Below are 53924 nucleotides of genomic sequence, written 5' to 3' on the forward strand. Positions count from 1 at the left end.
GATCGACCGGGAGGGCCACACTACGTGTGGGCTCGGTATAGACAGGGCCGCCTACGGACTGCGCCGCCGCCGGAACGCAGAAGAGAGCACATATCACGATTCCCGCGAACAGGCTGCGGAATGGGCCGGTGCCAGATGCCGTGCTGCTCATCGGGGGCGCTTGAAAGATGGCCGGCATGCCTCCCCTCACCTGCTGCCAGCAAGACCGTGCCGCTCGTTCTTGCGATGTCATCGCTTCCCGTCCGGTTCTTTGATCAGATCGATAAAGGCCCGCAGCGGCGACGGCATGTGCCGGCTGCGCGGATAGTAGAGCGCCAGGCCGGGCGATGGCGGGCACCAGTTGTCGAGAACGGTCACGAGCTGACCCGACTCCAGCAAGGGCTTGGCAAAGTAGTCGGGGACATAGGCAATGCCACGCCCGGCCGCCGCGGCTTGCACGAGGAGATCGCTGTCGTCGAGGGTGAGGTTGCCCGGCACGTCGACCGCGACCTCGGCGCCACGCCTCGAAAACTCCCAGCGATAGCGCTTTCCGCTGGGAAGACGCTGGCGGATGCAGCGATGTGCATGGAGGTCGCCCGGTGTCTTCGGTATGGCCCTGCCCTCCAGATAGGACGGCGCCGCCACCGCGATGAAGCGCACGTCGCCACCGAACCTCACTGCCACCATGTCTCGCGGCACGGCCTCCAACAAACGCACCCCGGCATCGAATCCCTGCTCCACGATATCGACGAGCCTGTCGTCGGAAACCAGATCCAGCTCCACATCGGGATAGCTATCGAGAAATCGCGGCACGACGTGTGCGAGCAGGATCCGGGCGCCGGGCGTGTTGGCGTTGATCCGCAACGTGCCGCTGGGGGTTCCGCGTTCTTCCGAGAGCGTGTCGAGCGCCAGATCGAGATCCTGGAGAACCGGATCGAGGCGCGCGAGCAGCCGCGCACCGGCCTGCGTGGGCGACACGCTGCGTGTCGTTCGATTGAAAAGCCGAACGCCCAGCTTCGCCTCCAGACCGATGATCGCGTGGCTCAGCGCGGAGCGCGAAACGCCCATGACATCGGCCGCCCGGCGGAAACTCCGGTGGTTGGCGACTGCCGCGAAAGCAGCCAGATCGCTCAGGCTCGGACGGGCCATTCGTGAATCACCTTCACTACCCCATTCAGGTTTGACGATCTTATATCACCAATGCCCGCAACCTACATTTTGGAGGTAAACAAAGAGGAACTTACGATGCGAAAGACATGGTTCATTACCGGCGCCAATTCGGGACTCGGTTTCGAAATGACGCAACAGCTGCTTGCCGACGGTCAAAAGGTGATCGCGACAGCCCGCCGTCCCGAAGCCCTGGAGCAACTCAGGCAGGACCATTCGGCCCAGTTGGACATCATCCCACTCGACCTCACGGAACCGGACAGCATCGCGTCGTCCATCGAGGAGGCCTTCGTGCGCCACCAACGGATAGATGTGATCGTCAGCAATGCCGGCTACGGCCTTTTCGGTGCCGCCGAAGAACTCACGCGTGCGCAAATCGACCGGCAGATCGCCACCAACCTTGCCGGATCGATTCACCTTATCCGTGCCGCACTTCCCTTTCTTCGTCAGCAAGGCGGCGGACGGATCATGCAGGTGTCTTCCGAAGGCGGGCAGATCGCTTATCCGGGTTTCAGCCTCTACCACGCGACCAAGTGGGGGATCGAAGGCTTCGTCGAATCCGTTGCCCAGGAAGTGGCTCCTTTCGGCATCGATTTCATCATCGCCGAGCCGGGCCCGACGGGCACGAATTTCGGGACCAACCTCGATCGCGCCAAGCCCTTGGCGGCCTATGAAGAAACACCTGCCGGCGCCATTCGGCGCGGGATCGGCGACGGGGGTTTCGAGATCAAGGGTGACGCGGCGAGGACCGTGGCCGCCATGATCTCGGCCGCCCGGAGCGACACCCCGCCATTACGTTTGACGCTGGGCAGCACGGCGTATGCCTCGATATCACAGGCACTTCGGGCCCGATCGAAGGCGCTCGAGCCACAACGGGAAGTGGCGCATTCGGCCGATCGACAGGTTCGGTGAGCGCATGTTTCAGACGCGACCGGCATCGGCGACCAGGGGATGACGTCGCCGAGCCGGTCAGACACTAAGGCCGCCGGACAGAGGTTGCTGTTTCGACCTCTCGTGCAACTTGCCTGGCAACTTCCACAAATGCACGGGCTGCCGCACTCTGATAGGCATCTCTGCGCTGGATAAGTACTGCAGTACGCTCCAATCGTACCGTATCAAGTTCGATCGCTATCAGGTCGTCGTACCCGAGGGCAATGTTCGCGGGCAATAGCGTGGAAAGTCCCGTGCTACGTACAATCTCGATCACAGCGCTAATGGAATTTGCTTCGAACTGAATCCTTGGATTGATCGCGTTCTGCAGGCAGAATCGATCAATCTGCTCACGTGTCGCGAATTCTGCGCTGAGCAACACAAGTGTCTCGGCGTGCAAATCCTGAAGCCCGATCGATACCTCCTTTTCAAGCGGGTGTCCGCGGCGCACGACCAAGGCCAGCGTCTCAACGAGGAGTCTGGCGTGGGCGATGCCAGGAGACCGGACCTCGGCGAACGCCAGTCCGATGTCGACTTCGTCGGCCAATAGAAGCTCCTCCGCTCGCTCCTGCGACATTTCACGCACGGACACGGTGATGTTGGGATGGCGGCCGTGGAATGCCTCGAACACCGGGCCAACCAGATAAGAGGTGAAAGTGGGAGTGATTGCGATTCGGACCGACCCACTGGCGAGATTGCTCACGTCATGGATAGCGCGCGTTCCTTCACGTAGTTGCAGCAACGCGCGACGCACGTACTGCAAATAAACCTCTCCCGCGTCAGTCAACCGCGTTGTCCGGCCAGATCGGTCGAACAGCTGTACGCCCAGGCCCTCTTCCAGCTGCTTCACCTGCTGAGATAGAGCAGGTTGCGAGATGTGCAGCGCCCCAGCCGCCCGCGTGAAACTGAGATGCTCCGCCACCGCAAGAAAGTAATGAACATCTCTGGAAAGCACGATTGCAGCCATAAGGAAATCCGATAAGTATCATCATAAAACAGACTTTTACCTTATGCCATGCCGCGCGTAGCCTTTGCTGCAGATCCCGCAGCGCGAGGCTCAACATGCAAGACATCATTGAAGGCTTTCTGAAATTCCGGAAGCATGGGTTTCCGAAGCGGCTTGAGCTCTTCAAGCACCGGCTTCTACTGGCAGCTTCGTATCCCTCGCCAACGATCCCGCCGTGCACGCGGCAAATTCGTCGCCTCGCATGCGCCTGGCCGCCGATAGGTTCGACCAATTAATGCGATGCAGCAATGGATACATTGCTCGCGCAAAAGCGCATTACGTCCCTGAACCAAAGCAATTACCCACCCACCCATTTCGATTGGAGCGTTGACCATGTCCGTTAAAGAAGTTCGCCCGCCTCTGCCGCCTTTCACCCGCGAGACGGCTATTGAAAAAGTGCGCCTCGCCGAAGACGGCTGGAACAGCCGCGATGCCGACAAGGTTTCCCTGGCTTATTCACTGGATACCAAGTGGCGCAACCGCGTCGAGTTCACGAACGGCCGCGAGGAAGCCCGGGATTTCCTTGCTCGCAAGTGGAAGAAGGAGCTTGAGTATCGTTTGATCAAGGAACTGTGGGCGTTCACCGATAACCGCATCGCCGTTCGTTATGCCTACGAGTGGCGCGACGACTCCGGCAACTGGTTCCGCTCGTATGGAAACGAGAATTGGGAGTTCGGTCCCGATGGCCTGATGGAGCGTCGTTTCTCGTGCATCAACGACATGCCAATCAAGGAAAGCGATCGCAAGTTTCATTGGCCTCTCGGTCGCCGCCCGGACGATCACCCGAGTCTGTCCGATCTGGGCATGTAGGCAACTGGAGACGTCTGAACGGGCTCCGCACAGCATGCTGGAGTTCTTCGCGAATTACAGTCGCCCATCCGACTGAATGCACCGGGTGTCCCACTGGCTCATCAATTGCTCGACACCTTTGAGATCCGCCATCAAGTCGGCCGAGCGGGACGTCACCAGATCGCGCTCGGCGTCTGTCATGGCGAGGGGGTTGCCGGCGATCAGGGCGGGAGAAATGGCGCGCGTCTGATTTTCCAGAAGACGCTGCCCCTGCTCGCTGATCAATCGCTGCTGGGTGTAGATGCCGGCATAACACTGCACTTCCGCATAGTCCATGTGCCCGAGTGCCCCCGTATCCCGGGCCGTTGTCCAGGCGCTATCGGACAGGGCCGACCACTCCAGACGGTATTGCAGGTGACCTTCGCTGGGAACCTGGCGACTTTGCCGAAGCGCCTGCAGCACATCCAGGTTCTTCGCCATGCGGGCCTGGTCCGCCTGCACGCTGGCGATGTTCTGCTTCACCAACCCGCGATTCTCACTGATCTCGCGCTCGATGTTTCTCCGGGCCTCGATCACCAGGGACCGGTGGTGGTAAGCCTCGACCAGCGATTCCAGGCTCAGTGCAATGAGCAGGCCGATGCTCACGATAGCCAGATGGATGAAGAACTGTCGCCACGTGGTCACGGCGTGGTCGGGCGCATGCACGTGCATCGCGTCGTCCTCTAAGGCGGCGGGGGCGGGAACGGGGGTCGGCGGCGTGGACGCGGACTCGGGAACGAGCTGGTCTGGTTCGGTCATAAATGGCCGTCATGGTCAACCGGCTCGATTCTAGTTCAATTCAATGGCCTTCATTTCGGTCGATCGCCTGCAAGGTTCAAGCGTCCGACAAGTCTCGCTCGCGCGTCGCGTCGTACTTTCGGATATCCGTCGAGAGCCGCTGACCCCATCGGGTGACAAAGGCGACGGTGTCGGCGGCCGCCAGGTGAGCGCTCAGGGCCTGTTGGTCTCGCCAACGCTCCATCACGAGCAGCCGCCCGCGAGACGCGTCAACCACGGCGGCGTCATAGGAAAGGGCGCCGTCCCGCTCGCGGGTGGCTTCGGCGAGATCGGCGAGGTCGCGGGTGAAGGCCGACAGGTCCGAGGGCGGAACCTGCACGTAACCGGTGACGATGAGCATGGCGAACGGCTCCGGGAGCTCGAGCAGGGAGAAGGGGGCCACTGCAATGGAGAAGCCCAGTTGGAATCAGGCGACGCTCAGAACGATCTTCCCCTGGATACCGCCCTCGGCGACACGCCGGTGCGCGCGGGCGGCCTCCGATAACGGAAAGACGCTGTCGATCACCACGCGGACGGACTGCCGGTCGAGGAGCGGCGCCACCTGCGCAAGTTGCGCGCCGTTCGAGCGGACCTGGGTTGACGACACCGTTATCCCGCGCCTCGCCGCGTCGTCATGACCTTCGAAGCCCAGGGGGTTGACCAGGAACAGGGCACCGCCGGGCTTGATCGCGCTCAGGAAGCGTTCCATCCGCGGACCGCCCACCGCGTCGAGCACCAGATCGACATCGCGAACCGCCGTCTCGACGGCGGTTTTTCCATAATCGATGAACTGGTCGACACCGAACTCGGTAAGCATCGTCGCATTCTTGGCGGAGGCCACGGCGATCACCCGCGCGCCGCGCGCCTTGGCCAGCTGCGTGGCCAGATGGCCCACACCCCCGCCCGCGCCATTGATCAACACCGTCCGGCCCTCGAGCTCGACGGGCGCATGCGGGAAATGCTGGAAGGGGTTGGGCGCGTCGTGACCCAGCTCGACCAGGAACTGCCACGCCGTCAGCAGGGACATCGGCGCGGCGGCCGCGTGGACATGATCCAGCCTGTCCGGCTTGCGGGCCAGGTGCGCCGCCGACGCGCTGACATACTCGGCGTAGGCACCGCCGCCGGTCATCACACCTTCGGGAAAACGCACCATGCCGTAGACCTCGTCGCCGACCTCGAAGCCGTCGACGTCGGCGGCGGTCGCTTCGACCACGCCGGAGATGTCGGTGCCCAGGACAAGCGGGAAGTCGGCGTCCGGACGCCACTCGGGCGGGAGGGCGCGATAGCCGTCGCGTAGATACCAGTCCGGCGGATTGAGGCCGACGGCCATGACACGGACCAACACTTCACCTGGCCGGACGTCCGGCTTGGGAGCGTCCTCGTAAATCAGCACTTCAGGCCCGCCAAAGGCGTGCAGTCGAACCGCTTTCATCGTCTCGCTCATATCGTTCTCCTTGCGAGACAAGGTAGCGACTGGCCCCGAAGTTGATAACTGGGGCGAAAATCGGTTCTATAGTTCCGCCATGGAACGAATAAGCCTTGATCGCCTCACCGGTCTGATCGCGTTCGCGCGCGTCGGCGCGCTCGGCAGCTACGCAGCGGCCGCGCGGTCGTTGTCGATTTCCCCCTCGGCGGTCAGCAAGAGCATCCAGCGACTCGAGCAGCGCCTGGGGGTCTCCCTGTTCACCCGGACCACCCGCTCGCTCGCATTCACACCCGAGGGTCGCGACCTCCACGAGCGCGCCTTGAGCCTGATTCGCCAGGCCGAGGAGATCGAGCAGATGGCGCTGACGGCCCGCTCGGCACCCCGCGGCCCATTGCGAGTGGCCGCCTCCCTGCCGATCGGCCTGCACGTGATCGCACCCGCCCTGCCCGCGTTCCGGCGGCGCTTTCCTGACGTGACGATCGATCTTCGGATCGGGGATCAGATGGTCGATCTGATCGACGAAGGAATCGACGTCGCCGTCCGTATCGGTGAGCTCCCCGACAGCCGCCTGCTGTCGCGCAAGCTGGCACCGTATCGGCTTTGCTGCCTTGCATCGCCGGCCTATCTCGCCGAGCACGGCGCGCCGGGCCATCCACATGACCTCGAAGGCCACAACACGGTCAACCTGCGCTACCAGAGCACAGGACAGATGTTTCGCTGGCCCTTCAAGATCGGCGGGCAGGAAATCGAGATTCTGCCGCGGTCCGACATCGTGGCGGATACCAGCGAGGCGGTGATGGCCGCGCTTGTCGCCGGCGGCGGCATCGGCATCGGTGCGTCGTTCGCCGCCGCGCCCTATATCGCGCGCGGAGAGCTGTCGCCGGTTCTCGCCGACTTCGCGGTCGAACGCCGGAATGTCACCGCGCTATGGCCCGAGAGCCGTCGCAGCAATCCAGCGGTCCGCGCCTTTCTGGATATGCTCGACCCGGCGTTCGAGCACAGGGCGAATGTGGAGGACCTGGCGAGCACGGGGCGCGATAGTGGCTAGCCCAAGCTCGCGGCGTCGTTACACGTGCTCGAGGGGTAACTCCAGATAAGTGACGACCTTGCCATTGCCGAGCGATGCCGTGCCCACAGGCCTGAAGCCCAGCGCGTAATGGAACGCATCGGAGGCAGGGTTCGGCGGGTCCGAGTTGACTTCGCACAGGATTCGATCGTGCCCCACCGCTTGAGCGCGATCGATGAGCTTCCGATAAAGAGTTTTGGCCAACCCCCTTCCACGCGCCGCTTGTGCAGTCACAACCCGGTCCACGTAGATAAAACGAGAGTAGCGGGCACGAAACCACAGGAAATTGGGGCTGTCATAGTCCGCTGCTTGATCGAAAGCGATCAACATCGCGTCGGCAGGACCAGCCCGTTCAGCCATGAAGGCCCTGTCGATCAGCGTCATCAGGCGATCTTCGTCCAACCATGAAAGCTCGACCGCATGGTCGTTATTCAGCTTTACCAAGGCCGTGAGCAGATCCTCGGATTCGGATAAATCATGCTTGCTTATGGTGGTTAGCATGTTGTGTCTCCAAGTCCCCAACCAGACTTCCGATCAGATTTCGGACCCAGCGGTGGCCCGCATGCCTGTGACATCTCTCGTGCCAGATCAGGCTGACATTGAATTGTTCACCTAGCCAGGGCAGGTCAACCATCGTGAGTTTTTCTGATTGCCTGAGAAACAGGCGCCTCGGCACGAGTGCAACCAAATCGCTATCCAGGACGATCTCCGGCAGTAACAAGAAGGAGGCCGCGGACAAGACGACGTTGCGCCGGTAACCCAGTGTCGCCAGAGCACTGTCCACCGGTGTTTCGAAGTCGCCGCCCCGCCGTGACACCACGACGTGCTCCAGTTCGACATATTCGTCGATGGTCATACCCGCTTTCAGCCGAGGATGACCGTGCCTTCCTATAAGGACATAACTTTCGTCGAATAAGTGGCAGGTCCGCAGGTGCGGGGCCGACCGCTCGGGCGTAGCGATAACAAGATCGACTTCGCTATTCCCCAATTGCTGCTCCATCTGCTCGGGCACCAGATGCCGTACGGCCACCCGAACTCCGGGCGCCATCTGCCGGAGAGCCAGGACGAACGGCATCACCACGGCTGCCTGGATGTAGTCGGTACAGCCGATCGATACGGTCAGTTCTGCCTTGCTGGGATCGAAGTCCTGATGAGAACGCAGCGCATTGCGCACGTGATCCAGCGCGTCTCTCAGTTGCGGTGCAAGTTCGATGGCCTTGGCGGTCGGGATCATGCCCCGACGAGTCGGGAGCAGAAGCGGGTCGTCGAACACATCCCGAAGCCGCGCCAGTTGCGCACTTACGGCCGGCTGACTGAGGTGCAGTCGATCTGCCGCTTTGGTGACGTTTTGTTCGGCAAGCAGCACGTCGAGCGTCACCAAGAGATTGAGGTCGATACGACTGTCATTCATCCCGTTTATTCCTGATCGCTGCGCAATCAATGCCGCCGACGCGAAGACCGGCGGTTAGGTATTCGCCACATGGATAGCAATGACTAGAATAATCGATTTCACAAATTTCGGTCGGATGCCTATGTTGAGGGGACACAGCTCTCAACACACGGAATCGTCTCGTGAAAAAAAATATTCTCCTCGTTTACGCGCACCCTGAGCCCACTTCGCTGACACGGCAGCTGGTCGACGTGACCGCTGAGACGTTGTCGTCGGCGGGGCACACCGTGGTCCATTCGGACCTCTACGGCATGAAATGGAAGGCGGTGTACGACGCCGAAGACTTTCCGGTACGCAATAACCCTGAACGGCTGTCGTTCATCATGGAGTCCGGCCATGCTTACGCGGGCGGACATCAGACGCCCGACGTGATCGCCGAGCAGCAGAAGCTGCTCGAGGCCGATGCTGTCGTCCTGCAATTTCCGCTGTGGTGGTACGGCGTGCCCGCGATCCTGAAGGGCTGGATAGAGCGGGTGTATGCCTTCGGATTTGCCTACGGCTATCAGAATGGCTCCAACCAGTTCCGCTTTGGCGAGGGCATCCTCAAGGGCAAGCGAGCGCTGGTTAACGTGCAGGCAGGCGGTCCGGTGGCCGACTATGGCCCGCGGGGTATCAACGGGCCGATAGAGCAACTGTTGTTCCCGCTGACTCATGGCGCGCTGTTCTACCCCGGCATGGACGTGCTCCCAACGCATGCGGTCTATGGCGCGGGTCACGTTTCCACGGCGGAGGAAGTGGACGCGATCAAGGCAGCATGGCGGTTGCGTCTTGCTGGGCTATTCACCGACAAGCCCATTCCCTTCCGTTTGCAGAACGGCGGCGACTTCCCCGATCGCCACACCATGGCCGACCACGTCGCTCCGGGCCAAAGCGGCCTCGCCGCGCACTTTGCCGATCTGGTCGACGCATAACCGATGTCGCCTGCATTGTTCGCGCTTGCCGTGGCGGCCTTCGCCATCGGCACGACGGAGTTCGTCATGATCGGGCTTGTCCCGGAAGTCGCGCGCGATCTTGCGGTGACGATACCCCAAGCGGGCCTGCTTGTGACTGGCTATGCCCTGGCCGTGACCGTTGCAGCGCCGACGGTCACGGCCCTTACGGGAAGGCTTCCCCGCCGCGGTCTCGTGGTTGGACTGATGGCTCTGTTCACGCTCGGCAATCTGCTTGGCGGCGCTGCGCCGACTTATGAAGTGCTGCTGGCCGGGCGGATCGTGACCGGAGTGGCACACGGCGTGTTCTTCGCCGTCGGCGCGCCGATTGCGATGAGCCTGGCCGATCGTGAGCGCGGCGCGCGAGCGGTCGCGACGATGTTCGCAGGCCTCACCCTTGCCATGGTCATCGGTGTCCCGTTCGGCACCATCGTCGGACAGAACCTCGGGTGGCGTGCACCGCTGCTGGCTGTGGCTGTGTTCGGATGCCTCGCGACGGTGCTATTGCGACTTCTGTTGCCGAGAGAAATCCCCCATTCTCGGCCCGCCGGATGGCAGTCGCAGTTCGCCGTACTGATGAAACCCCGCCTCCTGGCGCTCTACTTCATCGCCATGACCGGGTTCGGCGGATCGTTCGTGGTTTTCACCTTTCTCGCGCCGCTGCTGATGGAGGTCACCCGCGTGTCTCCGGCCGCCGTCAGCCTGGCGCTTATGGCATTCGGCGTAGCTGCGGTAGTCGGGAATGTTGGCGGGGGCAGGCTTAGCGATGCACTCGGCACGCGGCGCGGCCTGGTAGCAGCGCTGGTCGGTCTCGTCCTGGCGCTTGCGACACTGCCCTTTTCGGCCCCGCACGTCCTGACCATGTTCGCCAACCTGCTCCTCTGGTCTGCCTGCTGCTTCTGTCTTGGCCCCATCGTTCAGTCGGGTGTGGTCGCGGCCGCGGAAGAGGTCGCGCCCGACGCGGTCGCGACCGCCTCGGGCCTCAACATCGCCGCGTTCAACTTGGGCATCGCAACGTTCTCGGCGATTGGCGGCCTGCTCGTGAGGGGCCCCGGGATTCTGACGACGCCCTGGGGAGGCGCAGCCGCTGGCTGCGCCGCGCTCGTCGCGAGCTTGTTCGTTCGCTCACGGCGGCCGAGGGCGCCGTGCGAGACGGTCTGAAATGACCTTGGATCACGACCTCGGATCACTTCCGCTCGATCATCAACAGGTCGCCCAAACCCGCGTGTCAAAGGGATTGGCTGTGATCAACATGGCGCGCTACTGTCTCTTTTACAGTCAAGAGCACACGCCTTGTGCTGGCGCCCTGTTTGGGCGGGTTCCAGTGAGGCATGAAGCCGAGCAACGGCGCTTATCCGACCAAGGCTTCCAGTTCCTCGGACGCCGCGCGTGGCAAGCGTCGCCCTTCCTTCGCCACGTTGACCTGCAAGGCCACCCGCGCCACTTCCAGCATCGTTTGCGCCAGCGAGTAGCTGCCCCTGGCCTGCAACCAGACCAGCACGTCGGCTAGGTGCCAGATCGACGCGCTGCCCTCATGCACCGGTGCCGGGAAGCTGCCCGGATGGGCCAGCATCAGCTTGCGCATGTTCTGCCGTGACACGCCGACAATCTCGGCCACGTCGGTCAGACCGACCAGATCGGGTGCGACTTCGATCAGCCGCGCCGACGGCGCGGCGCGGCGCACATCGGCCAGCGCGCTGCGCATGGCCTCGCCGGCATCGGCCGCTTCGCGGGTGAACTCCAGGGCCAACCGCCCCGGCTGGCCGATGCCGACCAAGGCATCGTCGCAACCGGCTTCGCCCAAACGCTCGACCAGTGCATCCGGGTCGCGGTCGTCATCGGCAAGCTGATATTTCAAGATGAAGGTGTATTCCATCGCGCTACTCCTTGGCATCGTCATCAGCTTCGCGCTGCGTGCGATGCGTGGTGCAGTTGTCCACGACGCGCCGCAAGGCCCGGGCGTGGTTGCCGGGGTTCTTCGGCGTGCTCCATACCGACGCGATGCAAAACTCGCCGCAGCGGCACTCCTCGTCGTTGTACGGGCAATAAACCCGGCCCCAAGCGTGGCTGCCGCCGATGTCGACGCGCCAACCCTGCGCTTCGGCATGCCTGAGGGCGTCCTCGACCTCTTTCTTCGGATGAGACGGACGGGCCATCAATGATCTCCAATATCAGGATGAAGGCCGTGGTTGTCAAGTGACAACCACGGCCTTCATTTCAGGCCTCGCCTAAGGAGCTCAATTCACTCCCACTCAATCGTCGCCGGCGGCTTCCCCGAAATGTCATAAACAACGCGAGAAATGCCACGCAACTCATTGATAATACGAGTTGAGCACTTGTCGAGAAAATCGTACGGCAGGTGTGCCCAGTGCGCCGTCATGAAGTCGATCGTCTCCACCGCGCGCAACGCGATCACCCACTCGTAGGCCCGGCCGTCGCCCACCACGCCCACCGAGCGCACCGGCAGGAACACCGCGAACGCCTGGCTCACGCGGTCGTAGAGGCCATGGGCCCGCAGTTCCTCGATGAAGATGTTGTCGGCGCGCTGGAGCAGGTCCACGTATTCCGGCTTCACTTCGCCGAGCACGCGCACACCGAGGCCGGGGCCCGGGAACGGGTGGCGGTAGACCATTTCGCGCGGCAGGCCCAGCTCCACACCGATGCGGCGCACCTCGTCCTTGAACAGTTCGCGCAGCGGCTCCACCAGCTTGAGCTTCATGTGCTCCGGCAGGCCGCCCACGTTGTGATGGCTCTTGATGACGTGCGCCTTGCCGGTCTTGCTGCCGGCGGACTCGATCACGTCCGGATAAATCGTGCCCTGGGCCAGCCACTTCACGCCTTCGAGCTTTGCGGACTCCTCGTCGAACACCTCGACGAACAGGCGGCCGATGACCTTGCGCTTGGCTTCCGGATCTTCCACGCCGGCCAGCGCGTCGAAGAAGCGCTGCTTCGCGTCCACGCGAATGACGTGCACGCCCATGTGCTCGGCCATCGTGGACATGACCTGGTCGCCTTCCTGGTACCGAAGCAGGCCGGTGTCGACGAAGACGCAGGTGAGCTGGTCGCCGATGGCCTTTTCGAGCAGGGCCGCCACCACCGAGGAATCGACGCCGCCGCTCAGGCCCAGCAGCACGCGGTCGCTGCCGACCTGGGCGCGCACGCGCTCCACCGCGTCGTCGATGATGTGGGCGGCGTCCCAGAGCGTGGCGGAACCGCAGAGGTCGACGACGAAGCGGCGGAGCAGTTCCATGCCGCGCTTGGTGTGGGTGACCTCGGGATGGAACTGGAGACCGTAGAAGCGGCGCTTGTCGTCCGCCATCGCCGCCAGCGGCAGGCTCGATGTGGAGGCGGTGACGCTGAAGCCTTCCGGGATCGCGGTGACGCGGTCGCCATGCGACATCCACACGCCCAGCGACTCGCCGTCCTGCACTACCGTTTCGAACAGCGCGCAGTTGCCGAAGGTGATGGTGGCCGGGCCGAATTCGCGATGGTGCCCTGCTTCGACCTTGCCGCCGAGTTGCTCGGCCATGGTCTGCATGCCGTAGCAGATGCCGAGCACCGGCACGCCGAGTTCGAACACCACCTGCGGCGCACGCGGGGATGCGTCTTCGGTGACCGACTCAGGGCCGCCCGAGAGGATGACGCCGCGCGGCGCGAAGCCGCGGATTTCCTCCGGTGCGTGATCCCAGGCCCACACTTCGCAATAGACGCCGATCTCGCGGATGCGGCGGGCGATCAGCTGCGTGTACTGCGAACCGAAGTCGAGGATCAGGATCTTGTCGCTATGGATATCGGTCATCGTGGCAGCCTGCGGATTGAATAGCTGAAAAAGCAGAACGCCCACTTGCGGCGGGCGTCCTGGGTCACCTGGAGCGAGCGCCTGGGCGCATCAGTCCAGGCGGTAGTTCGGTGCTTCCTTCGTGATCTGGATGTCGTGCGGATGCGCTTCGCGCACGCCCGCACCGGTCACCTTCACAAACTGGGCCTTGGCGTGGATTTCCTCCACCGTGGCCGCGCCCATGTAACCCATGGAGGCACGCAGGCCGCCGATGAGCTGATGGATGATGTTGCGCAGCGGCCCGCGGTACGGCACACGGCCTTCGATGCCTTCCGGCACGAGCTTGTCGGCGTCCGCTTCGTCCTGGAAGTAGCGGTCCTTCGAGCCCAGCTGCATGGCGCCGATGGAACCCATGCCACGGTAGCTCTTGTACGAGCGGCCCTGGAACAGTTCGACTTCGCCCGGGGCTTCCTCGGTACCGGCGAACATGGAGCCGAGCATCACCGACGACGCACCGGCGGCCAGCGCCTTGGGAATGTCGCCCGAATAGCGGATGCCGCCGTCGGCGATGAGCGGGATCTCGCCCTTCAGCGCCGTGGCCACGAGATCGATGGAGGTGATCTGCGGCACGCCGATGCCGGTGACGATGCGGGTGGTGCAGATGGAGCCAGGACCCACACCGACCTTCACGGCGTCGACGCCGGCGTCGAGCAGCGCACGCGCCGCCTCGCCCGTGACGATGTTGCCGGCGATGACCTGCACCTGCGGGAAGCGCTTCTTCACCCAGGCAGCACGGTCGATCACGGACTGCGAATGACCGTGCGCGGTGTCCACCACGATGACGTCGACGCCGGCATCGACCAGCGCTTCCACGCGCTGCTCGGTGTCGCCGGCCACGCCGACGGCGGCGCCCACCACCAGGCGCTCATGCGAGTCCTTGGCGGCGTTGGGGTTGTCGCGGGCCTTCTGGATGTCCTTCACCGTGATGAGGCCACGGAGCTGGAAACCGTCGTTGACGACCAGGACCTTCTCGATGCGGTTCTTGTGCAGGAGCTGCAGCACTTCGTCGTGCGAGGCGCCCTCGCCCACCGTGACCAGGCGGTCTTCGCGGGTCATGATGTTGCGCACAGGGTCGTCGTGCTTGCGCTCGAAACGCAGGTCGCGGCTGGTGACGATGCCGACGAGCTTTTCGCCGTCGACCACCGGCACGCCGGAGATGTTGTGCGCACGGGTCAGCTGGAGCACTTTGCCGATAGAAGTGTCGGGGCGCACGGTGATGGGATTGCGGATGACGCCGGCTTCGAACTTCTTCACCAGGCGCACTTCGGCGGCCTGCTGCTCGAACGTCATGTTCTTGTGGATGATGCCGATGCCGCCGTTCTGCGCCATGGTGATGGCAAGGCGGGCCTCGGTGACGGTGTCCATGGCGGCGGACACGATGGGGATGTTCAGGCGGAGACCGCGCGTGAAGCGCGTCGAGGTGTCCACATCGCGCGGCATGACCGTGGAGTGGCCGGGAACCAGAAACACGTCGTCGTAAGTGAGTGCCTCGGCAAGGATGCGCATAGCATTAGTCCCGCGAGTAAATCGCGGCATTATAGCGTGCGTTGCAGCAAAGCGACAGAGCGAGCTGGAAAGCTCACTGTGTGGTTGCCGGGTTCTGTGGGAGCCGGCTGAGCCGGCGATCGCGCGCAGCGGGCCAGCGTGCCGCAAGCACTCATCGCCGCTGAAGCGGCTCCCACAGAGAGCCGGCTAAACCTCAGCCGTCGATCGCTTCGGCAGCTTCGAGCGTGTTTTCCATCAGCGTCGCCACCGTCATCGGGCCGACGCCGCCGGGAACCGGCGTGATCCACGAGGCGCGTTCCGCGGCGGCGGCGAATTCCACGTCGCCGACGAGGCGGCCGTCTTCGAGGCGATTGATGCCCACGTCCACCACCACCGCGCCCGGCTTGACCCATTCGCCCTTCACCAGGCCCGGCTTGCCGGCCGCCACGACGAGGATGTCGGCCTGGCGCACGAAGCTGGCTAGATCCTGGGTGAACTTGTGGCAGCAAGTCACTGTGCTGCCTGCGATAAGTAGTTCCAGAGCGAGCGGCCGGCCCACGTGATTCGACACCCCGACGATCACGGCATGGCGCCCTCGCACCGGCCGGTCGGTGTGCCCGAGCAGGGTCATCACACCCTTCGGGGTGCACGGACGCAGGCCGAAGCGGCGCAGCGCAAGACGGCCGACGTTCACCGCCTGGAAACCGTCCACGTCCTTGCCCGGGTCGATGCGATCGACCAGGGCATCCTCGTCGATATGCTCGGGCAGCGGCGACTGCACGAGGATGCCGTGGACCGCCGGATCGGCGTTGAGGTTGTCGATGAGGGCGAAGAGCTCGTCCTGCGTGGTCGATGCCGGTAAGTCGTAACCGAACGACTGGAAACCGACCTGCTGGCAAGCGCGGCGCTTGTTCTTGACGTACACGGCGGAAGCCGGATCGTCGCCCACCAGCACGACGGCGAGGCCGGGCGCGCGGCGACCGTCGGCCACGCGCTTCGCCACACGGCGGGCGATGTGCTCGAGCAGTTCGTGGGCGATGCGCTTGCCGTCGAGGATACGTGCGGTCATGGAGGAGTCGCCCTGCGGAAACGCCGCATTATCGCCGATAGATGCGGCGGATTGTAGGACGTTCGGGCTTGAATCCTCGCGCCGTCGTAGGAGCGCGCCCTGCGCGCGACAGTTTTTCGCGCCATTCTGTGACTTGGCGCGCCAGCTCCGGGCCACAGCCTCAAAACATGTCGTACCCGACGCGGGCATAAACGCGCAAGGCGCGCTCCTACAAGGCGACATGACCAATAATGCCGATATGGCCATCGATACCCTCCCCTATCCCACCGATCTGACCGACGGCGTAGTGACCTTGCGCGCGCATCGCCATGGCGATGCCGAACCCCTTGCCGAGGCCGTCCGCGAGTCGGTCGACACCGTCGGCCGGTGGCAGGATTGGTGCCATGCCGGGTACGACGCCGCGGATGCCGAGCAGTGGATGGCGCTCGCGAGGAAATCCTGGCTGCTGGCCGACGGGTTCGAGATGCTGATCGTCGACGCGAACGCCGGCCGCATCCTCGGCGGCATGGGCGTCAACCAGCGGAACAAGGAGCAGCGCTTCGCCAACCTGGGATATTGGGTGCGCCAGTCGGAACAGGGGCGCGGCATCGCGACCCGCGCGGGGCGGCTGGCCATCGGCTTCGCATTCGCCTCGGTACGGGTCGCCCGGCTGGAAATCGTGGTGGCCGAGCACAACCTGCCCAGCCGCAGGACGGCTGAACGACTTGGAGGCACTTTCGAAGGAATACTTCGCAAACGATTGGTTTTAAACGATCAATCGCTTGATTGCGCGATGTACTCGGTGGTTCTGGGCGATCCGGCGGCTGCTGCCGCTCAGTAGACATCCACGTCGAGGGAAGCGCGCGGATGCGCGAGCAGTCCCTCAGCCCGCCGCAGCGCACATGCGTTCGAGGTCCCGATACCCCTCGAACATGGCGTCCGCTCCACAGCCCGGGCAATGCGGATCGCGGCGCAGGGTCAATTCGCGGAAGCGCATGCCGAGAGCGTCGTAGGTCAGCAGGCGGCCGACCAGGGGCTCCCCGATACCCAGTAGCAGCTTCAACGCCTCTGTCGCCTGGACGAGACCCACGAGGCCCGGAAGTACACCAAGCACCCCCGCCTCGCTGCAATTTGGCGCATCGGCCGCCGAGGGCGGCTCCGGGAACAGGCAGCGATAACACGGGGAATCGTCTCGCCTCGGGTCGAAGACGCTCGCCTGCCCCGTGAACCGCTCAATCGCCGCGTACACCACGGGCATGCCGAGGCGCCGGGTGGCTGCCGCCAGGAGGTAACGCGTGGCGAAATTGTCGGCGCCATCGATCACGATGTCGTGCTCGCGAAGCAGCGTCTCCACGTTCTCCGCGCACAGGCGCTCCGGCACAGGCGTTAAGCGCACGCGCGGATTGAGCGCCGCCAAGGTCATGCGGGCAGACTCCGCCTTGCCCAGGCCGACGCGGGCGTCGGCGTGGATCACCTGGCGATGCAGGTTCGATCGCTCGACGCGGTCGTCGTCGATGAGCGTGATGTGGCCGACGCCGGCGGCGGCAAGGTAGAGCAACGCCGGCGAACCGAGGCCGCCGGCACCGATCACGGCGACGCGCGCCGCCGCCAGCTTCGCCTGCCCCGTTTCGCCCACCTGGGGCAGAAGCAGCTGGCGCGCGTAGCGCTCTGCGGCGTCCGTATCGAGCATGCCTGCGCTCACAGGAAGGCCTGCAGCCTTCCACGCGCCCATGCCGCCCGCCACCGAGGACACGTGGCGATAGCCCATTCTCTGCAACGCCTCGGCGGCGAGCAGCGAGCGCTGCCCGCTCCCGCAAAGCACGAGAATCTCGCGGTCGCGGTCGGGCTCGGACTGCTCGATACGAAGTTCGAGGAACCCGCGGGACAGCCCCAGGGCGCCGGCTGGCGTATCGCTGGCCCGCTCGGCGTCCTCGCGCACATCGACAAGGAGTGCTCCTCGCCCTTGCCGGGCCAATGCCTCGACAGGCGACAACTCGCCCACCGTTGCACGGATCGAAGCAAGCCAACGGTCGCGATCGAGGCCCTCGGTCATACCGGACTCCCAGAAATTACTGGCACGAGTATGACATCGGCGACAGCGGCATCGACTGCGGCAAGCCCGCCGACGCCCCCGGAATTCTCCGACTTACTTCTCGCGCCGCTTCGCGTTGCGGATCATGCGCTGGCGACGGCGCTGCTGGCCTTCCGTAAGCACGTTCTTGCGGCCGGCGAAAGGATTCTCGCCATCGCGGAAATCGATGCGCACCGGCGTGCCTTCCAGGCGGAAGCGCTTCCGGAAGAAACCCTCCAGGTAGCGACGATACGCCGGCGCGATGTGCTTGGTACGGCTGCCATGGATGACGATGGTGGGCGGGTTCGAGCCGCCCGGATGCGCGTAGCGCAGCTTCGGCGCGTGGCCACGCACCAGCGGCGGCTGGTAGGCCTCGTAGGCCTTCTCCAGCGTGCGCGTGAGCTCGCTGGAGGACAGTTCCTTCGTGGCCGCCGCATGTGCGCGGATCACCGCCTTCATCAGTTCGCGGAGACCCGAACCGTGCAGCGCGGAGATGAAAACCGTCTTCGCCCAGTCGGCGAACTGCAGGCGTCGCTCGAGGGCCTTCTGGGTCTGCTCGCGCTGGTAGCTGTCCATGCCGTCCCACTTGTTCACGGCAATGACGAGCGCCCGGCCTTCCTCGATGGCGTGACCGATGAGCGTGAGGTCCTGGTCAGCCAGATTCTCTCGCGCATCGATCATCACGATCGTTACCTGCGACGCAGCAATGGATTGCAACGTCTTGATGACGCTGAACTTCTCCACTGCCTCTTCGACGCGCGAGCGGCGGCGCACCCCGGCGGTGTCCACCAGCGTGTAGCGGCGGCCGTCGCGCTCAAGCGGCACCCGGATCGGATCGCGGGTGGTGCCGGCGAGATCGGACACGATAAGGCGGTCTTCACCCAGCAAGCGATTGATGAGCGTGGACTTGCCCGCGTTCGGTCGGCCCACGATCGCCACGCGAATGCCCTGGTCTTCCAGGGCCGGATCGTCGTCGCGGTCGTCCGGGAGGTGCGGCAGCGCCTTGGCCACCAGCGTGTCGACGCCGCGGCTGTGCGCCGCCGACATCGGCAGGGTCTCGGCGATGCCGAACGAGGCGAACTCACCCATCGCGACCAGCTCGTCCACGCCGTCGGTCTTGTTGACCACGACGATGATCGGCTTGCCGCTGCGGCGAAGCTCCGTGAGGATCGATGCGTCGAGCGGCAGGATGCCCTCGCGCGCGTCGACCACGAAGACAAGCAGGTTCGCTTCCGAAATGGCGGCGCGAACCTGCTGGGCAGTGAGACCTTCGATACCTTCGTCGCTTCCCGACAGACCGCCGGTATCCACGACCACGAAAGGCCGCGGACCGAGACGACAGACACCATAGTGTCTGTCGCGGGTGACGCCGGGCATGTCGGCGACGAGGGCGTCCCTGCTGCGCGTCAACGCGTTGAAGAGGGTCGACTTACCGACGTTGGGGCGGCCGACCAGGGCGACGACGGGCAACATGGGGGTACATCATTCCTTGGATCAGTTCGCCGGGATGCGGTAGGCGCCGATATGGCCCTCGACATCCTCGACGTAGACGGTATCGCCCACCACGAGGGGCTGGGCACGAATGGCTTTCTTGGACAGTCGCTCGCGAGCCACGATCTTGCCGTCGCTGCTGTCGAGCCAGTGGATGTGGCCGTCGAGATCGCCCACGACCACATAGTTGCCCTGCACCGCCGGGCCCGTGAGCCAGCGATACTTCAGGGCGCCCTGCTTCCAGATGTTGGCGCCGCCGGACTTGTCGTAGGCAACCACCTCGGAAACGTCGTCCACGCCGAACACGGCATTGCCGTGCACGTCGAGCGAGGTGAAGGTGGACAGCGCGTGGTTCCACAGCGGGCGGCCGCTGGGACCGTCGATGGCCGTCAGCTGGCCGTGGTAAGCCGCACCGTAGAGGGTGGTGCCATCGAGGACCAGCGCGCCGTCGGCGTCGGAGAGACGGTCGATTTCGGTGCGGCCCTCGCCGGTGGCGAGCGTCTGCTCCCAGAGCTTCTCGCCGTTGTCGAGGCGCAGCGCCACGAGCTTGCCGGCATCGCTGCCGAAGAACACCACGCCGTTGGCCACCAGGAGGCGACCGTTGCCGCGCAGGCTGAGCAGCGGCACCTGCGACTGGTCGTATACCCAGCGGCGCTCGCCGGACTTGGCGTCGATGCCGTAGACGCGGCCGTCGTTCGTGCGGACGACCACGAGGTCGCCGACGATCACCGGCGCGGTGATGACTTCCGAAGACACCTCGGTGGCCCAGCGGCGCTCGCCGTCCTTCGCGTTGATGCCGTACAGGTGGCCGTCCAGCGTGCCGATGGCCACCAGGTCGCCCGATGCGCCGGGACCGCCGGAGAAGCGGGCGTCTTCGCGCTTGGCGTCGCCCCAGCCGAACCAGCCGTGCTGGCGGGTGCTCTTCGACCAGAGCTTCTTGCCGGTGGACGCTTCGAACGCGGCGATCTTCCCGTCCGTGCTGGCGGCGTAGAGCACGCCATCGGACACAACCGGCCGCATGCGCACGCCGGATTCGGCGGCACCGTCACCGATGCTGGACTTCCACACGCGCTCGACCTTGAGCGTCGGCTCGAACTTCTTGTCGAGCGGGGTCGGCGGTTCGACGTTTTCCTTCTTGAACGAATGGCAGCCGGCCAGAACGACCAGCGACGAAGTCAACGCGATTGCCCAGAAACGTTTCATGCACCCTGCTTCCCGGCCACGGCCAGATCATCGAGTTTGGTTTGGACCACACCGCGCTGCGGTGCGCTGTCGCCCATGGCGGCGATGGCGGCCTGGTAGGCCTTGCGCGCATCGTCGGGACGACCCAGCTTGACCAGCGCGTCGCCACGGAGTTCCTGCGAGAGCGCCACGAACGTCTTGCCGTCCATGCCGTCCAGGGCGGCAATGGCCTCCTGCGGCTTGCCTTGCGCGTACTTCAGCTGGGCCCCGCGAAACGACACGAGCGCCTTGAGCGTGGAGTCCTTCGCGTGGGCCTTCGCCCAGTCCAGGTCGCCCGCGGCCTTGTCGAACTGGCCGGCAAGGAGGTTGCGCTGCGCACGTTCGCCCGCGGCGAACACCGACCAGGCGGTGTCCGAGTAATCCTTGAGCAGGGTTTCGGTGCGCATGTCGATCTCGTTGGTGCGGCTCTGGGCCACGGCAAGCTGCAACGCCGAATATTCGCCGGCCGCGGCCTGCTCGTGGTTCGCCCGATGCGACTTCCACTGCTGCCAGCCGAAGATCAGCGCCAGGCCCAGGCCGATGCCCACGGCGATCGAGACGCCATTCTTGCGCAGCCACTGCTGGACGCGTTCGCCCTGTTCGTAGTCGTCGTATACGTCGAATGCCATGCAATCACCCACTGCGCTCCGCGCAGCAAATCCAAGGGAGGGAACGAGCCCGCGCCGGCCATCGGCGATGGCGGCACGGATCAATAGGCAAGGATACCCGAAAAGCACGGGCGGGCGGCGCCGCGCGGTGTGCGCACGGCGTGCCGCGGGGATCAGAGGGCGGTGGGCGAAGCCTTGCCGTCGCGAACGTCGACGCGGAAGCGGGCCACATTGGCACGGCGGAACGAGTCCAGCTGCACCGGCTGCCCGTCGATCGTCACCTGGGCACCGGTGGCATTGCCGATGCGGACATCGAGCTGGGAGTCGCTGCGGTACGACTTCTGCGTGCCGGCCGGCAGGATCCCATACTCCAGGCGCGAACCGTCGGCCGCCGTGACTTCCACCCAACTGGCGGAAGGCAGGCTCAGCGTGAGGCTGTGCGCGCCCCGTCCGGCTGCGTTGTCGGGCGTGGGCGCGGCGGACGCCAGCGGGGCCTTGTTGGCCGTGGCGTGGTCGAGCGGCGGGAACATGGCCATGGAGGCCATGAGGGGCTGCTGGTCTTCCACACGGGGTTCGCTGGCGGCGGCCGGCTTCGCCTCGGTGGCGGCAACGCTGTCGCCCGCACTGGACGACGGCGCGGCAGGCGCGTCCTGCTGCGCCACCGGCGTGGCGTCGAGCGGAGAAAGACGCGCCATGTCGCGGTCGAGCGTGCCGCGCACGCCCAGCCACACCATCGGCACGATGATCACCGCCGTCAGCACCACATAGGTGGCCGCGGTGAGGTAACGCTCGAACAGATAACGGGAATGGGAGACGCCGCCGGTGACGACGAGCTCCGGCTGGCGCGGCGTGAGGCGGGCGAGTTCGGCCTGGATGGCCTCTTCGTCCACGCCCACATGGCGGCCGTACTTGGTGAGGTATCCGGCGAGGTACACCTGGTAATCGATGCCACCGTATTCGCCGGCCTCGAGCTGGCGCAGGAGACGCGTCGGCAGGCGCAACGCCTGCCCGCAGGCCTCGATGCTGAAGCCGCGAGCCTCGCGCGCGGCGCGCAACCGGCCACCAAAGCCGGCTGCGGGCGCTGCGTGGTCGATCAGCACGCGGCCCTCTTCGGCAGGGGCCTCGATTTGCGGATCCATGACATGCTCCCTGTGTGCGTTCGGCTCGAGCCCGGCGAACAGGTCCTGTTCGCGTCCGTCCCGACCGGAAGAATTCGAAGATACTGGGGTCATTGACGTGCGGTGGCTTCGAGTGCGTGCGCGGGATCCGAATCCGGGAACCTTTCGCGCAGGCGTTTGGCGTAGTCCTGGGCCCCCTCCCCGTTGCCCAGACGTAGCTCGATATCGTGACCGAGCTTCAACGAATCCGGACTCGGCGCCCCCAGCGCCTCGTAGCGTTGCAGGAAGGCACGCGCCCGGAATGCATCGTTCTTAAGGTACAACACGTGCGCCATCTGATACAGGGCGTCCGCGTTATTCGGATTGCGCTCGATCGCCTTGCGGAAATAACCCTCGGCGGCGTCGTAATCCTGCGATTGCAGCTGGCAGGTGCCCGCATTGCTGAGCGCGAGGTCCGGCGTTTCGTAGAACGGGTCGGCCAGGGCGCGATCGAAGTACGGCTTTGCCTCGGCCGGCCGATGCTGGGTGCACAGGAAAACGGCGAGGTTGTTGTTCACCGAGCCCTTCTTCGGGTCGTATTCCACGGCCTTGCGATAGTGCAGTTCGGCGTTCACCGGGTCGTTGATGCGCTCGTAGAGCACGGCGATAACCGTATGGGCCGGAACGTATTTCGGATCGAACTCAAGCGCTTTCTGGAGTTTTTCCATGGCGCCCTTGAGGTCGCCGTTCTGCATGTAGCGCTGGCCTAGCTCGGTGTGAACCTCCGCCCCCTTGGCGCGATCCTCGGCGGCCGTCGAAGGCCGGAGGCCCGATCCGCCGCCCACACAGCCGGCGCACGCGAACGCGAGCGCGGCCACGAGTCCCCACCGCTCAAGCCGCATTCACCACTCCCTCTTCGAGTTTCTTGCGGAACTCCGCCTGACGGCGAGTACGGTCCACGACCTGCCCCTTCAACTGGCCGCAGGCGGCGTCGATGTCGTCGCCCCGGGTACGGCGCAGCATGGTCAACACGCCCGCATTGAGCAACTGGGTCTGGAACGCGCGAATCTCGTCCTGGCCGGAACGTTCGAAGCGCGCCCCGGGGAACGGATTGAACGGAATGAGGTTGACCTTGTTCGCCCCCGGGAGACGGCGCATGAACTTGATGAGCTGGCGCGCGTGCTCGGGCTGGTCGTTCACGCCCTTCATGAGGGTGTATTCGAAGGTGATCGAGGTGCGCGGCGCGCGCTGGATGTAACGCTCGCAGGCACCCATCAGCTCCGCCAGCGGATAACGCTTGTTGAGCGGCACGAGTTCCGTGCGCAGCTCGTCGTTGGCGGCGTGCAGGGACACCGCCAGGGAGACGTCGCTCTCCGCGGAGAGGCGGTCGATCATCGGCACGAGGCCGGCCGTGGACAGCGTGACGCGCTTGCTCGCCAGGCCGAAACCCAGGTCGTCGCGCATCAGGCTCATGGCCTTCACCACGTTGTCGAAGTTCAGCAACGGCTCGCCCATGCCCATCATCACCACGTTGGTGATGCGGCGCTGCTGGTGCGGCACATTGCCGAGATGTTTGGCCGCGACCCATACCTGGCCGATGATCTCGGCCGTGGACAGGTTGCGGGAGAAGCCCTGGGTAGCCGTGGAGCAGAACTGGCAGTTCAGGGCGCAGCCGACCTGCGATGACACGCACAGCGTGCCGCGGGTCGGCTCCGGGATGTACACCGTCTCGATGGCGTTGCCGCCATCCATGCCCAGCAGCCACTTGTGGGTGCCATCGACCGCGCCCTTCTCGAACACGGTTTTCGGCGGCCCCACGTAGCAGCTGGCGCTGAGTTTTTCGCGCAACGCCTTGCCGACATCGGTCATCTTCTCGAAATCGCTTTCGAGACGGTGGTAGATCCACTTCATGACCTGCTCGGCGCGATACGGCTTCTCGCCGAGCTGGGCGAAGAAATCGCGCAGCCCCTGGCGATCGAAGTCGAGCAGATTGACCTTTTCGGCGGGCGTATTCACGGCATGACTCAGTGGGAAACGACTTCCGTCGTACGGAAGAAATAGGCGATTTCCACCGCCGCGGTTTCCGGGGCATCGGAACCGTGCACGGCGTTGGCGTCGATCGACTCGGCGAAGTCGGCGCGGATCGTGCCCGGGGCGGCTTCCTTCGGGTTGGTGGCACCCATGAGGTCGCGGTTCTTCAGGATGGCGCCCTCACCCTCCAGCACCTGGATCATGACGGGGCCCGAAATCATGAAATCGACCAGCGCCTTGAAGAACGGGCGCTCCTTGTGGACGGCGTAGAAGCCTTCGGCTTCGGCGCGGCTCAGCTGCGCCATGCGCGCGGCCACGACCTTGAGGCCGGCCTTTTCGAAGCGGGCAAGGATTTCACCGACGACGTTCTTCTTGACGGCATCGGGCTTGATGATCGAAAGGGTGCGCTCCAGCGCCATACGGGTGCTCCGGGAATAGGAATAAGACAAGGAAGATCATGGGCGCCTTATGGGGCGCCGGATGCCAGTTTACGGCTAAAGCCGTCCGGAATGACTGACTTAGCACACGAAATCTTGACAGATTCTAGCTGATCCGCAACCCCGTTGCAGGCCCATGTGCGGTCGCGGATTGACCGGCCCGGGCAGCCGGGCGTACTCTCAAACGATCGTTTGATTCAAACCCACCGCCTGCGGAGTCCGCCGACATGACGAGCGCACCCTACGCCTCCCGCGAACGCAGCACGAAAGAGCGGATCCTGGGCGCCGCCGAGGCCCTTTTCGCCACCCACGGATTCGCAGGCGCCTCGCTCCGTCAGGTCACGGCGGCCGCACGGGTGAACCTTGCCGCAGTGAATTACCACTTCGGCTCCAAGGACAAGCTCATCGAGGAAGTGTTCCGCCGCCGCCTCGACGAGCTGAACAGCCGGCGCCTGGCGGCCCTGGCGAAAATCGCGAATCAGGACGAGACCCAGCTCGAGGACGTGCTGGACGCATACATCCGCCCGGCGCTCGACCTCTCGCGAACGGACGGCGGCGCGGCCGCCTTCGTCCGTGTGCTGGCACGTGCCTACGCCGAGCACAACGACACCCTGCGCCGCTTCCTCTCGGACAACTATGGCCACGTGTTGCGCCAGTTCGCCGCGGAGTTCGGGCGCCTGCTGCCCGGCCTGGCCAGGGAAGAGATCTACTGGCGCCTGGATATCGTCACCGGCGCCCTGACATACGCCATGGCCGACTTCGGCATCATCCAGCGCAAGAGCGACGTCGCCGAGCGCGACCACCGCGAAGCCGCCGCGGAACATCTCATCCGCTTCGCCGCTGCCGGCCTGCGCAACCCTTCCGTTTCCAATTCCCCGGTCACCCGCTGACCGGGGAACGATCATTGAGCTATCGGAGAACACCATGACCGCAACACCGTTACGCATTCGCAAGGCCGCGGTACTCGGCGCCGGCGTCATGGGCGCGCAGATCGCCGCTCACCTGACGAACGCCAACGTGGAAACCGTGCTGTTCGACCTGCCCGCAAAGGAAGGCCCGAAGAGCGGCATCGCCATGAAGGCCATCGCCAACCTCGCCAAGCTGTCACCGGCACCGCTGGCCGAAAAAGGCCTGGCCGCCGCGATCGTGCCGGCCAACTATGAAGAAGACCTGGCCATGCTGGCCGATGTCGACCTGGTGATCGAGGCCATCGCCGAACGGATGGACTGGAAGCTCGATCTGTATACGAAGATCGCCCCGCACGTGTCCAGGACCGCCGTGCTGGCCAGCAACACCTCCGGCCTGTCGATCAACGGCCTGGCCGAAGCGCTGCCGGAAGAGATGCGCCACCGCTTCACCGGCGTGCACTTCTTCAATCCGCCGCGCTACATGCACCTCGTGGAGCTGATCCCCACGAAGCTCACCGACCGTGCGGTGCTCGAGGGCCTCGAAGCCTTCCTCACCACCACGCTCGGCAAGGGCGTGGTCTACGCCAAGGACACCCCCAACTTCATCGGCAACCGCATCGGCGTGTTCTCCATGCTGTCCACGATGCACCACACCGAGAAGTTCGGCCTTGGCTTCGACACCGTCGACGCCCTCACGGGCCCGGCCATCGGCCGCCCGAAGAGCGCCACCTTCCGCACGGCGGATGTCGTCGGCCTCGACACGCTGGCCCACGTCGTCAAGACGATGGCGGACACCCTTCCCGACGATCCCTGGCATGCCTACTTCCAGGCGCCGGCGTGGCTGAAAGCCCTGATCGATAAGGGCGCCCTCGGCCAGAAGACCGGGGCTGGCGTCTATCGCAAGGCTGGCAAGGACATCGTGGTGCTCGATCTGCAGAAGCAGGACTACCGCGTGTCCGAGCAGAAGGCGTCCGATGAAGTTTCGGCTATCCTGGCCATCAAGGACCCGGCCGAGAAGTTCGCCAGGCTGCGTGCCTCGGCCGATCCGCAGGCGCAATTCCTGTGGGCCGTGTTCCGCGACCTCTTCCATTATTCCGCTTATCACCTGGCCGACATCGCCGATACCGCGCGCGACGTCGACTTCGCCATTCGCTGGGGTTACGGGTGGAAGCTGGGCCCGTTCGAGCTCTGGCAGGCAGCCGGCTGGCAGCAGGTTGCCGGCTGGATCGCCGAGGACATCGCCGCCGGCAAGACCATGAGCAGCGCACCGCTGCCGGCCTGGGTCACCGACGGCCGTAGCGGTGTGCACGGTAAGGCGGGTTCGTACTCGGCGGCCGACGGCGTCGAGAAGCCGCGCTCGAGCCACCCGGTGTACCAGCGCCAGGCGTTCCCCGACCCGATCCTGGGCGAGACGTTCGACAAGGGCACCACCGTCTGGGAGAACGACGGCGTGCGCCTGTGGCATGCCGGCGACGACATCGGCGTGATCTCGTTCAAGACCAAGATGCACACGGTGAACGACCAGGTGCTCGACGGCATCCAGCACGCCATCGGCCTGGCCGAGCAGCAGTTCCGCGGCGTGGTGCTGTGGCAGCCGTCCGAGCCCTTCTCGGCGGGTGCCGATCTCAAGGGCGCTCTGGGCCTGCTGAAGGAAGGCAAGCTTGCGCAGTTCGAGGCGATGGTCGCGAACTTCCAGGCCACCAGCATGCGCATCAAGTACTCGCTGGTACCGGTGGTAGCCGCGGTGCGCGGTCTTGCTCTCGGTGGCGGCTGCGAATTCCAGATGCATTCGGCGCGCACCGTCGCGGCGCTGGAAAGCTACATCGGCCTCGTCGAGGCCGGCGTGGGCCTGCTGCCCGCCGGCGGCGGCCTCAAGGAACTGGCCGTGCGTGCAGCCCAGGCCAACCCGGAAGATCCGTTCGAATCCCTGAAGAAGGTGTTCGAGACGATCGCGATGGCCAAGGTGTCCACCAGCGCGCTCGAGGCCAAATCCCTCGGCCTGCTGCGCAGGGACGACATCGTGGTGTTCAACAGCTACGAACTCCTGCACGTGGCGAAGGCGCAGGCGCGGGCCATGGCCGAGTCGGGTTACCGTCCGCCGCTGCCGGCGCGCGCCATTCCCGCCGCAGGCGACACGGCCACGGCCACCTTCAAGGCATCGCTCGCGAATCTGGCGGAGGGCTACTTCGCGTCCGCGCACGATATCGAGATCGCCAGCCGCATCGCCGACACGCTGTCGGGCGGCAAGATCGAACGCGGGTCGCTGGTCGACGAGGCATGGCTGCTCGCCCTGGAACGCCGCCACTTCGTGGAACTGGCGCAGACCGAAAAGACCCAGGCCCGTATCGCGCACACGATGACGACGGGGAAACCGCTGCGTAACTGACGCGCACAGCGCTCTGACGCAGCCCATCTCCCCACTTAAAGGAAACACTTCCATGAGCAAGCAAGTGCAAGACGCCTACATCGTCGCCGCCACCCGCACCCCGGTAGGCAAGGCGCCGCGCGGCGTATTCCGCAACACCCGTCCCGACGACATGCTGGCCCACGTCATCCGTGCGGTGCTGGAGCAGGCACCGGGCATCGACCCGGCCATGATCGCCGACGCCGTCATCGGCTGCGCGATGCCGGAAGCCGAGCAAGGCATGAACGTCGCACGCATCGGCGTGTTGCTCGCAGGCCTGCCCGAGCAGGTGCCGGGCGTCACCATCAACCGCTTCTGTTCGTCGGGCGTGCAGGCCATCGCGATGGCCGCCGACCGCATTCGCCTCGGCGAAGCCGACCTCATGCTGGCCGGCGGTACCGAGTCGATGAGCATGGTGCCGATGATGGGCCACAAGGTGGCCATGAACCCGGCCATCTTCGAGAACGACGAGAACCGCGCCATCGCGTTCGGCATGGGCATCACCGCCGAAAAGGTGGCAGAGCGCTGGAAAGTGAGCCGCGAAGACCAGGACGCCTTCGCACTGCAGTCGCACCAGCGCGCCATCGCGGCCATCGCCGCGGGCGAGTTCAAGGACGAGATCACGCCCTTCCAGCTCGACGACCGCTATCCGGACCTGAAGAACCACAGCGTCCGCGAAGACCGGCGCATCATCGACACCGACGAAGGTCCGCGCCAGGACACCTCGCTGGAAGTGCTGGGCAAGCTGCGTCCGGTATTCCGTAACGGCCAGTTCGGCGGTTCGGTGACGGCGGGCAATTCCTCGCAGATGTCCGACGGCGCCGGCGCCCTGCTGATCGCCAGCGAGAAAGCCATCAAGGACTACGGCCTCACTCCGCTCGCCCGTTTCGTGGGCTTCTCGGTGGCAGGTGTGGCACCGGAAGTGATGGGTATCGGCCCGAAGGAAGCGATTCCGAAGGCGCTGAAGCAGACGGGCATCACGCAGGACCAACTCGACTGGATCGAGCTCAACGAAGCCTTCGCAGCCCAGGCCCTGGCGGTGATCCGCGAACTCGGCCTCGACCCGGCCAAAGTGAATCCGCTGGGCGGTGCCATCGCCCTCGGCCACCCCCTGGGTGCCACCGGCGCCGTCCGCGCAGCCACGCTGATCCACGGTCTGCGCCGTCGCAAGCAGAAGTACGGCATGGTCACGATGTGCATCGGTACGGGCATGGGCGCCGCCGGCGTGTTCGAGGCGCTGTAACAAGGCGGGATCACTCGTGTGGGAGCCGCTTCAGCGGCGATCCCGCGGCAGCGGGCACGCTAGCCGCGAGCACCCATCGCCGCTGAAGCGGCTCCCACACAGAGCGAAGATTTGGGGTTAACCTCAGGCCATGCACGGCATCCACACCATCGATACCGGCTTTGCCCGGCCCTCCTTCGATGCGGCCTACCTGGTCGCCGAACGAGGCCGTGGCGCCTTCGTCGACAGCGGCACCGCGCATTCGCTGCCTCGCTTCCTCGATGCAATCGCCGCGGCCAGCCTTCAGCCGAAAGACATCGACTGGGTGATCCTCACCCATGTCCACCTCGATCACTCCGCGGGTGCCGGTCAGCTGATGCGGCACCTGCCCAACGCCAAGCTCGCGGTGCATCCGCGCGGCGCCCCGCACATGATCGACCCCTCCGCCCTGATCGCCGGTGCCGCCGCCGTCTATGGCGGGGAAGACATCGTGCGGAGGGACTACGGCGACATCGTTCCGGTGCCGAAAGACCGTGTCGTCGAAGCAGACGACGGGTTCGTCGTCGACCTGGCGGGTCGCGCCCTGCTCTGCCTCGACACGCCCGGCCATGCCCGTCACCACATCGCCATACACGATGAACGCGCCAACGCGTTCTTCACCGGTGACGTGTTCGGTCTTTCCTATCGCGAACTCGATTCGCCGGGCGGGCTGTTCATCATCCCCACCACGTCACCGGTGCAGTTCGACCCCGACGCGGCGCATGCGTCCATCGAGCGCCTGATGCGCTACGAGCCGGAGGCCATGTACCTCACCCATTACGGTCGGGTAACGGATGTGGCGCGGCTGGCGCGCGATCTCCACGAACTGATCGACGCCATGGTGGCGATCGGAAAGCGGCACGTATCCGCACCTGACCGCGAACAGCGCATCGCCTTCGATTTCATCGACCTCTACGCCGATCGCGCGCACCGCCAGGGCGTAACGCTGAACACCGCCGAGATCGTGAAGGTGCTGGAGGTGGACATCCGCCTCAATGCCCAGGGTGTGGTCGTCTGGCTCGACCGCAACTCCCGTTAAGCCAGCCGGCTACCGTTCGGCACCGCCCGCTCCGTCGTGGTGATGACCACGCCTTCGTCGGTATGGAAACCCGTGAGCAGGAATTGCGAGCGGAAGGGGCCGATCTGTTTTTCCGGGAAATTGATCACACCCACGATCTGCTTGCCGACCAGTTCTTCCGCGCTGTAGATCGCGGCCACCTGCGCGCTTGTCTTCTTCTCGCCGTGCGGCCCGAAGTCCGCCCAAATCTTGTACGCCGGCCGGCGCGCTTCGGGGAACGCTTCCGCGCGCACGATCGTGCCCGCCACCAGTTGCACCTTCTCGAAGTCTGCCCAGCTGATTTCTTCGCTCATCTCATCCTTCCAGTCGCGACTTGAACCAGTCGCGCAATTCGTATTTCCAATACGTGCCCTGCGCCGCCAGATAACCGAACGGCCGGTGCACCGGGTCCAGGCCGAAGCCCGCATACGTATCGAGCACCGGCTCCCCCGATGCGATGGCTTCCGCCAACGCTTCGCCGGCCGCGCATGTCGGTGCCAGACCGTGGCCGCCGAACGCTTGCGCATACCATAGGCCGTTTCCATGCGTGCCCACCTGGGGCATCTCGTGACGCGCATAGCTCATCAGGCCCGACCATGCCTGCTCGACCCGCACATCCGCCAGCGACGGAAACACACGTGCAAGATCGCGCTTCAGGAGTCGCTGCACGGCACGTGGCGACCGGTCGCGCACCGAAATGCGGCCGCCCCAGAGCAATCGCGTGTCGGCCAGCGGCCGATAGTAATCGAAGGCGAAGCGGGTGTCGTACACCGCGGCGCGTGTACGCAGGCATTCGCCGAGTCGTTCGCCCAACGGTTCGGTCACCATGACGTAAGTGGCAATGGGCAGCACGGCGCGATCGATGCGGCGGTCCAGTCCGGCAAGATAACCGCCGCAGGCGAGCACCACGTTCGGGGTTTCCAGTTCGGCATCGCCCACACGCAGCACCCAGCGGGCGCCCCGGCGCTCGAGCATCCGCACGCGCGAGGATTCGTGGATGCGCACGCCCGCCCGTTCGGCCGCCTGCGCCAGGCCACGCGCGTAGGCCAGGGGATCGATGTGCAGGGCGTTCCTCTCGTAGAGGCCGTCGTGGTACCGGGGGCTGCGCACGAATTCGTGCATGGCGTCCTCGGGTATCCACTGCCAGTCCGCACCGTAATGTTCGGCAAGCAGACGCTGCCGGGAGCGCAGCACCGCGGCGTCGCGAAACCAGTTCGCCCAGACCACACCTGCATCGACGGCATCGCACTCGATGCCCAGCACGGCGATCCGCTCGCGAATCAGATTCACCGCGTCCACCGTGCGCGCGTAAAGCGCGCGAGCCCGCTCCGGCCCCGCCTGTTCCAGCAACGCCTTTTCGCCCAGCGAATAGCCGGCGAAGACGAACCCGCCGTTCCGGCCCGACGCCCCGAAGCCGACCCACCGGGATTCCAGGACGACTACGTCGCGCACGCCGCGGGCGGCCAATCCCAGGGCCGTATTCAGCCCGGCGAACCCGCCGCCTACCACGACGACCGCGGCCTCGCGCCGCCCTTGCGGCGGCGGCCGAAGCGCGGGGACGGTCGTTCGGTCGTGGTACCACGACGGCATCGGGCGGATCCTCGAGGTCAGGTGCGCCGTTGTACAAGACCGCGCGCCGGGGCGAAAGGTCCGCCCCTGTACGAGTTCAGGCGTATGATTTGCGAACGTCCCGAGCAATCCATCCCATGAGCCTGCTGCCACCCATCGACCTTCAACGCTGGATCGACGAGAACCGCGCCCTGCTCAAGCCACCCGTCGGCAATAAATGCATCGTCGACGGCGACTTCATCGTCATGATCGTCGGTGGCCCGAACTCCCGCACCGACTACCATTACGACGAGGGGCCCGAATTCTTCTACCAGCTCGAAGGCGAGATGGTGCTGAAAGTGCAGGACGACGGCCGGGCCCGCGACATCCCGATCAAGGCCGGGCAGATGTTCTACCTGCCTCCCAAGGTCCCGCACTCGCCGCAACGCATGCCCGATTCGATAGGGCTGGTGATCGAAAGGCGCCGCATGGCGGGCGAGAAAGACGGCCTGATGTGGTTCTGCGACGTGTGCAACCACAAGCTGTACGAGCACTATTTCACGCTGGGCAGCATCGAAACCGACTTTCCGCCGGTTTTCGACAGGTTTTACCGGTCGCTGGAGGCCCGCACCTGCGGCAACTGCGGCACGATCCACCCGGCACCGGCCAGGTACGCCGACTGATCCGTCCCGTCAGCGGCGACGGGACAGCCATTTCGACGCCATGCGGCGGAGCGACGGATCCAGGGACGGATCGCGCGCGATCTCGCTTACCGGCCGCCACGCCAGTCCCAGCGATTCTTCGTTCGCGACGAACCCTTCATCGCAAGCGACCACCGCGTAGCGCACGTCGTAATGCCAATGCTCCGGTTCGGCTCCTCGGGCCGGAATGACGTGGCGGTCCACGTCGAAGATGCCTGGAAGCACAGCCAGCCCCACCAGGCCCGTTTCTTCCCCGGCCTCGCGCAACGCGACGCCCGGGAGATCCGCGTCCCCGTCTGCATGCCCGCCGGGTTGCAGCCAACGGCCCAGTTTCCGGTGATGCATCAGTAACGCGCGTTCGCCGTCCGCGCTTACCAGCCACGCCGAAGCGGTGAAATGGCCACGCAGTGTTTCGCGGTGGAAGGGCCGTGTCTCGCTGCGCCCCCAGGCGATGAAGTGGTGTACCGCGGCTTCGTCGGGCCAGCGGGCCGCGTAGTCGTCCAATGCGTCGAGCAAGTGTTGTCGTGCGGCGTCCATGAGGGAAGGCTTCGAAAGAGCCGGCATTTTCGCACGTCTTTTTCGGATTAGTCCGATGTCGCCGCCGGTAGAGGCTTGCCTACGATGTCAACGGGCGCACGACGCGCTCCGTCCGCAGCGTCCGCTGTGCAATGCAAGGAGTCGCGCATGTCTCAGAAACTGAAGTCAGCCGCCGCGTTCGCGCTGGCGTGCTCCGGCCCTGTTGCCGCCTGGGGCGCCGCCCTTCCCGGCGAAGCCAATTTCACCGGCCCCCTCGTCACCCCCGCCGTCAATGCGTTGCCGGCCGGCATGGTGAACATCGAGCCCTATCTCATTCATACCAATACGCGCGGGAGCTACGACAACCGTGGCGGCCGCCACGAGAGCAAAGCCACCGTACGGCAGTGGCAGATCGCCCTGCCCATCTCCTATGCCCTCACCGACACGGCGTCCGCGCAGGTCATCCTCAATGCGGCTCGAACCTCGGGCTACGGGCAACACAGTGACGGCATGCGCGCAGGCGACACCACGGTTCGCTTCCAACAGCGCCTCCGCGGGCCAGCCGCCGACGGCACTGGTCTGGTGCTGGGGCTGGCCCTGGCCCAACGCCTCCCCACCGGCCGCTACCACCGCCTGGACACCAACCCGCTGAACGGCACGGGCAACGGCGCCATGCGCACCACGTTCGCGTTCGGCGCGCAGGAACTCTTCTGGCTCGACGGCGGCCAGGCCATCCGTTGGCGCGGCCAGCTGGCGTGGAGCCCGTCACCCGGTCGCATCCGGGTGCGCGACAGCAGCGTATATGGCACCGATGCGGGCTTTCGCGGCCACGCACGGCTGGGCCAGGCATGGAACGCCTCCGTCGCCGCCGAGTACGCGCTGGACACCCGCTGGGTGCTCGTGGGCGAAGCCATCTGGAACCGCGCCAGCGCCGTGAATGTCGCCGGCACGGCGGCGGGCGGCTCGCGCGTGGCGTACAGGCTCGCTCCCAGCCAGGAATTCAGTCTCGCGCCGGCCGTTGAATACAACTTCACGCCGAACACGGGACTCATCGCGGGCGTGCAGTTCACCGTCGGCGGCCGCAACACGGCCGATTATGTGGCGCCCCAGGTGGCGCTCAACATGGTCTTCTGAAACACCGCGACTCGATATGCACAACCGCCGCAAGTCATGGTCGACACCTCGCCCGCAGCATGCAATGCCTTGGCAGGCCTCGCATTGCAGCTTGTACGGCCGAGCCCCCCTGGGCTATGGTGCCGTGCCAGCGCTTCCGGGCAGAGGCGCGTCCACCGCGGCACGCGGCGGTTCCAATAATAAAAGGCTACATTCCGGCAGTAGGGGAGACACATGCTGAAACACCTGTTCGCGACGCATCCCATTGAGGCCGCGCCGCACGTCGACGCTGGCGAACACATCGAAACCGGTGTGCACGCAAGCGGCGAGCTCAAGCGAGTCCTCACGGCCAAGCACCTGATCCTCCTCGGCGTCGGCGCCGTCATCGGTGCGGGTATCTTCGTCATCACCGGGCAGGCCGCCGCGCTGCATGCGGGTCCCGCGCTGGTCATCAGTTTCCTCATCGCAGGCTTCGCCTGCGCCCTGGCCGGCCTCTGCTACGCCGAGTTCGCCGCCATGCTTCCGGTGTCCGGCAGCGCCTATTCCTATTCCTACGCCACCCTCGGCGAGTACGTCGCCTGGTTCGTCGGCTGGAACCTCGTCCTCGAATACCTCTTCGCCGCGGCCACCGTCGCCGCCGGCTGGTCCGGCTACTTCAACGAGCTGCTCGGCATGCTCGGCCAGATGGCCGGCACGAACCTCGCCCTGCCGGCGTCTCTGTCGTCGGCGCCCTTCCAGTTCGTCGACGGCCACATCCAGGCCACCGGCACGCTGATCAACCTGCCGGCGGTCGCCATCATCGCCGCCCTTTCCGGGCTCTGCTACGTCGGCATCACGCAATCGGCGTTCGTCAATTCGATCATCGTGGCCATCAAGGTCACCGTGATCCTGCTGTTCCTCGCCTTCGCCATCCAGGTCATCAACCCGTCCAACTGGCATCCGTTCATTCCGGAAGCGGAAGGTCCGGGCACGTTCGGCTGGGGTGGCATCTTCCGCGCGGCCACCATCGTTTTCTTCTCCTACGTCGGCTTCGACGCGGTGTCGACCGCGGCGGGCGAAGCGAAGAACCCGCAGCGCGACATGCCCATCGGCATCCTCGGTTCGCTCGCCATCTGCACCGTGCTGTACATCGCCGTGGCGCTCGTGCTCACCGGCATCGCCCCGTTCCGCATGCTCAACACGCCAGAGCCGGTGGCCACCGCGCTGGGGCTGTATCCGCACCTGTCCTGGCTGAAGGCCATCGTGGTGCTCGGCGCCATCACCGGCCTGTCCTCGGTCATCCTGGTGATGCTCATGGGCCTGCCCCGCATCTTCTTCTCGATGGCGAAGGACGGCCTGCTGCCGCAGACCATGGCCAAGGTGCACCCGAAGTTCCGCACCCCGTACATCGGCACCATCATCGTGGGCGTGGCCGCCGCCGCCATGGCCGGCCTGTTCCCGGTCAGCGTGCTGGGCGAACTGGTGTCGATGGGCACCCTGCTCGCCTTCGCCACCGTCTGCGTGGGCGTGCTCATCCTTCGTTACACCCGTCCGGACCTGAAGCGCAGCTTCCGCGTGCCGTTCGTCTGGCCGATCTGCATCGCCGGCGCCCTCGCCTGCGTGTATCTGTTCTGGCAGGCGTTCGAAGAGCACTGGCGCCTGATGGTCGGCTGGATCGTCATCGGCCAGGCCATTTACTTCGGCTACGGTTACGCGCACAGCAAGCTGCGCAAGTCCCTGGGCTGATCCTCAGCCCACAGACGAAAAGGCCGGCGGACGTCGCCGGCCTTTGCATTTGCACTATCCTCCATCGAACACGACATCCAGGCTGTCCATGCTCCAGCAGTTACTTGCCAAGAAAGCACCCCAGGCGGAACCCGACGACGCACACGGCCCGGCCCTGCGACGCACGCTCGGACCATGGGGGCTCACGGCGCTGGGCATCGGCGCGGTCATCGGTGGCGGCATCTTCGTCATCACCGGCGTCGCCGCGGCGGAGCACGCCGGGCCGGCCATCATCCTTTCCTTCATCCTCGCGGCCATCTGCAGCACGTTCACGGCGCTGTGCTACGCCGAGTTCGCGTCGATGATCCCCGTGTCCGGCAGCGCCTATTCCTACGCTTACGCCACCCTCGGCGAAGGCGCGGCGTGGTTCATCGGCTGGAACCTCATCCTCGAATACGGTGTGTCGGCCTCCGCGGTGGCGGTGAGCTGGACGGGCTATTTCGTCAGCCTGCTCGACCATGTCGGCATCCACATTCCGCCGGCGCTCACCAACGCGCCCGTGGACTGGGTGGACGGCCACATGGTGCTCACCGGCGCGCTGTTCAATCTTCCGGCGGTAGGCATCACCCTCGCGCTCACCTGGGTCTGCTACGTGGGTATCAAGGAGTCCACCGGCATCAACATGGCCATGGTGCTGCTGAAGACCGCGCTCATCGTCCTGGTGATCGTCGTCGGCGCCAGCCATATCGACACCGCCAACTGGCACCCCTTCATTCCCGCCAACGAGGGCGGCGACAAATACGGCTGGAGCGGCATCCTGCGCGGCGCGTCGATGGTGTTCTTCGCCTATATCGGTTTCGAGGCCACGTCCACCGCGGCCCAGGAGTCGAAGAACCCGCAGCGCGACATGCCGATCGGCACCCTCGCCTCGCTCGCCATCTGCACCGTGCTCTACATCGCCATGGCGGCGGTACTCACCGGCCTGGTTCCCTTCACCGAACTCGGCACGTCCGAACCCGTGGTCACGGCGATTCGCCAGCATCCGGAACTGGGCTGGCTGCGCGGCGTGGTGGAGGTGGGTGCGCTCATCGGGCTCTCGTCCGTGGTGCTGGTGATGATCATCGCCCAGCCGCGTATCTTCATGATCATGGGACGCGACGGCCTGATGCCGAAAGTGTTCACCACCATCCACCCGAAGTACCGCACCCCGCACATCAATACCGTCATCACCGGCTTGGGCATCGCGTTGCTCGCCGCTGTGTTCCCACTGAACGTGCTCGGCGATCTCACGTCCATGGGCACGCTGGTCGCGTTCTGCGCCGTGTGCGCCGGTGTCATGATCCTGCGCAAGACGGCACCGGACCTCCCGCGCACCTTCCGCGTGCCTTGGGCGCCGGTCACGTGCGTGCTGGGCATCCTCAGCTGCATCGGCCTGTTGTGGTCGATGGGTGTGCGCAACTGGGTGCTGATGGGCGTCTGGACCGCCGTGGGCGTTATCGTTTACCTCGCCTACGGGTACCGCCACAGCCGGCTCAAGCGACAGGCCTGATCCGCCGCGCGTTTCCGGCGTAAAGCTAGATTTGGCCGCAGGTCAATCTCTTAAACTATTGAATAACATCGGTTTACGGGATTAACGGCACCGTCATTTAACTGCCATTGGCCGGTCGCCCATGGAGGGGAGTATGATCCCCAGTCCGAGGGTAAATCACTTGGCAGTGGGCCCCGGATTGCCGCCCTGCGCGTCAGGCGGGTCAGCTCCTCGGCCTGGCGCGCTAGGGCTGCATTTTGAGTTCGGACACGCAAAGGCCAGCCTCGCGGCTGGCCTTTTGTCTGTGCGGTCCGGACTGCCTCAGATCATGGTGGCGTGGGAAACGCACCAGCCCTTCGCGGCCACGGCCTTCCCGGGGAAGAGCTGGCATGGGCCCCAGGCCGCCCCGGCCTTGCCCTGGTAGAAATTGCAGTTGAAGCACGCGTCGCCGGGGGCCTTCTTCCCCTGGGCCTTGCTGGCGTCTTCGGTGTACTTCAGTGCCTGGGCGGTGGGGTCGGACAACGAGACATGGGGCAGGTCCTGGGCCCGTGCCGCCCTGGGAAGCGTGCCCAGCACGCCGGCGGCGGCCACGCCACCCGCGGCGAGCTTGAGAAAACGGCGGCGCCCCTCATCGTTCTGATCGTGTGTCGACATTGCATTGGCTTCCATCGGTGGCAATGCCCCGATCGTACCCCCATCGCCGAAAGGCGAGTGGTTCGCATTCCCGCACGGCCCCCCGTAGGCCGCATGCTATAGTTGGAGCCTGTTTGGACGTCCAAATCCCCATGTCGAAGACTCCCCCGCCCGTCGTGTCCGCCCTGCTGGCCGAACGCGCCGACGCCATCGCCGAAGCTGCGCGCGAGTTGGCCGCGTTCGGCTGGACGCCCGCCACCAGCAGCAATTTTTCGATGCGGATCGACGACGATCTCGCCGCCATCACCATTTCCGGCCGCGACAAGGGCCGGCTTGGGCGCGACGACATCATGGTGGTCGACATGGCGGGCAAGGCCGTCGGCTCCGATCACCGCCCGTCGGCGGAAACCGGTCTGCACACCCAGATCTACCGCCGCTTCCCCGAAGCCAACGTGGTGCTGCACACCCATTCGCGCACGCAGAGCGTGGCTTCCCGGCTGTTCGCGTCCGAAGGCCGCGTACGCCTGGAGGGTTGGGAGTTGCAGAAGGCCATCGCCGGCTACACCACGCACGAGAGCGTGCTCGACATCCCCGTTTTCCCCAACACCCAGCAGATGCCCGAGCTGGAGGCCCGGGTGGATGCCTGGATCGACTCGGGAAAGCCGCTTTACGCTTACCTGATCGACGGCCACGGTATCTACACCTGGGGCCGCGACATGGCCGAAACGCGCCGTCACCTCGAGGCGCTGGAATTCCTGCTGGGCTGCGAACTCGACCTTAGGAGGCTGGCCCCATGAGCCGTCTGCGCATCTACGAAGACAACCGCCACGACGCGCCCCTCGCTGTCTACGAGGACCACGCCGCCATCGCCGCCGAACTTCAGGCGGTGGGCGTCCGTTTCGAGCAGTGGCAGGCGAACCAGCCGATCGCCCCCGGCGCCAGCCAGGAAGAGGTCATCGCCGCCTATCGCGCCGATATCGACCGGCTCATGCGCGAGAACGGCTACCAGGCCGTGGACGTTATCAGTCTCAAGCCCGACCACCCGGATCGCGCCGCATTTCGCCAGAAGTTCCTGAACGAGCACACGCATAGCGAGGACGAGGTCCGTTTCTTCGTCGCCGGTGCCGGCCAGTTCACGCTGCACATCGGCGGCAAGGTCTACGAGGTGCTGTGCGAACGCGGCGACCTCATTGGCGTGCCCGACGGCACGCCGCACTGGTTCGACATGAGCGAATCGCCCTACTTCGTCGCCATCCGCCTGTTCACCAACGTGGAAGGCTGGGTGGCCAATTTCACGGGCGAAGACATTGCCGAGCGCTTCCCGCGCATGAGCCCGCACGCCTCGGCGTCCACGGTTTCGTAAGCCGGCCCCGTCGTTTATCCTGCGGGGCTACCCGTTCCGCAGGCTTCGACGCATGTCCGATATTCGCGCCATCCTCACCGACATCGAGGGCACCACCAGCTCGATCGACTTCGTGAAGGACGTGCTCTTCCCTTATGCGCGGCAGCACCTGCCCGCCTTCGTGGAGACACACACCGACGATCCGGAGGTGCAGCACTGGCTGCACGAGGCGGCGAAGGAAGCAGGCATCGTCGAGGCCGGTCGCGGCGAGATCATCGACATGCTGATCCGCTGGATCGACGAGGACCGCAAGTCCACTGCGCTCAAGGCCCTGCAAGGCATGATCTGGCGCGAGGGATACGAGTCGGGCGCCTATGTGTCGCACATGTACCCGGAGGTCGCCGCGCGCCTCAAGACCTGGCACGACCGCGGCCTGAAGCTCTACGTTTATTCGTCCGGCTCGGTTCCGGCGCAGAAGCTGCTGTTCGGCTATAGCGAGAGTGGCGACCTCACACCGCTCTTCTCCGGCTATTTCGACACGCAAACCGGTCACAAGCGAGAGGTGGACTCCTATCGGCGGATCGCCGAGGCCGTGGGCCTGCCTCCCGGGCAGATCCTGTTCCTTTCGGATATCCGCGAAGAACTCGACGCCGCCCGCGAGGCCGGTATGCGCACCACCCAGCTCATCCGTCCTCCCCAGGCGATGAGCGACAACGGTCATCCCTCGGTCGCCGACTTCGATGCCATCGCCCTCTGAATCCAGGCGCCGGATCGCACTGACCGCCGTCGTCGCCTTCGCCGCGGGCGTCGCGCTCACGGCGGGCGTGCTGCACCTGAACACCAGCCCGGCGCCGGCAAGCGCGACGGCGGCAACGGCCGCTGCCATTCCAGCCGATGCGCCGGCGCCGGCCGTGTCGGCAGGCACTCTAGCCGCAGCCGGAGAAGAAGCCGACGACACGGCCCTGGGCGACGCCTGGCCCGACGACGCACCCACGCCGGAGCAGATATTCACCGCGCAACCCGATGCGCTCAACCGCGCGCTTGCGGCGCTCGCTCCGCGTACGCCGGGAAAGACGAACCTGTACGCCATCGCCTTCGGCGGCGACGGTTCCGAAGACGTATTCCGCAACGAGGCCGAGTACGTCGATACGCTGATGACGAAGCGGTTCGGCAGCCCCGGGCACACCGTGGTGCTGGAAAACAATCCGGCCACGCTTGCCACTCACCCACTGGCAAGCTGGACGAACCTCGAAGCCGCCCTCGACGGCCTCGCCAAGGTGATGGACCCGGACCAGGACATGCTCCTGCTCTACGTCGCCACGCATGGCGGCAGCGACCACTCGTTGCTGGTCGACATGGATCCGATCCCGCTCGACCAACTCGATCCCGACGGCCTGGCGGACATCCTCTCCAAGCGGCCGTTTCGTTGGAAGGTGGTGGTGATCAACGCCTGCTATTCCGGCGGATTCGTTCCGAAGATCCGCGGCGCGGGCACGCTCGTGCTGACATCGGCGCGCAAGGATCGCACGTCCTTCGGGTGCGGCGCGGAGTCGGACATCACCTATTTCGGTCGCGCCTGGCTCGCCGATGGCCTGAATGCCACGCCCGACTTCATCGAAGCGTTCGGCAAGGCACGGACGGAGATTGCGAGCTGGGAGAAACGCGACGCCGTCGAGCCCTCGGAGCCGCAGATCGACATCGGCTCAGGGATCCAGGAGAAGCTGGAAGCCTGGCGAAAAGGTGCCGGCATCGGACCGGCAGTGCCGTTCCAAGCTGCCAGGCTTACCGCGAGCACCCATCGCCGCTGAAGCGGCTCCCACACAAAGCGCGCGTGCCCCGTGGGAAACCTCTGTGCTTGGGAGGGCTTCCGAATAAGACAGTTGCTCCCACAAGAAACCGGTCACTTTTTGTGGGAGCCGGCTTTGCCGGCGATCCCGCGGCAGCGGGCCGGTTGCGTCAAACGCTCAGATCGAGCGAAAACCGGTCGGCATCCATCCAGGCCGGGAAGCGTTCGCGGTGGGCCTTCAGCGGTGCGGGGTCGAGCACCAGGGTGACCACCTGCTCCTGCGTGCCGAGTTCGACCAGGGGCTCGCCCACCGGATCGATCGCCGCGCTGTCGCCTGCATAGGGCAAATCGTTGCCGTCCACACCCACGCGGTTCACGCCGATGACGTAAGCCAGGTTCTCGATCGCACGCGCGCGCAGCAATGTGCGCCAGGGCTGCCGCCGCGGCGCCGGCCAGTTCGCCACGAACAGCGCGAGGTCGTAATCCATGCCGCCGGCCGCGTCTTCGTTTCGCCCGTTCCGCAACCACACCGGGAAGCGGAGGTCGTAGCAGACCTGCGGCAGGATACGCCAGCCTTTCAGTTCCACGATCAAGCGTTCGTTGCCGCCGCCGTAGCGGGTGTGCTCCCCGGCCATGCGAAACAGGTGGCGCTTGTCGTACCAGGCCATGTCGCCGTTCGGCGCGGCCCAGATCAGGCGGTTGTACACGGTGTCGCCGTCGCGGATCACCAGGCTGCCGGTGATCGTCGCATTCGCTTCGTCGGCGAGTGCGCGGATCCACGCCACGCTCGGGCCGTCCATCGACTCGGCATTCGCCAGCGTGTCGTTGGTGAACCCGGACAGGAAGGTTTCCGGCAGCACAATGAGGTCGCTGGGGGCCGCGCCGCGAACCAACCGGCCGTAATAGTCGCGATTGCCGGGCGCGTCGTGCCAGCGCGTGGCACCCTGGATCAGGGAAACGGTCAGAGTTTGCACAGGAGCTCCGCGGCGGCTTCCATGGTGGCGTCGTTCTTGGCGAAGCACAGTCGGACCAGCCGCGTGTCCGGCGCGCTTTCGTAGAACGGGCTGAGCGGAATGGCGGCCACGCCGCCCTCCCGGACCAGCCACTCGCTGAAATTGATGTCGTCGACGTCGCGAATGGCGCCGTAATCCACCAGTTGGAAGTACCCGCCCGGCACGTCCAGCAGCTTCAGGCGCGACGGCGCGATGAGGGCGCGGAAACGGTCTCGCTTGGCCTGGTAGAACGCCGGCAGGTCGAGGTAGTGCTCCGGCGAAGATTCAAGGAATTCCGCGAACGCCCACTGCGCGGGATTGAACGTGCAGAAGGTAAGGTATTGGTGCACCTTGCGGAATTCCGCGGTAAGTGCTTTGGGCGCCACGGCGTAACCCACCTTCCAGCCGGTGCAGTGGTAGGTCTTGCCGAACGAGGACACCACGATGCTGCGCGCGGCCAGTTCCTCGTGCCGCAGCACGCTCTGGTGCTCCTGGCCGTCGAACACGATGTGTTCGTAGACCTCGTCGGACAGCACCACGATGGGCGTGTTGCGCACGATCGCCGCCAGTTCGTCGAGGTCGGCGCGCGAGAGCACGGCGCCGGACGGGTTATGCGGCGAATTGATGAGGATCATCCGCGTACGCGGGGTGATGGCCTCGCGTACACGCTGCCAGTCGATGGCGAATGCCGGAAGCGTCAGCGGCAGGTGCACCGCCGTGGCGCCCTGCAATTCGATGGCCGGCTCGTAGCTGTCGTAGCATGGATCGAAGACGATCACCTCGTCGCCCGCCCGCACGACGGCTGCAATGGCGGAGAACAGGGCCTCGGTGGCTCCGGAGGTTACCGTCACCTCCGTGTCCGGGCTGACCCGGTGGCCGTACAGGCTCTCCGTCTTCAGGGCGATCTGCTCGCGCAGCCTGGGGATGCCGATGCCGGGGGCGTACTGGTTCTTGCCCTCGGCCATGGCGCGCGTGATCGCGTCGCGCAGGGCCTCCGGCGGTTCGAAATCGGGGAAGCCCTGGCCCAGGTTCACTGCCTTGTGCTCCAGCGCAAGCTGGCTCATGACGCTGAAGATCGTGGTGCCGACCTTGGGAAGCTTGGTTTCGAGCTGCATCGAACGCCCTTATTCGTTTGGACGGCCAAACGCCGTCGAATGTTCCGATCCTACCATGCGCGCCAGGCGGATCGCCCCCGCCTGCTCGGGGTTCGCCGCGGCCTTCTCGCAATCCTTGTGGAACTCCGCCTGGGCCTTGGGCAACCGGTCGGCAAGGAAATCGACGAAACTGCGCACGGCGGGCAGCAGGCCGCGCCGGCTCGGATAAACGAAGTGCAGCGTGCCCTGGGCGGTGGTGTATTCGGGCAGCACCCATTCGAGGTCGCCGTTCGCGATGAGGGGGCCGCAAAAATCTTCGGGCAGCAAGGCCACGCCGCAACATTGCACGGCGGCGGCAATCAGCACGGAGAAGTCGCCGCTCACCAGGCGCGGCGTGACTTCCACGGCGGCCTTCTTTCCGCTCGCATCGACCAGTTCCCACACCTGGGCGCCTTCGTGCTCGTACATCGACAGCGCCGGGAGCTTCGCAAGTTCATCGAGCGTCTTCGGGCGTCCGTTGGAGTCGAGGAACTTCGGGCTCGCCACGAGCAGGCTGCGCGCGAAGCCGATACTGCGGAGCACCAGGGTGGCATCGGTATCCAGCTTCTCGCGCACCCGGATGGCGATGTCGTAACCCTCGCCAATGAGGTCCACCCTGCGATTCGTGGCGGTAAGGCGCACCTGCACCTTCGGGTGTTCCAGCATGAAGGCGGGCAGCATCGGGCCGAGCACGTTCTGCGCCAGCGATATGGGGCAACTCACGCGGATGACGCCGCGCGGTTCCGTCCTCAGCTCGTCCACCGCGTCCTGCGCCGCCTGGGCTTCCTCCAGCACCGCGCGGCAATGCTGGTAGAACCGCTCGCCGATTTCCGTGACCACGAAGCGCCGGGTCGTTCGCTGGAGCAGGCGCACGCCCAGGCGGTCCTCCAATTGGGCAATGCGCTTGCTGAGGCGGGACTTCGGGATGCCCAGCGCGCGGCCGGCCGCGGAAAACCCGCCGTGTTCGACCACCGAGGCGAAGAAATACAGATCGTTCAGGTCCTGCAGCGCGCCGTCCATCAGGGCTTCCCGTCGTTTCGTCTGCGAAACAATCAGTCTACTCCAAGCAGGCTAATCAGGGCATTGTCTGCGGCGTATCGTTTCCCCATCCCGCTCCGGCGGTCATTCTCGAGGGAAACACGCCATGAAACTCCTGCATATCGACGCCAGCGCCCTGGGTGCCCACTCCGTGTCGCGCGGCCTGACCGCTGCCGTGGTTGCCGAGTTCGTGCGCAATCACCCCGGCATCGAGGTCACGTACCGCGACCTGCACGCCGCGCCGCTGGCGCCCTGGGCCCTGCCCGCCGGCGACGACGACCCGAACGCGGCCGAAAGCGCCAAGGCACTTGAGGAGTTCCTCGCCGCGGATGTGGTCGTGGTGGGCGCCCCGATGTACAACTTCGGTATTTCCAGCACGCTGAAGGCCTGGATCGACCGCATCGCCGTGGCCGGCAAGACCTTCCGCTACACGTCCGCGGGCCCCGAGGGCCTGGCCGGGGGCAAGCGGGTGATCGTTGCTTCGTCGCGTGGCGGCATCTATTCGCCGGGCACGCCTGCCGCGGCCATGGACTTCCAGGAACCCTACCTCAAGGCCCTGTTCGGCTTCCTGGGCGTGACCGACATCGAGTTCGTCCGCGCCGAGGGTCTGGCGATGGGCGACGATCACAAGGCCAATGCCGTCGGCGTCGCTATGGCCGGTATCGGCGGCCTGCTGCGCAAGGCGGCCTGACGATGAACCCGCATGGGCGGCTTTGGCCGCCCATGCGGGCCGGATTACGGCGAGTTCTGCTTTCCGGGTTTTTCGTTCGGCATGTTCTGGGACTCTTGCGGATGTCCCTCGCCGGGAACCTTGGGCTTGCCGTGCGAGGGCTTCGGGTTGTCTTCCCGGTAACCCGGCGTCTGCTGTTTGTCGTCGTTCGTCACGAGATCACCTCCGATCGCTTACGAGCGTTGCTGGCAGGCCGCGTGGCCGCATTCGCAGGCACTGCCCACGTTCTGGCTTTCCGTCGCCATGCGGCAGCTTTCGCTGCAGAAGTCGCGAGACACGGGGACCTGGCAATTGCAGCCCGCGTGGTCGCACGGTTTCATCGCTTCGTTCATGCTCTCGCTCCGTACGGTCATGCCTGGCAGCGTGCGCGGACCTGCGTCTAATTTTCGTCACAGCCCGGCGAAACATCCTGAACGCTCCACCCATGCGCGGCGATAAGCAGACCGCTGAGGCTGCGAACGTCCTGCAGGTTGTGCTCCGCCACCCGCACCAGATCGGCGGACGATCCGCCGCGCAAATACGTAAGCCATGCGCGCGGTGCCTCCGAACCGGGTAAATCGTCCTCGCGCACGATGCGCAGCAGCCGGCGTTCCGCCGTCTGCATCTTGCAGTTCTCCCACACCTGCCGATAGCGACGCCGCATGGGATGCAGCAGATCCACGTGCGTCAGCCCCAACAGGGGGTTCGCCATGCGAGCCAGCCGATACCGGGTGGCCAGCAGTGGCGCGTCGTACGACTTGCCGTTGTAACTGACCAGCACCGTGTCGCCGTGGATCCACTCCGCAAACGCGCGGAGCATCGCGGATTCCGCGGCCATGGCGGTGATGTAGAGCTGACGGACGCGTAGCGCTCCTTCGTGCCAGTCCGCCGCTCCGATCATGAAGGCGCGCGTACCGGTGCCGCCGGCGAGGCCCGTGGTTTCGGTATCGAAGTGCAGGACATGTTCCCGGCGTGCGGTGGTCAGCCTCGCGAACGTGAGATCGAGCTCGGCCGGCGGCTCGTTCCATGCGAAGCGCTGCTCGATGTAGCGGAGACCGGGGGAGAGTTCTTCGCCGGGAACCTCCCGGGTGTGCGGGCGAGTCGGTGCGGGCGGCTTGATCAGGCGTTCGCGCACGCCAGCCATGCGGCGAAGTGCGGCCAGATCGCGAGCACCCATCGCCGCTGAAGCGGCTCCCACACAGAGCGCGGTTCCTTCACTCGGCGGTCGAGCCAGCGCTTTCCCCGTCCGTGCAAGGCGGCTCGGCACCGACGCCTGTGTGAAGGTTGCTCCGGCTTGCTCGATCTGTGGGAGCCGCTTCAGCGGCGATTCCTGCGGAGCTGTGGACCCGGCCTGCTTGCGGAGCATGGCCAGGCGGGCTGCGAGGCTGCTCATGCGGCAACGGCGCCCAGCAGGCGAAGCACGCGCGTTGCGAGTGCGCGCGGTGTCTCTTCCCGGCCCTCGTCGGCTGCGAGCACAGGCCCCACGCAGCCGGGACAGCCGGCCTTGCACGCACAGCCCTCCACCGTGGTCAGCGCATGACCCAGCAACTCCCGTGCACGCTGGAACAGCGGTTCGCTGAGGCCCACGCCGCCAGGGAAATTGTCGTAGAGATAGACCGTGGGCAGGAAACGCTCCAAGGCATCGGGCAAGGCCAGGCCGCCGTCGGGTGCGCGCAACTGGCCGCGGCCGGCGGCATCCACCTGCGCGGACCACCCGCCATCGCCGGACCCTACCGCCTTCTGCAGGTCGCGTGGCTCGGCCATCACCGCCACCACCGCCGCGGTATGCAATGCGTACGCGGCACCGAGGAAGCCGTCCAGCGCGTGCTGGCGCGAGCGGAACGCCTCGTCCAGCACCGTTTGCGGCAACTGCCACCACACCGCCGTGGTGTGCAGTTCCTGGTCCGGCAGGTTCACGGGCCCGTAGCCGATGTTTTCGTGCGTGTAGTAGCGGATCTTCTTATAGCCGGACACCCGCCGCACGACGTGCACCTCGCCGTGCCGCGCACTGCCCTTGCCCGAGTTGCTGCCGTCGAAACACTCCAGTTCCTTCAGTTTGGTGTAGTCGATGGCATCGGTGTAATAGTCGACGCGCGTGCGCGTGCAGTACGCCTTTCGCCCCTCCCAATCGAGTTTCTCGACCTGGTACGGCACCGACTGGATCATGTGAATGGCGCCTTCGTACAAGGTGAGCGCGGCCGCCGAGTAGTCGACTTCGGCGATGATCGTCTGCCGGCCTTCCGTGCGGTCCACCACCACGAAGTTGCCGTCGGCCACCGAGCGCAGGCTGACCGCGTTCGCCGGATAGCTGTCGGCGATCCATTCCCAGCGGTCGCCTTCGCGATGCAGTACTTCCGCTTCGGCAAGCACCTGGAGGAAATCCTCCGCGTCGTCGGGCCCGAACCGGTCGCCCGCGAGGAACGGCAGCTCGAACGCAGCGCAGCGGATGTGGTCGAGGAGGATCAGCGGCTGGTCGGGCTGGATGCGCGCATGTTCCGGGCTGGCCTCGGTAAGGAAAGCCGGATGCCGCATCAGGTATTGGTCCAGCGGTGCACTGCTCGCCACCAGCACGCCCAGCGACGGCTGCTGCCGGCGCCCTGCCCGACCGAATCGCTGCCAGGTGGCCGCGATGGAGCCGGGGTATCCGTTGAGCACCACGGCGTCGAGGCTGCCGATGTCCACGCCCAGTTCCAGCGCGGAGGTGGACACGATGCCGTCCACGTCGCCCGCGCGCATGGCGCGCTCCACCTCGCGGCGCTCGGTAGGAAGGTAGCCACCGCGATACGCGCGGATGCGGGCCGGCTTCCTCGTGTCATGGTCGAACACGTCCTTGAGGTATTTCGTCAACACCTCGACCATCAGACGCGACTGCGCGAACACGAGGGTTTTCATCTTCGCCTTGATCGCCACGCGCGCGATAAGGCTGGTCTGCGATCGCGCGGACGCGCGCAAGCCGAGGTCCGGATTGATGACGGGCGGATTCCAGAGCAGCACATGCTTGTCGCCGCTAGGGGCGCCGCTACTGCCGATGGTCACCACCTCGTCCTCGATCAGCGCTTCGGCATGCTCGGTGGCGTTGCCGATGGTGGCCGAGCAGAGCACGAACTGGGGACGAACGCCGTAGAAGGCGCAGATGCGTTTCAGCCGGCGCAGCACGTTGGCCAGGTGCGATCCGAACACGCCGCGATAGGTATGGATCTCATCGATCACCACATAGCGCAGGTTCTCGAAGAACTGTGCCCACTTCGTGTGATGCGGCAGGATGGCCTGATGCAGCATGTCCGGATTGCTGACCACCACGTCGCCGTGCAGTCGGATGGCCTGGCGCGCGTCGCCGGGCGTGTCGCCGTCGAACGTGAAGGCCTTCACGCCCAGGTCGCCCGCACGATTGATGTCGAGCAGCTCGGCCACCTGGTCCTGCGCCAGCGCCTTGGTCGGGAAGAGGTAGAGCGCCTTGGCGCCGGCCTCCAGCACCGAGGAGATCACCGGCATGGTGTAGCACAGCGTTTTGCCGGACGCGGTGGGCGTGGCCACGAGCACATGCTTCCCGGCGCGGGCGGCCTCCCAGGCCTCCTGCTGATGGCTGTAGAGGCGGTCGATGCCGCGCGCCGCCAGCGCCCGGGAGAGCCCGTCCGGCATGTCCTGGGGCATCGGCGCGTAGACGCCCTCTCGCCCGAACACGGTGAATGCCGAACAGACGCGGTCGCCGTATTTGTCGGTGAGGCGATGCGCCAGGGTCTGGCCGTCGTGCCGCGCCGCGACCACGGCGTCGGCTTCGTCGGTGCGAAGGGCTTTGAGGTAAGCGGCCATGGGCGTCACGGGCGGCGGAAGGACGCCCGTTATGCCCGCGCCTCGTCTCAGATGCTGCGACGGCGGCCGGATTGCCTAAGGAGGGGGCCCTGGATCACGTGGCCCCCGCGTCCGCGCCGGCCAGGTCGGCGTCGGCGACCCGCCAGATGCCGGATTCGTCCTCCACCTTGATTTCCACCGAGTGCCCCGGCTGATGGCGGATGGCCGCGGTAAGGGTCAGCGCGTGTCGAATCGCCTCGTCGCGGGTCGAAAATTGTCCGACGACGTCGGCATTCCGCCGCAGGGTCCACTGCCCCCGCGACGATGCATTGAAAGGTACGTAGAGGATCGTGCGCTGCAAGAGGTCCGCTCCGTCGGGAAGACCCCTTCGGTCTTCGTCGTGACGAAGCTAGGTGCGCAGCTGTCGCGGGCGTGTCACGGCGAAGTCGCCGGGCCGGTCACGTCAATCGCGGCAAATGGGACGCGCATCCTGCAGCCAATCGGCGTGGCGCACGCCCTTCTCCATCGCGGCATCCACCGCGGCTCGCTCGTCGTCGAAGTTTTCCAGGAGGGTGATCATCACGAAGTCCCGCGGTCCGGCGTGGCCGGCGGGCTCGACGATGTAGGCGGCCTTCCAGAGCCCGGTCGGGGCTTTCAGGGTGCGCACTTCCACCGAATAGTGTCCAACGGTACGTCGATGCACGATACGGCCCCCTGCGTTGGCTTCGTGGCGACGGCGAATTCTTGCGCCGTCGCCGATGAAATGACAAGGGTCAGGCTTTCGGCGCGGCCGCTGCCGTCAGGCCCGAACCGCTGGCGGGGATCGAAAAGTTCTTCGTTTCACCCTGCTGTACGCTGGCATCCACATCCACCCGGTCGGCACTGCATGCCCCGTGCGGCATCATGCCGAGCTTCCGCGCACCGGCGGGCACGTGCAGCACCAGTTGCTGGCCGATCTCCATGTCCGCCACCACCTTGTCGTCCACATAGATGGCGCTCGAGCAACCTGCGCCCCAAAGACCCTGGTCGCGCACGATGTTGAGCGTGGCGTCGCCGCCGTTGGGATCCTGGAGACCGAACACCGTGCTGGAAGGAACATCGTGGATGCCGACGTGCCGCTCGTTCTGGGTGGCACACCCGGTCAGCAGGACGAGACCGGCGATGAGTAGATGGCGCATGGGGGACTCCTTGACGTCGGGGAAAAGCATTCGTTCCGGGATGTCGAAGGCAAGTGAAAAGCGTACGCTATCGGCCCATAAGTTACCCCAACCGCCCCCGTAGAAAGCGTAGACTCCCGCCCATGACAGCCAAGCCTTCCCGTCCGCCCGCCCTGGTCTTCGACCGAGCACATATGGTCGCGGACACCATTGCCATGGTGCTCGATGGCGAGGGCTACGCGGCGCACGCGGCCGTTACCTATCGCGACGCCAAGCGGGCGTTTCAGGCTTTGCCGGATTTGTCCCTCATGGTGATCCACGCCGACACCCCGGGAGAGCGCCGCGGCAGCATGCTGTTGCAGGCGGCGCTGCGCGAGCGCCCCACCACGGCCATGGTCGTGGTGTCCAGCCGCATGCCGGAGGACCTGGCGCCGTTCCCGAGGTCGGCTGTGTTTCTCGAGAAACCCTTCGATCGGGCGCAGCTGCTCGACGCCATCGACCGGGCCCGTTCCTCGCGGCCCGCGACCCGCAAGCCGGACTAACGTTCCAGACGGGCCAGGGATTCCCGCGCCATCCGCCAGCCTTCCGACCGGGCCATCTTTTCGGAATCGTAGGAGACGCCGCCGCTATCGCTGGCGTCGATGATGGTGGTTCCATCGCGGGCGAACACCCGGTAATCCCAGGTGTACCTCGGCACGCCGTTCGCGCTGCTGTCGCGCATGCACTCCACGTCGATGCGGGAGTCCTCGTCGAGGTCGTGGCTCATGACACGCTCCGGTTGCCCATCGGGAAGCCGATGCAAGCAACCAGGCGATCAACGCAATGCGAAAGCGCGGGAAAAAAAGTGTGCGGACCTGGAGAGCCCTGGATCAGAGGCAGGAAATAGCCTCGTCACGGAAGCGGCTGTCGTATTCCCCGCCCTTGGTCTTCTGGACTTCGTGCATGACGACCAGGGCGCCGGCGCCGTTCGCGGTCACGTCCAGGCGCTCGTGCTTGCCGTCGTCGCTCGCGGTCACGCGGCCTTCGTCGTCCTTCGCGTCGCCCTTGGCGTTCTTCGCCAGGGCCTGCCACTTGGGCTCCACGCACTGCACATAGGCCGTCACGCTCTTGCCCGTCTTGCTGCTGAGCTTGGGCAGGCTGTCTTTGAGGCCACTGCTGGCGCAACCGGCAAGGAGGGTGCAGGCGGCGAACGCAAGAACGTGTTTCATGCTGGATTCCACGGTGAGGTTCCGGGAATTCTAGCGCGACGGCGCACCGGTGCGATCAGCCGCCCGCGCGCGAGGCGATGCTCGTCTCCGCCTTGGCCAGTTGGCCGTTCTGGCATTTCAGGTAATGGGACGAGGCCAGCCAGCGTTTGTCCGGGTAGTACGAAAACACCATCTGGCCGCCCTTCAGGGCATCGATCAGCTTGTGCGCGATGGCCGTGCGCACCGCGGGGCAGCCCCAGCTGCGGCCGATGCGGCCCGCCACCTTCGCCATCGCCTCGTTCACATAGGCCGCGCCATGGATCACGATGGCGCGGGCCATGGCCTGATCGTTTACCCCTGGCTCCAGGCCCTGCATGCGCAGCGAGTACCCGTTCTTGCCGGTGTAGGTGTCCGAGGTACGGAACAACCCGAGGCTGGAAGCCAGACTGTTGGGCGCATTCGAAAACTGCGTCGAGTTGGCGTCGCCGCTGTTCTTTCCGTGCGCCACCAGTTCCTGGAAAAGGAGCTTGCGGTTGACGGTGTCGAACACCCAAAGCCGTGGTTCCGACGACGGCTTCGAATAGTCGATCACGGCCAGCCGGTCGGCCGGCTGCCCGCCTTGCGTTTGCGCACATTCGGATGCCTTGACTGCCAGCCCGATCACATGCGGATCGGCCGACGGTGCCAGGCGCGCCAGCGCGTCGCCGAGCGAATCGGCGGCATGGGCGGAAAGCGGGAGGGAAAACAGGACGCCGAGTACAGGCGCCGATGCGAGGAGCGTCCGGAGCGGTCGAATCATGCGGCAAGCCGTGTAAGCATCAGCCCACATCCTAACGTGCTGATCATTTATTGACCACAATATCGTCACATCGGCGCCCTTCAGATATGTGAAACGACAATAATCAGCGCCAGAAAAGTAAGGAATCGATAGGCAATGGCTATGGAAATCAGGTCGCGGAGCATCTTTACCTTTATAGGGATGGCTGCCCTGCCCCTCGGGTCTATCGGCCAGGACCTCCCGCCAGCCGCGTCCGCGGCCTCTCCGCCCCCCATAGTGGCCCAGGAGCCGGCGCCTGCGACAAGCGCTGCGATCGCGCCCGCCAACGACGATCCCGTAGCCCAGGCGATCTTCGCCCGACTGCAGCAGATGACGCCGCTGAATGGCGGTCCGCTGCCGCGTGCCGATGCGGCGCTCGGGAAAGCCGTGGCCGATTTCTATGCGCAGCGCCACTACAGCGCAGCGTGGTCCGACGACGACAACGTCGGCCAACTGCTGGCAGGGCTGGCGTCGACGGAGGGCGACGGCCTGCTGCCCGAGGACTACCGTCTGTCCGAGCTGCGCACGATGGCAGAAGCCATGAAACAGCCAGGCGTGACGACTGCCACACACGCCGAATTCGAGGTCAAGGCTACCGGCGCCTACATCACCGCGCTCGTACAGCTCGCGCGCGGCAAGGTCGACCCGAACAGACTCGATCCCACCTGGAACTTCGACCCCGCCGCCATCGATCCGCAGCAGGGCATGTCCATGCTGCAAACCTCCATCGAGGAACGCAGCGTGGACCAGGCCTTCGCCATGGCGCGGCCACAGAATCCGTTGTACGCGCAGCTTCGCTCCGCCCTGGCGGAGCTTCGCACCACTGCCACGAACGGCGGCTGGCCCGGCGTGCCCGCGGGGCCCACCCTGAAGCCCGGCATGAGCGACCCGCGAGTGGCGGCGCTGCGTGCCCGGCTCGTCGCCGGCGGCTACCTCGACCCCACCCTCGCCGAGGGCGATCGTTACGACAATCCGCTGAAGGACGCCGTCAGCCGCTTCCAGGCCGACCAATACCTCGAGCCCGACGGTAGCGTCGGCGCGGACACGTTGGCGGCTCTCAACGTCCCTGTCGAGGCGCGCATCGGGCAGGTGCGCGCCAACCTCGAACGGGCACGTTGGCTGCTGCATTCGTTGCAAGGCACCTTCGTGGTCGTCGACGTCGCCGGCTACAAGATCACCTTCTATCGCGATGGTCAGCCGGTCTGGAAGTCACGTGTGCAGGTAGGCAAGCCCTATCGCAGCACGCCGATCTTCCGTTCGCAGATCACCTACGTGACGTTCAACCCGACCTGGACCGTGCCGCCCACGATCCTGAAGAACGACGTACTCCCGAAAATCCGGAAGAATCCTTCCTATCTGGCGAACAACCGCATCCGCGTGCTCGATCGCAGTGGCAACGTCGTCAACCCGTCGAGCGTGGATTGGTCGCGCCCTGGCGGCATCACCCTGCGCCAGGACGCAGGTCCCGGCAATTCGCTCGGCCAGGTGGTCATTCGTTTTCCGAACTCGTACGCGGTGTACCTGCACGACACGCCCCACCAGGAACTGTTCGAGAAGGCACGGCGCGACACCAGTTCCGGCTGCATCCGCGTGGAGCATCCGTTGCAACTGGTGGAACTGCTCTTCAACGACCCGCAGAAGTGGAATCGGCAGGCCATCGACGAACGTATCGCCACAAAGAAGACGCAGAACGTCACCCTGCCCACCGCCATTCCC

The 53924-nt window shown here is 65.4% G+C and carries 58 protein-coding genes and 1 pseudogene (2 of these 59 only partly in view); 21 read left to right on the forward strand and 38 right to left on the reverse strand.

The window, feature by feature from the left end; all coding sequences use genetic code 11:
* On the reverse strand, nucleotides 1-112 hold the start of the coding sequence (locus HBF26_RS12765) for a M61 family metallopeptidase (RefSeq protein WP_275690590.1). The gene continues 1781 nt to the left of window position 1, outside the view; only the first 112 of its 1893 coding nucleotides appear in the window; the start codon lies at nucleotides 110-112; its stop codon lies off the left edge, out of view.
* Nucleotides 113-228: 116 nt separating this feature from the next.
* On the reverse strand, nucleotides 229-1128 hold the full coding sequence (locus HBF26_RS12770; RefSeq protein ID WP_167126989.1) for a LysR family transcriptional regulator: 900 nt from the start codon (nucleotides 1126-1128) through the stop codon (nucleotides 229-231).
* A 96-nt stretch (nucleotides 1129-1224) separates the two neighbouring features.
* Here HBF26_RS12770 and HBF26_RS12775 point away from each other — a divergent pair, with 96 nt between their 5' ends.
* Nucleotides 1225-2058 carry an SDR family oxidoreductase gene (locus HBF26_RS12775; RefSeq protein ID WP_167127339.1) on the forward strand — a complete coding sequence of 278 codons (834 nt, stop codon included), beginning with the start codon at nucleotides 1225-1227 and terminating at the stop codon, nucleotides 2056-2058.
* A 64-nt stretch (nucleotides 2059-2122) separates the two neighbouring features.
* On the opposite strand, the gene cynR is transcribed toward HBF26_RS12775, so the two are convergent.
* Entirely contained in the window at nucleotides 2123-3043 is a 921-nt protein-coding gene (gene cynR / locus HBF26_RS12780) for a transcriptional regulator CynR (RefSeq protein WP_167126992.1), read from the reverse strand.
* A 372-nt stretch (nucleotides 3044-3415) separates the two neighbouring features.
* On the opposite strand from cynR, the gene HBF26_RS12785 reads away from it, so the two are divergent.
* Nucleotides 3416-3892 (forward strand): nuclear transport factor 2 family protein, encoded by a 477-nt coding sequence (locus tag HBF26_RS12785; RefSeq protein ID WP_167127343.1) that lies wholly within the window; start codon nucleotides 3416-3418, stop codon nucleotides 3890-3892.
* Nucleotides 3893-3946: 54 nt separating this feature from the next.
* Here HBF26_RS12785 and HBF26_RS12790 read toward each other — a convergent pair whose 3' ends face one another.
* The 3 genes from HBF26_RS12790 to HBF26_RS12800 form a co-directional block, all read right to left on the reverse strand.
* Nucleotides 3947-4669, reverse strand: coding sequence for a hypothetical protein (locus tag HBF26_RS12790; protein ID WP_167126995.1), 723 nt, complete (start codon nucleotides 4667-4669; stop codon nucleotides 3947-3949).
* A 76-nt stretch (nucleotides 4670-4745) separates the two neighbouring features.
* Nucleotides 4746-5048 (reverse strand): putative quinol monooxygenase, encoded by a 303-nt coding sequence (locus HBF26_RS12795; RefSeq protein WP_167126998.1) that lies wholly within the window; start codon nucleotides 5046-5048, stop codon nucleotides 4746-4748.
* A 66-nt stretch (nucleotides 5049-5114) separates the two neighbouring features.
* Nucleotides 5115-6131 carry an NADP-dependent oxidoreductase gene (locus tag HBF26_RS12800; protein ID WP_167127001.1) on the reverse strand — a complete coding sequence of 339 codons (1017 nt, stop codon included), beginning with the start codon at nucleotides 6129-6131 and terminating at the stop codon, nucleotides 5115-5117.
* 79 nt (nucleotides 6132-6210) lie between these two features.
* On the opposite strand from HBF26_RS12800, the gene HBF26_RS12805 reads away from it, so the two are divergent.
* Nucleotides 6211-7161 carry a LysR family transcriptional regulator gene (locus HBF26_RS12805; RefSeq protein ID WP_193569893.1) on the forward strand — a complete coding sequence of 317 codons (951 nt, stop codon included), beginning with the start codon at nucleotides 6211-6213 and terminating at the stop codon, nucleotides 7159-7161.
* Nucleotides 7162-7179: 18 nt separating this feature from the next.
* On the opposite strand, the gene HBF26_RS12810 is transcribed toward HBF26_RS12805, so the two are convergent.
* Nucleotides 7180-7680, reverse strand: coding sequence for a GNAT family N-acetyltransferase (locus HBF26_RS12810; RefSeq protein ID WP_167127004.1), 501 nt, complete (start codon nucleotides 7678-7680; stop codon nucleotides 7180-7182).
* The gene (locus HBF26_RS12815; RefSeq protein ID WP_167127007.1) at nucleotides 7655-8590 is read right to left on the reverse strand and encodes a LysR family transcriptional regulator; all 936 of its coding nucleotides are present in this window, start codon (nucleotides 8588-8590) and stop codon (nucleotides 7655-7657) included. The genes HBF26_RS12810 and HBF26_RS12815 overlap by 26 nt, the downstream gene beginning before the upstream one ends.
* A gap of 161 nt (nucleotides 8591-8751) precedes the next feature.
* On the opposite strand from HBF26_RS12815, the gene HBF26_RS12820 reads away from it, so the two are divergent.
* Entirely contained in the window at nucleotides 8752-9540 is a 789-nt protein-coding gene (locus tag HBF26_RS12820; RefSeq protein ID WP_167127010.1) for a flavodoxin, read from the forward strand.
* A gap of 3 nt (nucleotides 9541-9543) precedes the next feature.
* Nucleotides 9544-10719, forward strand: coding sequence for an MFS transporter (locus tag HBF26_RS12825; protein WP_167127013.1), 1176 nt, complete (start codon nucleotides 9544-9546; stop codon nucleotides 10717-10719).
* Nucleotides 10720-10909: 190 nt separating this feature from the next.
* On the opposite strand, the gene HBF26_RS12830 is transcribed toward HBF26_RS12825, so the two are convergent.
* The 5 genes from HBF26_RS12830 to folD all read right to left on the reverse strand — a co-directional run bounded on the left by HBF26_RS12830 (nucleotide 10910) and on the right by folD (nucleotide 15950).
* Nucleotides 10910-11434 carry a helix-turn-helix transcriptional regulator gene (locus HBF26_RS12830; RefSeq protein ID WP_167127016.1) on the reverse strand — a complete coding sequence of 175 codons (525 nt, stop codon included), beginning with the start codon at nucleotides 11432-11434 and terminating at the stop codon, nucleotides 10910-10912.
* A gap of 4 nt (nucleotides 11435-11438) precedes the next feature.
* Nucleotides 11439-11714: a hypothetical protein gene (locus tag HBF26_RS12835; RefSeq protein WP_167127019.1), complete on the reverse strand. Its 276-nt coding sequence runs from the start codon at nucleotides 11712-11714 to the stop codon at nucleotides 11439-11441.
* Nucleotides 11715-11800: 86 nt separating this feature from the next.
* Nucleotides 11801-13357, reverse strand: a complete 1557-nt coding sequence (guaA, locus tag HBF26_RS12840; RefSeq protein WP_167024421.1) for a glutamine-hydrolyzing GMP synthase — start codon at nucleotides 13355-13357, stop codon at nucleotides 11801-11803.
* 90 nt (nucleotides 13358-13447) lie between these two features.
* Entirely contained in the window at nucleotides 13448-14902 is a 1455-nt protein-coding gene (guaB, locus tag HBF26_RS12845) for an IMP dehydrogenase (RefSeq protein WP_167127022.1), read from the reverse strand.
* Nucleotides 14903-15095: 193 nt separating this feature from the next.
* Nucleotides 15096-15950 (reverse strand): bifunctional methylenetetrahydrofolate dehydrogenase/methenyltetrahydrofolate cyclohydrolase FolD, encoded by an 855-nt coding sequence (folD, locus tag HBF26_RS12850; RefSeq protein WP_167127025.1) that lies wholly within the window; start codon nucleotides 15948-15950, stop codon nucleotides 15096-15098.
* Between the two features lie 220 nt (nucleotides 15951-16170).
* On the opposite strand from folD, the gene HBF26_RS12855 reads away from it, so the two are divergent.
* Nucleotides 16171-16770: a GNAT family N-acetyltransferase gene (locus HBF26_RS12855; protein WP_167127028.1), complete on the forward strand. Its 600-nt coding sequence runs from the start codon at nucleotides 16171-16173 to the stop codon at nucleotides 16768-16770.
* Nucleotides 16771-16812: 42 nt separating this feature from the next.
* Here HBF26_RS12855 and moeB read toward each other — a convergent pair whose 3' ends face one another.
* The 8 genes from moeB to ndk form a co-directional block, all read right to left on the reverse strand.
* On the reverse strand, nucleotides 16813-17982 hold the full coding sequence (moeB, locus tag HBF26_RS12860; RefSeq protein ID WP_167127031.1) for a molybdopterin-synthase adenylyltransferase MoeB: 1170 nt from the start codon (nucleotides 17980-17982) through the stop codon (nucleotides 16813-16815).
* Nucleotides 17983-18075: 93 nt separating this feature from the next.
* Nucleotides 18076-19473 (reverse strand): ribosome biogenesis GTPase Der, encoded by a 1398-nt coding sequence (gene der, locus HBF26_RS12865; RefSeq protein WP_167127034.1) that lies wholly within the window; start codon nucleotides 19471-19473, stop codon nucleotides 18076-18078.
* A gap of 21 nt (nucleotides 19474-19494) precedes the next feature.
* The gene (bamB, locus tag HBF26_RS12870) at nucleotides 19495-20694 is read right to left on the reverse strand and encodes an outer membrane protein assembly factor BamB (RefSeq protein ID WP_167127037.1); all 1200 of its coding nucleotides are present in this window, start codon (nucleotides 20692-20694) and stop codon (nucleotides 19495-19497) included.
* Nucleotides 20691-21341 (reverse strand): YfgM family protein, encoded by a 651-nt coding sequence (locus HBF26_RS12875; RefSeq protein ID WP_167127040.1) that lies wholly within the window; start codon nucleotides 21339-21341, stop codon nucleotides 20691-20693. The genes bamB and HBF26_RS12875 overlap by 4 nt, the downstream gene beginning before the upstream one ends.
* Nucleotides 21342-21493: 152 nt before the next feature.
* A complete protein-coding gene (locus HBF26_RS12880; protein ID WP_167127043.1) occupies nucleotides 21494-22459 on the reverse strand; it encodes a helix-turn-helix domain-containing protein in 966 nt (321 codons plus the stop codon).
* An 89-nt stretch (nucleotides 22460-22548) separates the two neighbouring features.
* Complete coding sequence (pilW, locus tag HBF26_RS12885) at nucleotides 22549-23319, reverse strand: type IV pilus biogenesis/stability protein PilW (protein ID WP_167127046.1); 771 nt, start codon at nucleotides 23317-23319, stop codon at nucleotides 22549-22551.
* Nucleotides 23309-24445 carry a dual-specificity RNA methyltransferase RlmN gene (rlmN, locus tag HBF26_RS12890; protein ID WP_167127349.1) on the reverse strand — a complete coding sequence of 379 codons (1137 nt, stop codon included), beginning with the start codon at nucleotides 24443-24445 and terminating at the stop codon, nucleotides 23309-23311. The genes pilW and rlmN overlap by 11 nt, the downstream gene beginning before the upstream one ends.
* Nucleotides 24442-24867 carry a nucleoside-diphosphate kinase gene (ndk, locus tag HBF26_RS12895; RefSeq protein ID WP_167024392.1) on the reverse strand — a complete coding sequence of 142 codons (426 nt, stop codon included), beginning with the start codon at nucleotides 24865-24867 and terminating at the stop codon, nucleotides 24442-24444. The genes rlmN and ndk overlap by 4 nt, the downstream gene beginning before the upstream one ends.
* 245 nt (nucleotides 24868-25112) lie before the next feature.
* Between ndk and HBF26_RS12900 the strand changes: the two genes are divergently transcribed.
* The 4 genes from HBF26_RS12900 to HBF26_RS12915 all read left to right on the forward strand — a co-directional run bounded on the left by HBF26_RS12900 (nucleotide 25113) and on the right by HBF26_RS12915 (nucleotide 30497).
* Complete coding sequence (locus HBF26_RS12900; RefSeq protein ID WP_167127049.1) at nucleotides 25113-25775, forward strand: TetR/AcrR family transcriptional regulator; 663 nt, start codon at nucleotides 25113-25115, stop codon at nucleotides 25773-25775.
* Between the two features lie 34 nt (nucleotides 25776-25809).
* Nucleotides 25810-28179: a 3-hydroxyacyl-CoA dehydrogenase/enoyl-CoA hydratase family protein gene (locus tag HBF26_RS12905; protein WP_167127051.1), complete on the forward strand. Its 2370-nt coding sequence runs from the start codon at nucleotides 25810-25812 to the stop codon at nucleotides 28177-28179.
* Between the two features lie 52 nt (nucleotides 28180-28231).
* Nucleotides 28232-29440 (forward strand): acetyl-CoA C-acyltransferase, encoded by a 1209-nt coding sequence (locus HBF26_RS12910; RefSeq protein WP_167127054.1) that lies wholly within the window; start codon nucleotides 28232-28234, stop codon nucleotides 29438-29440.
* A gap of 130 nt (nucleotides 29441-29570) precedes the next feature.
* Nucleotides 29571-30497, forward strand: coding sequence for an MBL fold metallo-hydrolase (locus HBF26_RS12915; protein WP_167127057.1), 927 nt, complete (start codon nucleotides 29571-29573; stop codon nucleotides 30495-30497).
* Here the strand turns inward: HBF26_RS12915 and HBF26_RS12920 are convergent.
* Both HBF26_RS12920 and HBF26_RS12925 read right to left on the reverse strand, forming a co-directional pair.
* The gene (locus HBF26_RS12920; RefSeq protein ID WP_167024375.1) at nucleotides 30494-30829 is read right to left on the reverse strand and encodes a tRNA-binding protein; all 336 of its coding nucleotides are present in this window, start codon (nucleotides 30827-30829) and stop codon (nucleotides 30494-30496) included. The two genes, HBF26_RS12915 and HBF26_RS12920, sit on opposite strands and share 4 nt — an antisense overlap.
* Before the next feature lies 1 nt (nucleotide 30830).
* The gene (locus HBF26_RS12925; protein WP_167127060.1) at nucleotides 30831-32105 is read right to left on the reverse strand and encodes an NAD(P)/FAD-dependent oxidoreductase; all 1275 of its coding nucleotides are present in this window, start codon (nucleotides 32103-32105) and stop codon (nucleotides 30831-30833) included.
* 116 nt (nucleotides 32106-32221) lie between these two features.
* Here HBF26_RS12925 and HBF26_RS12930 point away from each other — a divergent pair, with 116 nt between their 5' ends.
* The gene (locus tag HBF26_RS12930) at nucleotides 32222-32746 is read left to right on the forward strand and encodes a 3-hydroxyanthranilate 3,4-dioxygenase (RefSeq protein WP_167127062.1); all 525 of its coding nucleotides are present in this window, start codon (nucleotides 32222-32224) and stop codon (nucleotides 32744-32746) included.
* Nucleotides 32747-32755: 9 nt separating this feature from the next.
* Here the strand turns inward: HBF26_RS12930 and HBF26_RS12935 are convergent, their stop codons facing one another.
* Nucleotides 32756-33301 (reverse strand): NUDIX hydrolase, encoded by a 546-nt coding sequence (locus tag HBF26_RS12935; protein WP_167127065.1) that lies wholly within the window; start codon nucleotides 33299-33301, stop codon nucleotides 32756-32758.
* Between the two features lie 147 nt (nucleotides 33302-33448).
* Here HBF26_RS12935 and HBF26_RS12940 point away from each other — a divergent pair, with 147 nt between their 5' ends.
* From HBF26_RS12940 to HBF26_RS12950, 3 genes are all read left to right on the forward strand, one after another.
* Nucleotides 33449-34414, forward strand: a complete 966-nt coding sequence (locus HBF26_RS12940) for a transporter (RefSeq protein ID WP_167127068.1) — start codon at nucleotides 33449-33451, stop codon at nucleotides 34412-34414.
* Between the two features lie 213 nt (nucleotides 34415-34627).
* On the forward strand, nucleotides 34628-36118 hold the full coding sequence (locus tag HBF26_RS12945; protein WP_167127071.1) for an amino acid permease: 1491 nt from the start codon (nucleotides 34628-34630) through the stop codon (nucleotides 36116-36118).
* Between the two features lie 88 nt (nucleotides 36119-36206).
* Nucleotides 36207-37646: an amino acid permease gene (locus tag HBF26_RS12950; protein WP_167127074.1), complete on the forward strand. Its 1440-nt coding sequence runs from the start codon at nucleotides 36207-36209 to the stop codon at nucleotides 37644-37646.
* 300 nt (nucleotides 37647-37946) lie between these two features.
* Here HBF26_RS12950 and HBF26_RS12955 read toward each other — a convergent pair whose 3' ends face one another.
* Nucleotides 37947-38279 (reverse strand): high-potential iron-sulfur protein, encoded by a 333-nt coding sequence (locus HBF26_RS12955; RefSeq protein ID WP_167127077.1) that lies wholly within the window; start codon nucleotides 38277-38279, stop codon nucleotides 37947-37949.
* A gap of 131 nt (nucleotides 38280-38410) precedes the next feature.
* Here HBF26_RS12955 and HBF26_RS12960 point away from each other — a divergent pair, with 131 nt between their 5' ends.
* Genes HBF26_RS12960 through HBF26_RS12975 form a run of 4 tightly spaced genes read left to right on the forward strand, consistent with a single transcriptional unit; the run spans nucleotide 38411 to nucleotide 41408 of the window.
* Nucleotides 38411-39055, forward strand: coding sequence for a methylthioribulose 1-phosphate dehydratase (locus HBF26_RS12960; RefSeq protein ID WP_167127080.1), 645 nt, complete (start codon nucleotides 38411-38413; stop codon nucleotides 39053-39055).
* Nucleotides 39052-39621, forward strand: coding sequence for a 1,2-dihydroxy-3-keto-5-methylthiopentene dioxygenase (locus HBF26_RS12965; protein WP_167127084.1), 570 nt, complete (start codon nucleotides 39052-39054; stop codon nucleotides 39619-39621). Before HBF26_RS12960 ends, HBF26_RS12965 begins: the two co-directional genes overlap by 4 nt.
* Nucleotides 39622-39673: 52 nt before the next feature.
* Nucleotides 39674-40357: an acireductone synthase gene (gene mtnC / locus HBF26_RS12970; RefSeq protein ID WP_167127087.1), complete on the forward strand. Its 684-nt coding sequence runs from the start codon at nucleotides 39674-39676 to the stop codon at nucleotides 40355-40357.
* Nucleotides 40341-41408: a C13 family peptidase gene (locus HBF26_RS12975; protein WP_167127090.1), complete on the forward strand. Its 1068-nt coding sequence runs from the start codon at nucleotides 40341-40343 to the stop codon at nucleotides 41406-41408. Before mtnC ends, HBF26_RS12975 begins: the two co-directional genes overlap by 17 nt.
* A gap of 148 nt (nucleotides 41409-41556) precedes the next feature.
* Here the strand turns inward: HBF26_RS12975 and HBF26_RS12980 are convergent, their stop codons facing one another.
* Genes HBF26_RS12980 through HBF26_RS12990 form a run of 3 tightly spaced genes read right to left on the reverse strand, consistent with a single transcriptional unit; the run spans nucleotide 41557 to nucleotide 44531 of the window.
* Nucleotides 41557-42360: an amidohydrolase gene (locus HBF26_RS12980; RefSeq protein WP_167127092.1), complete on the reverse strand. Its 804-nt coding sequence runs from the start codon at nucleotides 42358-42360 to the stop codon at nucleotides 41557-41559.
* Nucleotides 42348-43493, reverse strand: a complete 1146-nt coding sequence (locus tag HBF26_RS12985) for a pyridoxal phosphate-dependent aminotransferase (protein WP_167127095.1) — start codon at nucleotides 43491-43493, stop codon at nucleotides 42348-42350. The genes HBF26_RS12980 and HBF26_RS12985 overlap by 13 nt, the downstream gene beginning before the upstream one ends.
* Before the next feature lie 9 nt (nucleotides 43494-43502).
* A complete protein-coding gene (locus tag HBF26_RS12990; RefSeq protein WP_167127098.1) occupies nucleotides 43503-44531 on the reverse strand; it encodes a LysR substrate-binding domain-containing protein in 1029 nt (342 codons plus the stop codon).
* 124 nt (nucleotides 44532-44655) lie between these two features.
* On the opposite strand from HBF26_RS12990, the gene HBF26_RS12995 reads away from it, so the two are divergent.
* Nucleotides 44656-45240, forward strand: a complete 585-nt coding sequence (locus HBF26_RS12995) for an FMN-dependent NADH-azoreductase (protein ID WP_167127101.1) — start codon at nucleotides 44656-44658, stop codon at nucleotides 45238-45240.
* 44 nt (nucleotides 45241-45284) lie between these two features.
* On the opposite strand, the gene HBF26_RS13000 is transcribed toward HBF26_RS12995, so the two are convergent.
* The 7 genes and pseudogenes from HBF26_RS13000 to HBF26_RS13030 form a co-directional block, all read right to left on the reverse strand.
* On the reverse strand, nucleotides 45285-45434 hold the full coding sequence (locus tag HBF26_RS13000; RefSeq protein WP_167024296.1) for a hypothetical protein: 150 nt from the start codon (nucleotides 45432-45434) through the stop codon (nucleotides 45285-45287).
* A gap of 18 nt (nucleotides 45435-45452) precedes the next feature.
* Nucleotides 45453-45611, reverse strand: a complete 159-nt coding sequence (locus HBF26_RS13005; protein ID WP_167127104.1) for a hypothetical protein — start codon at nucleotides 45609-45611, stop codon at nucleotides 45453-45455.
* 47 nt (nucleotides 45612-45658) lie between these two features.
* Nucleotides 45659-46423 (reverse strand): annotated as a pseudogene (locus HBF26_RS13010) (ribonuclease H-like domain-containing protein); the annotation flags it as partial.
* Nucleotides 46424-46647: 224 nt separating this feature from the next.
* Nucleotides 46648-49068: a DEAD/DEAH box helicase gene (locus tag HBF26_RS13015; protein ID WP_167127110.1), complete on the reverse strand. Its 2421-nt coding sequence runs from the start codon at nucleotides 49066-49068 to the stop codon at nucleotides 46648-46650.
* A 94-nt stretch (nucleotides 49069-49162) separates the two neighbouring features.
* Complete coding sequence (locus HBF26_RS13020; RefSeq protein ID WP_167127113.1) at nucleotides 49163-49408, reverse strand: hypothetical protein; 246 nt, start codon at nucleotides 49406-49408, stop codon at nucleotides 49163-49165.
* Between the two features lie 102 nt (nucleotides 49409-49510).
* Nucleotides 49511-49750, reverse strand: coding sequence for a hypothetical protein (locus HBF26_RS13025; protein WP_167127116.1), 240 nt, complete (start codon nucleotides 49748-49750; stop codon nucleotides 49511-49513).
* 70 nt (nucleotides 49751-49820) lie between these two features.
* Complete coding sequence (locus HBF26_RS13030; RefSeq protein WP_167127119.1) at nucleotides 49821-50225, reverse strand: hypothetical protein; 405 nt, start codon at nucleotides 50223-50225, stop codon at nucleotides 49821-49823.
* A gap of 173 nt (nucleotides 50226-50398) precedes the next feature.
* Here HBF26_RS13030 and HBF26_RS13035 point away from each other — a divergent pair, with 173 nt between their 5' ends.
* Nucleotides 50399-50746, forward strand: a complete 348-nt coding sequence (locus tag HBF26_RS13035) for a response regulator (protein ID WP_167127122.1) — start codon at nucleotides 50399-50401, stop codon at nucleotides 50744-50746.
* On the opposite strand, the gene HBF26_RS13040 is transcribed toward HBF26_RS13035, so the two are convergent.
* From HBF26_RS13040 to HBF26_RS13050, 3 genes are all read right to left on the reverse strand, one after another.
* The gene (locus HBF26_RS13040) at nucleotides 50743-50970 is read right to left on the reverse strand and encodes a hypothetical protein (protein ID WP_167127125.1); all 228 of its coding nucleotides are present in this window, start codon (nucleotides 50968-50970) and stop codon (nucleotides 50743-50745) included. The two genes, HBF26_RS13035 and HBF26_RS13040, sit on opposite strands and share 4 nt — an antisense overlap.
* Before the next feature lie 103 nt (nucleotides 50971-51073).
* Nucleotides 51074-51412 (reverse strand): hypothetical protein, encoded by a 339-nt coding sequence (locus HBF26_RS13045; RefSeq protein ID WP_167127128.1) that lies wholly within the window; start codon nucleotides 51410-51412, stop codon nucleotides 51074-51076.
* A gap of 55 nt (nucleotides 51413-51467) precedes the next feature.
* Entirely contained in the window at nucleotides 51468-52190 is a 723-nt protein-coding gene (locus tag HBF26_RS13050; RefSeq protein ID WP_193569894.1) for a murein L,D-transpeptidase catalytic domain family protein, read from the reverse strand.
* 348 nt (nucleotides 52191-52538) lie between these two features.
* On the opposite strand from HBF26_RS13050, the gene HBF26_RS13055 reads away from it, so the two are divergent.
* Nucleotides 52539-53924 carry the 5' portion of a L,D-transpeptidase family protein gene (locus HBF26_RS13055; protein WP_240151336.1) on the forward strand. Its footprint extends 129 nt past the window's final position, so 1386 of the gene's 1515 nt are visible here — the first part of the coding sequence; its start codon is at nucleotides 52539-52541; its stop codon lies beyond the right edge, outside the window.

The sequence above is a fragment of the Luteibacter jiangsuensis genome (assembly GCF_011742555.1).
Lineage (GTDB): Bacteria > Pseudomonadota > Gammaproteobacteria > Xanthomonadales > Rhodanobacteraceae > Luteibacter > Luteibacter jiangsuensis.

Bases quoted from the DNA above. Each gene is read 5' to 3' on its own strand.
- HBF26_RS12770 (WP_167126989.1), bottom strand. From the start codon at position 1,128: ATGGCCCGTCCGAGCCTGAGCGATCTGGCTGCTTTCGCGGCAGTCGCC.
- HBF26_RS12775 (WP_167127339.1), top strand. From the start codon at position 1,225: ATGCGAAAGACATGGTTCATTACCGGCGCCAATTCGGGACTCGGTTTC.
- cynR (WP_167126992.1), bottom strand. From the start codon at position 3,043: ATGGCTGCAATCGTGCTTTCCAGAGATGTTCATTACTTTCTTGCGGTG.
- HBF26_RS12785 (WP_167127343.1), top strand. From the start codon at position 3,416: ATGTCCGTTAAAGAAGTTCGCCCGCCTCTGCCGCCTTTCACCCGCGAG.
- HBF26_RS12790 (WP_167126995.1), bottom strand. From the start codon at position 4,669: ATGACCGAACCAGACCAGCTCGTTCCCGAGTCCGCGTCCACGCCGCCG.
- HBF26_RS12795 (WP_167126998.1), bottom strand. From the start codon at position 5,048: ATGCTCATCGTCACCGGTTACGTGCAGGTTCCGCCCTCGGACCTGTCG.
- HBF26_RS12800 (WP_167127001.1), bottom strand. From the start codon at position 6,131: ATGAGCGAGACGATGAAAGCGGTTCGACTGCACGCCTTTGGCGGGCCT.
- HBF26_RS12805 (WP_193569893.1), top strand. From the start codon at position 6,211: ATGGAACGAATAAGCCTTGATCGCCTCACCGGTCTGATCGCGTTCGCG.
- HBF26_RS12810 (WP_167127004.1), bottom strand. From the start codon at position 7,680: ATGCTAACCACCATAAGCAAGCATGATTTATCCGAATCCGAGGATCTG.
- HBF26_RS12815 (WP_167127007.1), bottom strand. From the start codon at position 8,590: ATGAATGACAGTCGTATCGACCTCAATCTCTTGGTGACGCTCGACGTG.
- HBF26_RS12825 (WP_167127013.1), top strand. From the start codon at position 9,544: ATGTCGCCTGCATTGTTCGCGCTTGCCGTGGCGGCCTTCGCCATCGGC.
- HBF26_RS12830 (WP_167127016.1), bottom strand. From the start codon at position 11,434: ATGGAATACACCTTCATCTTGAAATATCAGCTTGCCGATGACGACCGC.
- HBF26_RS12835 (WP_167127019.1), bottom strand. From the start codon at position 11,714: ATGGCCCGTCCGTCTCATCCGAAGAAAGAGGTCGAGGACGCCCTCAGG.
- guaA (WP_167024421.1), bottom strand. From the start codon at position 13,357: ATGACCGATATCCATAGCGACAAGATCCTGATCCTCGACTTCGGTTCG.
- guaB (WP_167127022.1), bottom strand. From the start codon at position 14,902: ATGCGCATCCTTGCCGAGGCACTCACTTACGACGACGTGTTTCTGGTT.
- folD (WP_167127025.1), bottom strand. From the start codon at position 15,950: ATGACCGCACGTATCCTCGACGGCAAGCGCATCGCCCACGAACTGCTC.
- HBF26_RS12855 (WP_167127028.1), top strand. From the start codon at position 16,171: ATGACCAATAATGCCGATATGGCCATCGATACCCTCCCCTATCCCACC.
- moeB (WP_167127031.1), bottom strand. From the start codon at position 17,982: ATGACCGAGGGCCTCGATCGCGACCGTTGGCTTGCTTCGATCCGTGCA.
- der (WP_167127034.1), bottom strand. From the start codon at position 19,473: ATGTTGCCCGTCGTCGCCCTGGTCGGCCGCCCCAACGTCGGTAAGTCG.
- bamB (WP_167127037.1), bottom strand. From the start codon at position 20,694: ATGAAACGTTTCTGGGCAATCGCGTTGACTTCGTCGCTGGTCGTTCTG.
- HBF26_RS12875 (WP_167127040.1), bottom strand. From the start codon at position 21,341: ATGGCATTCGACGTATACGACGACTACGAACAGGGCGAACGCGTCCAG.
- HBF26_RS12880 (WP_167127043.1), bottom strand. From the start codon at position 22,459: ATGGATCCGCAAATCGAGGCCCCTGCCGAAGAGGGCCGCGTGCTGATC.
- pilW (WP_167127046.1), bottom strand. From the start codon at position 23,319: ATGCGGCTTGAGCGGTGGGGACTCGTGGCCGCGCTCGCGTTCGCGTGC.
- ndk (WP_167024392.1), bottom strand. From the start codon at position 24,867: ATGGCGCTGGAGCGCACCCTTTCGATCATCAAGCCCGATGCCGTCAAG.
- HBF26_RS12900 (WP_167127049.1), top strand. From the start codon at position 25,113: ATGACGAGCGCACCCTACGCCTCCCGCGAACGCAGCACGAAAGAGCGG.
- HBF26_RS12905 (WP_167127051.1), top strand. From the start codon at position 25,810: ATGACCGCAACACCGTTACGCATTCGCAAGGCCGCGGTACTCGGCGCC.
- HBF26_RS12910 (WP_167127054.1), top strand. From the start codon at position 28,232: ATGAGCAAGCAAGTGCAAGACGCCTACATCGTCGCCGCCACCCGCACC.
- HBF26_RS12915 (WP_167127057.1), top strand. From the start codon at position 29,571: ATGCACGGCATCCACACCATCGATACCGGCTTTGCCCGGCCCTCCTTC.
- HBF26_RS12920 (WP_167024375.1), bottom strand. From the start codon at position 30,829: ATGAGCGAAGAAATCAGCTGGGCAGACTTCGAGAAGGTGCAACTGGTG.
- HBF26_RS12925 (WP_167127060.1), bottom strand. From the start codon at position 32,105: ATGCCGTCGTGGTACCACGACCGAACGACCGTCCCCGCGCTTCGGCCG.
- HBF26_RS12930 (WP_167127062.1), top strand. From the start codon at position 32,222: ATGAGCCTGCTGCCACCCATCGACCTTCAACGCTGGATCGACGAGAAC.
- HBF26_RS12935 (WP_167127065.1), bottom strand. From the start codon at position 33,301: ATGGACGCCGCACGACAACACTTGCTCGACGCATTGGACGACTACGCG.
- HBF26_RS12940 (WP_167127068.1), top strand. From the start codon at position 33,449: ATGTCTCAGAAACTGAAGTCAGCCGCCGCGTTCGCGCTGGCGTGCTCC.
- HBF26_RS12945 (WP_167127071.1), top strand. From the start codon at position 34,628: ATGCTGAAACACCTGTTCGCGACGCATCCCATTGAGGCCGCGCCGCAC.
- HBF26_RS12950 (WP_167127074.1), top strand. From the start codon at position 36,207: ATGCTCCAGCAGTTACTTGCCAAGAAAGCACCCCAGGCGGAACCCGAC.
- HBF26_RS12955 (WP_167127077.1), bottom strand. From the start codon at position 38,279: ATGTCGACACACGATCAGAACGATGAGGGGCGCCGCCGTTTTCTCAAG.
- HBF26_RS12960 (WP_167127080.1), top strand. From the start codon at position 38,411: ATGTCGAAGACTCCCCCGCCCGTCGTGTCCGCCCTGCTGGCCGAACGC.
- HBF26_RS12965 (WP_167127084.1), top strand. From the start codon at position 39,052: ATGAGCCGTCTGCGCATCTACGAAGACAACCGCCACGACGCGCCCCTC.
- mtnC (WP_167127087.1), top strand. From the start codon at position 39,674: ATGTCCGATATTCGCGCCATCCTCACCGACATCGAGGGCACCACCAGC.
- HBF26_RS12975 (WP_167127090.1), top strand. From the start codon at position 40,341: ATGCCATCGCCCTCTGAATCCAGGCGCCGGATCGCACTGACCGCCGTC.
- HBF26_RS12985 (WP_167127095.1), bottom strand. From the start codon at position 43,493: ATGCAGCTCGAAACCAAGCTTCCCAAGGTCGGCACCACGATCTTCAGC.
- HBF26_RS12990 (WP_167127098.1), bottom strand. From the start codon at position 44,531: ATGGACGGCGCGCTGCAGGACCTGAACGATCTGTATTTCTTCGCCTCG.
- HBF26_RS12995 (WP_167127101.1), top strand. From the start codon at position 44,656: ATGAAACTCCTGCATATCGACGCCAGCGCCCTGGGTGCCCACTCCGTG.
- HBF26_RS13005 (WP_167127104.1), bottom strand. From the start codon at position 45,611: ATGAACGAAGCGATGAAACCGTGCGACCACGCGGGCTGCAATTGCCAG.
- HBF26_RS13015 (WP_167127110.1), bottom strand. From the start codon at position 49,068: ATGGCCGCTTACCTCAAAGCCCTTCGCACCGACGAAGCCGACGCCGTG.
- HBF26_RS13030 (WP_167127119.1), bottom strand. From the start codon at position 50,225: ATGCGCCATCTACTCATCGCCGGTCTCGTCCTGCTGACCGGGTGTGCC.
- HBF26_RS13035 (WP_167127122.1), top strand. From the start codon at position 50,399: ATGGTCGCGGACACCATTGCCATGGTGCTCGATGGCGAGGGCTACGCG.
- HBF26_RS13040 (WP_167127125.1), bottom strand. From the start codon at position 50,970: ATGAGCCACGACCTCGACGAGGACTCCCGCATCGACGTGGAGTGCATG.
- HBF26_RS13045 (WP_167127128.1), bottom strand. From the start codon at position 51,412: ATGAAACACGTTCTTGCGTTCGCCGCCTGCACCCTCCTTGCCGGTTGC.
- HBF26_RS13050 (WP_193569894.1), bottom strand. From the start codon at position 52,190: ATGATTCGACCGCTCCGGACGCTCCTCGCATCGGCGCCTGTACTCGGC.